Source organism: Sporosarcina sp. P29 (genome assembly GCF_002743265.1).
Classification (GTDB): domain Bacteria; phylum Bacillota; class Bacilli; order Bacillales_A; family Planococcaceae; genus Sporosarcina.
Map to the genome: position 1 here is coordinate 1 of NZ_PDYX01000023.1, position 42,639 is coordinate 42,639.

General features: G+C 45.3%; 37 protein-coding genes and 1 riboswitch. Of the genes, 4 read left to right on the forward strand and 33 right to left on the reverse strand.

The features are described 5' to 3' along the window. Positions 1-279 precede the first annotated feature (279 nt). The 7 genes from rpmE to CSV68_RS14360 form a co-directional block, all read right to left on the reverse strand. A complete protein-coding gene (rpmE, locus tag CSV68_RS14330; RefSeq protein ID WP_099634587.1) occupies positions 280-495 on the reverse strand; it encodes a 50S ribosomal protein L31 in 216 nt (71 codons plus the stop codon). A 436-nt stretch (positions 496-931) separates the two neighbouring features. Next, entirely contained in the window at positions 932-2,212 is a 1,281-nt protein-coding gene (gene rho, locus CSV68_RS14335; protein ID WP_099634588.1) for a transcription termination factor Rho, read from the reverse strand. Positions 2,213-2,374: 162 nt separating this feature from the next. Next, positions 2,375-3,340 carry a class II fructose-bisphosphatase gene (glpX, locus tag CSV68_RS14340; protein ID WP_099634589.1) on the reverse strand — a complete coding sequence of 322 codons (966 nt, stop codon included), beginning with the start codon at positions 3,338-3,340 and terminating at the stop codon, positions 2,375-2,377. A gap of 137 nt (positions 3,341-3,477) precedes the next feature. Then, positions 3,478-4,755, reverse strand: coding sequence for a UDP-N-acetylglucosamine 1-carboxyvinyltransferase (locus CSV68_RS14345; RefSeq protein WP_099634590.1), 1,278 nt, complete (start codon positions 4,753-4,755; stop codon positions 3,478-3,480). 20 nt (positions 4,756-4,775) lie between these two features. Then, the gene (fsa, locus tag CSV68_RS14350; RefSeq protein ID WP_099634591.1) at positions 4,776-5,423 is read right to left on the reverse strand and encodes a fructose-6-phosphate aldolase; all 648 of its coding nucleotides are present in this window, start codon (positions 5,421-5,423) and stop codon (positions 4,776-4,778) included. 95 nt (positions 5,424-5,518) lie between these two features. Further along, positions 5,519-6,376, reverse strand: coding sequence for a class II fructose-bisphosphate aldolase (locus tag CSV68_RS14355; RefSeq protein ID WP_099662488.1), 858 nt, complete (start codon positions 6,374-6,376; stop codon positions 5,519-5,521). 97 nt (positions 6,377-6,473) lie between these two features. Beyond that, complete coding sequence (locus CSV68_RS14360) at positions 6,474-6,842, reverse strand: response regulator (RefSeq protein ID WP_099634593.1); 369 nt, start codon at positions 6,840-6,842, stop codon at positions 6,474-6,476. 247 nt (positions 6,843-7,089) lie between these two features. Between CSV68_RS14360 and CSV68_RS14365 the strand changes: the two genes are divergently transcribed. Next, positions 7,090-7,611 (forward strand): DUF2529 family protein, encoded by a 522-nt coding sequence (locus tag CSV68_RS14365; protein WP_099662508.1) that lies wholly within the window; start codon positions 7,090-7,092, stop codon positions 7,609-7,611. A 594-nt stretch (positions 7,612-8,205) separates the two neighbouring features. Here CSV68_RS14365 and CSV68_RS14370 read toward each other — a convergent pair. The 9 genes from CSV68_RS14370 to CSV68_RS14415 all read right to left on the reverse strand — a co-directional run bounded on the left by CSV68_RS14370 (position 8,206) and on the right by CSV68_RS14415 (position 22,724). Further along, positions 8,206-9,807 (reverse strand): CTP synthase, encoded by a 1,602-nt coding sequence (locus tag CSV68_RS14370; RefSeq protein WP_099634594.1) that lies wholly within the window; start codon positions 9,805-9,807, stop codon positions 8,206-8,208. 171 nt (positions 9,808-9,978) lie between these two features. Further along, on the reverse strand, positions 9,979-10,542 hold the full coding sequence (rpoE, locus tag CSV68_RS14375) for a DNA-directed RNA polymerase subunit delta (protein ID WP_099634595.1): 564 nt from the start codon (positions 10,540-10,542) through the stop codon (positions 9,979-9,981). Positions 10,543-11,682: 1,140 nt separating this feature from the next. After that, the gene (gene icmF / locus CSV68_RS14385) at positions 11,683-14,940 is read right to left on the reverse strand and encodes a fused isobutyryl-CoA mutase/GTPase IcmF (protein WP_099662490.1); all 3,258 of its coding nucleotides are present in this window, start codon (positions 14,938-14,940) and stop codon (positions 11,683-11,685) included. Between the two features lie 68 nt (positions 14,941-15,008). Next, positions 15,009-15,626 (reverse strand): TetR/AcrR family transcriptional regulator, encoded by a 618-nt coding sequence (locus CSV68_RS14390; protein ID WP_099662491.1) that lies wholly within the window; start codon positions 15,624-15,626, stop codon positions 15,009-15,011. A 15-nt stretch (positions 15,627-15,641) separates the two neighbouring features. Then, positions 15,642-16,781: an acyl-CoA dehydrogenase gene (locus CSV68_RS14395; RefSeq protein WP_083034930.1), complete on the reverse strand. Its 1,140-nt coding sequence runs from the start codon at positions 16,779-16,781 to the stop codon at positions 15,642-15,644. Between the two features lie 295 nt (positions 16,782-17,076). Beyond that, entirely contained in the window at positions 17,077-18,213 is a 1,137-nt protein-coding gene (locus CSV68_RS14400; protein ID WP_099662492.1) for an acyl-CoA dehydrogenase, read from the reverse strand. A 32-nt stretch (positions 18,214-18,245) separates the two neighbouring features. Further along, positions 18,246-19,097: a 3-hydroxybutyryl-CoA dehydrogenase gene (locus CSV68_RS14405; protein WP_099662493.1), complete on the reverse strand. Its 852-nt coding sequence runs from the start codon at positions 19,095-19,097 to the stop codon at positions 18,246-18,248. A 15-nt stretch (positions 19,098-19,112) separates the two neighbouring features. Continuing rightward, the gene (locus CSV68_RS14410) at positions 19,113-20,303 is read right to left on the reverse strand and encodes an acetyl-CoA C-acetyltransferase (protein ID WP_099662494.1); all 1,191 of its coding nucleotides are present in this window, start codon (positions 20,301-20,303) and stop codon (positions 19,113-19,115) included. 156 nt (positions 20,304-20,459) lie between these two features. Beyond that, entirely contained in the window at positions 20,460-22,724 is a 2,265-nt protein-coding gene (locus CSV68_RS14415; protein WP_099662495.1) for a (Fe-S)-binding protein, read from the reverse strand. A gap of 408 nt (positions 22,725-23,132) precedes the next feature. Here CSV68_RS14415 and CSV68_RS14420 point away from each other — a divergent pair, with 408 nt between their 5' ends. Next, positions 23,133-24,332, forward strand: coding sequence for an iron-containing alcohol dehydrogenase (locus tag CSV68_RS14420; RefSeq protein ID WP_099662496.1), 1,200 nt, complete (start codon positions 23,133-23,135; stop codon positions 24,330-24,332). A gap of 277 nt (positions 24,333-24,609) precedes the next feature. Here CSV68_RS14420 and CSV68_RS14425 read toward each other — a convergent pair whose 3' ends face one another. The 13 genes from CSV68_RS14425 to CSV68_RS14485 form a co-directional block, all read right to left on the reverse strand. Continuing rightward, positions 24,610-25,191: a cob(I)yrinic acid a,c-diamide adenosyltransferase gene (locus tag CSV68_RS14425; RefSeq protein ID WP_099634605.1), complete on the reverse strand. Its 582-nt coding sequence runs from the start codon at positions 25,189-25,191 to the stop codon at positions 24,610-24,612. A gap of 1 nt (position 25,192) precedes the next feature. After that, complete coding sequence (locus CSV68_RS14430; protein ID WP_099662497.1) at positions 25,193-25,576, reverse strand: bifunctional adenosylcobinamide kinase/adenosylcobinamide-phosphate guanylyltransferase; 384 nt, start codon at positions 25,574-25,576, stop codon at positions 25,193-25,195. Continuing rightward, on the reverse strand, positions 25,528-26,121 hold the full coding sequence (locus tag CSV68_RS14435) for a histidine phosphatase family protein (protein WP_099634607.1): 594 nt from the start codon (positions 26,119-26,121) through the stop codon (positions 25,528-25,530). Before CSV68_RS14435 ends, CSV68_RS14430 begins: the two co-directional genes overlap by 49 nt. Then, on the reverse strand, positions 26,082-26,846 hold the full coding sequence (gene cobS, locus CSV68_RS14440) for an adenosylcobinamide-GDP ribazoletransferase (RefSeq protein ID WP_099662498.1): 765 nt from the start codon (positions 26,844-26,846) through the stop codon (positions 26,082-26,084). The genes CSV68_RS14435 and cobS overlap by 40 nt, the downstream gene beginning before the upstream one ends. Before the next feature lie 12 nt (positions 26,847-26,858). Next, entirely contained in the window at positions 26,859-27,677 is an 819-nt protein-coding gene (locus CSV68_RS14445; protein WP_099662499.1) for a cobyric acid synthase, read from the reverse strand. After that, positions 27,674-28,246, reverse strand: a complete 573-nt coding sequence (locus CSV68_RS14450) for a bifunctional adenosylcobinamide kinase/adenosylcobinamide-phosphate guanylyltransferase (protein ID WP_099662500.1) — start codon at positions 28,244-28,246, stop codon at positions 27,674-27,676. The genes CSV68_RS14445 and CSV68_RS14450 overlap by 4 nt, the downstream gene beginning before the upstream one ends. Next, positions 28,228-29,301, reverse strand: a complete 1,074-nt coding sequence (gene cobD, locus CSV68_RS14455; protein WP_099662501.1) for a threonine-phosphate decarboxylase CobD — start codon at positions 29,299-29,301, stop codon at positions 28,228-28,230. The genes CSV68_RS14450 and cobD overlap by 19 nt, the downstream gene beginning before the upstream one ends. Continuing rightward, entirely contained in the window at positions 29,288-30,241 is a 954-nt protein-coding gene (gene cbiB / locus CSV68_RS14460; protein WP_099662509.1) for an adenosylcobinamide-phosphate synthase CbiB, read from the reverse strand. Before cbiB ends, cobD begins: the two co-directional genes overlap by 14 nt. Then, positions 30,241-31,713, reverse strand: coding sequence for an adenosylcobinamide amidohydrolase (locus tag CSV68_RS14465; protein WP_099662502.1), 1,473 nt, complete (start codon positions 31,711-31,713; stop codon positions 30,241-30,243). The genes cbiB and CSV68_RS14465 overlap by 1 nt, the downstream gene beginning before the upstream one ends. A 2-nt stretch (positions 31,714-31,715) precedes the next feature. Next, complete coding sequence (locus tag CSV68_RS14470) at positions 31,716-32,708, reverse strand: FecCD family ABC transporter permease (RefSeq protein WP_099662503.1); 993 nt, start codon at positions 32,706-32,708, stop codon at positions 31,716-31,718. Beyond that, on the reverse strand, positions 32,701-33,687 hold the full coding sequence (locus CSV68_RS14475; RefSeq protein ID WP_099662504.1) for an ABC transporter substrate-binding protein: 987 nt from the start codon (positions 33,685-33,687) through the stop codon (positions 32,701-32,703). The genes CSV68_RS14470 and CSV68_RS14475 overlap by 8 nt, the downstream gene beginning before the upstream one ends. A 140-nt stretch (positions 33,688-33,827) precedes the next feature. Then, positions 33,828-33,954: riboswitch (cobalamin riboswitch) on the reverse strand. 669 nt (positions 33,955-34,623) lie between these two features. Next, positions 34,624-36,291: an arginine--tRNA ligase gene (argS, locus tag CSV68_RS14480; RefSeq protein WP_099662505.1), complete on the reverse strand. Its 1,668-nt coding sequence runs from the start codon at positions 36,289-36,291 to the stop codon at positions 34,624-34,626. Next, the gene (locus tag CSV68_RS14485; RefSeq protein ID WP_099634616.1) at positions 36,288-36,704 is read right to left on the reverse strand and encodes a YwiB family protein; all 417 of its coding nucleotides are present in this window, start codon (positions 36,702-36,704) and stop codon (positions 36,288-36,290) included. Before CSV68_RS14485 ends, argS begins: the two co-directional genes overlap by 4 nt. A gap of 158 nt (positions 36,705-36,862) precedes the next feature. On the opposite strand from CSV68_RS14485, the gene CSV68_RS14490 reads away from it, so the two are divergent. Then, positions 36,863-38,917 carry a transglycosylase domain-containing protein gene (locus tag CSV68_RS14490; RefSeq protein ID WP_099662506.1) on the forward strand — a complete coding sequence of 685 codons (2,055 nt, stop codon included), beginning with the start codon at positions 36,863-36,865 and terminating at the stop codon, positions 38,915-38,917. Between the two features lie 175 nt (positions 38,918-39,092). Here CSV68_RS14490 and CSV68_RS17085 read toward each other — a convergent pair whose 3' ends face one another. Next, positions 39,093-39,314, reverse strand: coding sequence for a hypothetical protein (locus CSV68_RS17085; protein ID WP_143561012.1), 222 nt, complete (start codon positions 39,312-39,314; stop codon positions 39,093-39,095). Between the two features lie 264 nt (positions 39,315-39,578). After that, the gene (locus CSV68_RS14495; protein WP_099634618.1) at positions 39,579-40,097 is read right to left on the reverse strand and encodes a YwhD family protein; all 519 of its coding nucleotides are present in this window, start codon (positions 40,095-40,097) and stop codon (positions 39,579-39,581) included. A 67-nt stretch (positions 40,098-40,164) separates the two neighbouring features. Here CSV68_RS14495 and CSV68_RS14500 point away from each other — a divergent pair, with 67 nt between their 5' ends. After that, entirely contained in the window at positions 40,165-40,350 is a 186-nt protein-coding gene (locus CSV68_RS14500; RefSeq protein ID WP_099634619.1) for a 2-hydroxymuconate tautomerase, read from the forward strand. Positions 40,351-40,398: 48 nt separating this feature from the next. On the opposite strand, the gene CSV68_RS14505 is transcribed toward CSV68_RS14500, so the two are convergent. After that, positions 40,399-40,905: a YwgA family protein gene (locus CSV68_RS14505; RefSeq protein WP_099634620.1), complete on the reverse strand. Its 507-nt coding sequence runs from the start codon at positions 40,903-40,905 to the stop codon at positions 40,399-40,401. A 17-nt stretch (positions 40,906-40,922) separates the two neighbouring features. Further along, entirely contained in the window at positions 40,923-42,212 is a 1,290-nt protein-coding gene (locus CSV68_RS14510; RefSeq protein WP_099662507.1) for an HD domain-containing protein, read from the reverse strand. Positions 42,213-42,639: the final 427 nt, after the last annotated feature.

The following is a 42,639-nucleotide window of genomic DNA, read 5'->3' on the forward strand; positions in this document are numbered from 1 at the left end:
CGAATACACGCACACATTGAGCACTTTACACGCAACTATGAGCGAATACACGCACACATTGAGCACTTTACACGCAACTATGAGCGAATACACGCACACATTGAGCACTTTACACGCAACTATGAGCGAATACGCGCACACATTGAGCACTTTACGACAACAATAGAGCAAACTCCACTAAAAAGTTAACATTAATCCCTCTATATTTGCTAAACTACGCGCTAAATTAATAAAAATACCCGTCTGGCACGACTGCACCTGACGGGTATCTGGCTTTTATTACTCTTGTTCTTCTGACTTGATGCCGTATTTTTTGTTGAAACGGTCAACTCGTCCATCTGCAGTAGCAAACTTCTGACGGCCAGTATAGAATGGGTGACATTCTGAGCATACTTCCACTCGAATATCTTCTTTTACAGAACCTGTTTCAAATGTATTGCCACATGAGCAAGTTACTTTTGCAAGTTTGTAATTGGGATGAATTCCTGCTTTCATCGATATCTCTCCTTTCGCCCTGAACCATCTGGAACAGAGTGTGAAATTATGGATGTTTTATTGACCAGTTGTCAATAAAACGATCGATGCCGTACACGACCCGTGTTTGTCAGCCGTATATGCGGTGTACAGAAAAACTGTACTTGATTAGTATAGCAAAATTCGATACGTTGTGCAACTGTTTGATTTGGGTATTTAATGGGCATAGGCGGACTTAGTTAGGGCTTGGATTTCCGCTGCAGCCGAGGGGACGCTTTCCGGAGGGCCACTTGTTGAGCCAACCAGGTCGCGAGGCTCCCTTTTGGTTGTCTCAACGTTCGGGCTGATCCTCCCGGAGTCGCCCCTCGGCTTCCGCTGCAATCTTACTTTTTAAGTACGTACATCACTTTTTTATGTTGGGTTAAGTGCAAAAAGCTAAACCCAAAAACATAATTAATCAAATAAGGCCTTTACCTTTTTTAGCCTTCATTTCCTCGTTCAGTTTGTCGAAGAATTCTGCATTGTTTTCGGATTGGCTTAGTTTTTTCATGAAGCGTTCGGTGAAGTCGTGGGAGTCTGAAAATGTCTTTCTGATAGCCCATAGTTTTTCCAAGTTGTCTTTGGGAATGAGTAGTTCTTCTTTTCGTGTGCCGGAGCGACGGATATCGAGTGCAGGGAAGATTCTGCGTTCGGCTAGGTTGCGGTCTAGGTGGAGTTCCATGTTGCCGGTTCCTTTGAATTCTTCGTAGATAACTTCGTCCATGCGTGAGCCGGTTTCGATTAGGGCTGTGGCAAGGATAGTTAAGCTTCCGCCTTCTTCAATGTTACGTGCAGCACCGAAAAATCTTTTTGGTCGGTGGAAAGCCGCTGGGTCAATTCCTCCGGATAGTGTTCGTCCACTCGGTGGAATGACTAGGTTGAATGCGCGCGCTAGTCGTGTGATGGAGTCCATCAGGATGATGACGTCGCGTTTACTTTCGACGAGACGCATTGCGCGTTCGAGTACGAGCTCTGCCACCTTCACATGGTTTTGCGGTACTTCATCAAATGTCGAACTGACTACGTCTGCTTTGACAGAACGTTCGATGTCCGTTACTTCTTCTGGACGTTCATCGATCAATAGGACAATAAGTTCCGCGTCGGGATGGTTTGTTGTGATCGAGTTGGCAATTTCTTTCAACAATGTCGTTTTTCCGGCTTTCGGAGGAGCGACAATTAATCCACGTTGACCAAATCCGACAGGTGAAACGAGGTCCATAATCCGTGTAGACACATTACTTTTTGATGTTTCTAAATTAATTTGACGATCCGGGTACAAAGGTGTCAATGCCGGGAAATGAACACGTTCGCGTGCGACTTCCGGATTTTGCCCGTTGACTGCTTCTACTTGTAATAAACCATAGAAACGTTCGTTTTCTTTTGGTGGACGAACTTTCCCTGTTACTTTGTCGCCGTTACGCAAATCGAAGCGACGAATTTGAGATGCCGAGATGTAAATATCCTCTGAACTGGATGAGTAATTAATCGGACGTAGGAATCCGTATCCTTCAGATTGAATAATTTCGAGGACGCCTTCCATGAAGAAGAAGCCTTCTTGTTCTGCGCGGGATTTCAATATAGCGAAGACCAATTCTTTCTTTGTTAGTTTGCTATAGTTGGTAATTTTGAACTGCTTTGCTAGAGAGTATAGCTCTTTCAGCGTCATATTCTCAAGGTCCGCGAGGGTAATCATTGTCATCTATGCGTACACCACTCTTCATTTATTGTATGGAAAATTCGGCACAGTAAATAGAAAGGAGAGTACGTGATGTACTTCCTTTCTTTTAGTAGCCGGACATTATGGATCTAGATAGTTTTTTAGGAAATAGAGACCCGGCTGTGACACCGGGTGTTGAGGGAGTTAGTCTTGCATTACGAGAAGAGGTTTTTTCTTCATGCTGTGGCGACCTTCTACGAAACGAATAGTTCCTGATTTCGAGCGCATAACGATCGACTGAGTTCGGCAGTATGAACCTTTAAACTGCACGCCATCCATTAATTCGCCGTCTGTTACGCCTGTTGCTGCGAAAATACAGTCGTCTCCTTTTACCAAATCGTCCATCATTAGAACTTTGTTTACGTCAATACCCATCTTGATGCAACGTTCTCTCTCTTCATCATTTGAAGGAACGAGACGTCCTTGGATTTCTCCGCCTAGACATTTCAATCCGACTGCTGCGATTACGCCTTCAGGAGCACCGCCTCTGCCGAATAAAATATCTACACCTGTGTCATCGAAAGCAGTGTTAATAGCTGCTGCTACATCGCCATCTTCGATCAATTTGATACGTGCGCCCGCTTCACGAATTTCTTCGATGATGTCTGCGTGACGTTCACGGTTCAAAACAGATGCAACCAAGTCAGATACTGATTTATTCTTCGCTTTTGCTACAGCCTTCAAGTTATCTGTAACGCTTGCGTCGATATCAATTTTACCAACTGCTTCAGGTCCGACTGCAATTTTGTCCATGTACATATCCGGTGCGTTTAGCAAGTTGCCTTTATCTGCAACCGCAAGAACAGCTAGTGCGTTCCATCCACCTGCTGCTACGATATTCGTACCTTCAACTGGATCAACAGCGATATCTACAGCGGGTCCGTGACCTGTTCCAAGCTCTTCGCCAATATATAGCATAGGTGCTTCGTCCATTTCACCTTCACCAATTACGACTACACCTTCCATAGGAATTGTGTCGAATACTGTACGCATTGCTTCTGTTGCCGCGTCGTCTGCTTCGTTCTTCAAACCGCGTCCCATCCAGCGAGCTGCCGCTACGGCTGCTGCCTCTGTTACACGCACTAATTCCATTGATAAACTACGTTCCATAATGTTTTGTTCCTCCTGTTTGCGGTAAGGCGCGTATTGCGTATTACCTTTCATTTGCCTACGTCCGCATCCATCGGCTACTTTCTACGAAATGGATGTGTCGTTTGAGTCTATTATACACGTTTTGGCAATTAGCGTCACTCAGAAATTGAAGACGGAGTGAGTACTTTTACTTTACTAATATCGGCACCGAGGTTTTGCAGCTTGTTAATGATATCGCCATAGCCGCGTTCAATATGTTCAATTTCATGAATTTCAGTTTCTCCGGTTGCTAATAATCCTGCAATTAATAACGCGGCACCTGCACGTAAATCTGTTGCTTCAACCGTTGCAGCTTGCAATTCTGTTGGTCCTGTTATGATAGCTGAACGACCTTCAACTCTACCGTCCGCATTCATTCGACGAAGCTCATCGATTTGTTTAAAGCGTGCTGGATAGATCGTGTCTGTCAGAATAGATGAGCCCTCCGCCTGTGTCGATAAAACACCAAACGGCTGCTGCAAGTCTGTTGGGAATCCTGGATATACGAGAGTTTTCACATCAACTGCATGAAGTTTTTCCGTTTTCGGAATAAAAATCTGTTCTTCACCGACTTCTACTTTCACGCCCATTTCGCGAAGCTTCGCTGTGACAGCTTCAACGTGCAACGGAATGACATTATCGATTGTGACACCATCGCCAATTGCAGCTGCCATAATCATATGTGTACCTGTTTCAATACGGTCTGGAATAATTGTGTGTTTCGTACCGTGCAATGTTTCTACACCTTCAATACGAATAACGTTCGTTCCTGCACCTTTAATATTCGCGCCCATATTGGAAAGCAAAGTCGCGACATCAATAATTTCAGGTTCTTTCGCAGCGTTCTCAATAATCGTTTTACCTTTTGCTTTAACAGCAGCAAGCATGATATTGATTGTAGCTCCAACGCTGACGACGTCTAAATAAATTTTCGCGCCATACAGTTCATCTGCACGCAAATAAATAGCGCCGTGTTCGTTTTCAACTTTGGCACCCAGTGCTTCAAAGCCTTTTATATGTTGATCAATCGGGCGTGGACCCAAGTGACAACCTCCAGGTAATCCGATGACTGCGTGCTTGAACTTGCCAAGCATCGCCCCCATCATATAGTAGGATGCACGAAGTTTTTTGACGTTCCCGTTAGGCAATGGCATAGAAATGATTTCAGTTGGATCGATGATCATCGTGCCATCTTTCATTTCCACTTTGCCGCCGATTTCTTCGACGAGCGCCTGCAATGTATAGACATCTGAAATTTCGGGAAGACCTGCAATTGTAACAGGTGAGTCAGCTAGGATAGCGGCAGGAATAAGAGCCACTGCACTGTTCTTCGCTCCACTCACTCTGATCGTTCCTTGCAGTCGCTTTCCGCCTTTGATTTTATAAACGTCCATTTCAAGCTCCTTTTGTTCTATCACTTATTCGTTCTAGTTTCCCAGTCTTTCAAAAACTGATCGATTCCTTTAGTTGTCAATGGGTGTGCAAACAGACTCTGAAGTACGTTGAATGGAGTTGTCGCAATATGTGCTCCTGCAAGTGCTGCAGCTGTAATATGCTGTGGGTGTCTGATGGAAGCTGCGATGATTTGTGTATCCAAGTCGTGAATTGTGAAGATATCTGAAATCGTTTCGATTAATTCAACACCATTTTGGCCAATGTCATCCAAACGTCCGATGAATGGTGAAACGTATGTCGCGCCTGCACGTGCTGCAAGCAATGCTTGATTAGCACTGAAAACGAGAGTGACGTTTGTTTTGATTCCTTCTGCTGAAAATACTGAACAAGCTTTCAAGCCTTCAGGTGTCATTGGTAGTTTCACCGTAATGTTTTCTGCAAGTGCTGCAAGTTTACGTCCTTCTTCAATCATACCTTCTGCATCCAGAGCGATAACTTCCGCACTGACAGAACCAGGTACGAGTGCCGTAATTTCTTTCAAGCGGTCATGGAATGAAATGTTTTCTTTCGCGACAAGCGATGGGTTGGTTGTAACACCAGAAATAATCCCCCAGCTATGCGCTTCTTTAATTTCCTCAAAATTGGCTGTATCTATAAAAAACTTCACGTATGTTGTCCCCCTAGTTGTATTTATTCATTTAGCTAAAAAGCAAAAGAAGGAGACATATTGCGCTCCCCCTTTGTTCTATCGAAATTCTGTAATTACGCTTGCTTTGAACTGCCGAACTCACGCATTTTATCGATCACTGTTGCTTTGATCGCTTCGCGCATTGGTCCAAGGAATTTACGTGGATCATACACTTCGGAATCTTCGTTCAAGATTTCGCGTACAGCTTTTGTACCTTGAATTTGATTTTCTGTGTTGACGTTAATTTTAGACGTACCAAGTGAAATAGCACGCTTTATATCCTTCGTCGGAATGCCTGTACCGCCGTGCAACACGAGTGGAATATCTCCTTGTTTTGAAATTTCTTCCATTTCTTCAAACCCAAGATTCGGTTCGCCTTTATACGGGCCGTGTACAGAACCAAGTGCAGGTGCTAGACAATCGATACCTGTCTTTTCTACAAGCTCTCTACATTCAGCCGGATCTGCATAAATAACACCGTCTGCGATGATGTCGTCTTCCTGACCGCCTACTACGCCAAGTTCAGCTTCTACTGATACATTATGTAGCTTTGCGTAATCTACCACTTTTTTCGTGATTTCAATGTTTTCTTCAAGTGGCTTAGAAGATGCATCGATCATAACAGAAGTGAAGCCTGCTTCGATCGCTTCTTTACACTTCTCAAAGCTTGAGCCGTGATCTAAATGAATCGCTACTGGCACCGTCGTACCGAAGTCTTCCATTAATCCTTTGACCATCATAACGACTGTTTTAAATCCGCCCATATAACGTGCAGCGCCTTCTGAAACACCTAAAATAACAGGTGATTTCTCTTCTTCAGCAGCTTGTAAGATCGCTTGCGTATATTCCAAGTTATTCAGGTTGAATTGACCAATTGCATATCCTTGCTCTTTACCTTGAATCATCATTTCCTTCATCGAGACCAGTGGCATATAAAATTCCTCCTTGAGTTTCCCACGAATTTTTATGTGTTTTTATTATATTAATTTCTACCACTAGCATATCAAATTCATGCGCTGATTACTACTATCAGACGTCCAGTAGCTCTAACCTTCTTAATACACTATCACGCACTTCGAATATATCAAACGGCTTGGTGAAGTGCTGATCGATACCTAGTTTATCGGCATCATTGAGCAATTCTATTTCACTGTACGCCGTCATCATCATAACAATTGCTTCAGGTGAGATGGTTCGGATTTCTCTTAGCACTTCGACGCCATTCATGCCCGGCATCTTCATATCAAGTAAAACACAGTCCGGATTCTGTTTTCGAACTATTTCTAACGCTTCTTTTCCATTTGATGCAAGCGCTATCATTATTCCGGTTGGTTTGAAGATTTCCTCCAGTAATAACCGTATCCCTGGCTGGTCATCTACAATTAATAAATGCTTCATCCTCATATCCCCCATCACCTATTTTTTCCATGTTTGAATTTATTCCTTCATTATAACCCGACTATTATTATACGTATATAGTAAAATTGAATTTTCAGAAAAATTATGTGTACTTCTATTTCTCTATTCTATCTGTATATATACTGTTATTCTAGAAAATTCAAACAACTCCTCTTTTTTTCGCCAACTATTTTGCACTTCTTTCTTTTCTGACCTATACTGAGCTTTTGGAGGGATTTTCGTGAAAATGTTGACTACACAAATTAGAGGTCTTCTGGAGAGAATTGCAGAAGGTCAAGAAGAATCGATGGAAGAAACTGCTCGTTTATTGGCGCAAGCTTTAGTAGGCGAAGGACGAATTATCTTGGCAGCTTTTGATGAATTGGAAGCTGTTACTGCGACTGCACTGGATGGTGTCGAACCGTTAGATGGTGCGATTCGCTACACAAAAGAGTTGGAATTGACGACTGCGGATCGCGTCTGGTTGCTTGTGCGAAAGGCAGATCATCCCGTTGCACTTGAGCTAGCACGCGAGCTCGCTGATCAGTTCATCCCGTTTGCTGTGACGGCTGCGGATAAGGAAGATGACCACAATGAACTCGCAGCTCTTGCGTATACGTATATTTCGACAGGTTTGAAAAAGGGGCTAATTCCGGGTCCTACTGGCGAAAGAATCGTCCAGCCCCATGCGCTTGCTGCGTTGTTTATATACGAGGCAGTGAAGCTGTCGATTGATGATATGTTGGCGGATGAGGATGACGAACTGTAAGCTGGCAATGGTGTTGGGGTGAGGGATTTGCGCTCTAGGCGGACGCGTTCGGGAGGGTGGGCGGTGAACCACACCCCTTCGCTTCGCTCGCTGGGTGTTTCACCTGTCCCACTGATCCTCCCCGAGTCGCCGCCTGCCGCTCCAATCCCTTGCAATGCGAGTGTATGATACTTTTTGTTAGACATTAAAGTCAGTGTTGCAATCCATTTTGAACTTCAGTACTTGAATCTAAATAAGTGAAGACAGAACAATACATCACACATTACCTACAGTGAGTGATCTAGGTACCCCCACTATCAACGTAGGATGGAAGACGAAGCTGGGGGCGAAGTGCAAAGATGTGCTCCTAACGCTTCGCTTTTACTCGCAAAAGCCGTCCTTCGTTACGGCTCTTCCCGCAGGATTAGCTCGAAAGGAGAGACAACCAAAAGGGAGCTTGCGACCTGGTTGGCTCACCGAGAGCCCATGGGAAAGCGTCCGCAGCTGGAGCTTCCATCCCCTCGCACTCTCAAACTATCCCTTACTTCTACAAAGATTCTAAATATCCAAAGTCAAAAATGCCCACAGAAGAAAGATCTTCTGTGGGCATACTTTTTAGTTTTTGTGCTCAAGCGCCGCGCGGATGAAGTCGCGGATTAGTGGTGATGGACGATTTGGACGGGATGCGAATTCTGGGTGGAACTGGCAAGCCACGAAATATGGATGGTCCGGCATCTCCATAATTTCGATCAAGCGACCGTCTGGGCTAATTCCAGAAACGATGAATCCTGCCTCTTCCAACTGCGCACGATATGCCAAGTTCATTTCATAACGGTGGCGATGACGCTCGTACACTAACTCCTCGCCATATGCAGCAGAAGCCTTCGTGTTTTCTGCTACTTTACACGGATAAGCGCCTAGACGCAATGTGCTGTCTGCTTCGCGTGCTGTGCGGCAATCTGGGTGGAATGTCGTAATTTGGTGCTCAGTCTCTGTGTCGAACTCCAGTGAATGAGCTGTTTTCAAGCCGATGACGTTACGTGCGATTTCAGTAGCCGCTAACTGCAAACCTAAACTGATACCAAAGAATGGAATCTTCTGTTCACGTGCATACGTGATTGCTTCAATTTTACCGTCGATTGCACGATCTCCGAAACCACCTGGTACAAGAATACCATCTACGTCTCCGAGAAGTTCTGCAACGTTTTCTTTTGTCACATCTGCCGAATTGATCCACTTAATGTCGATGTCTGCATCGAAAGCGTATCCAGCGTGACGCATAGCTTCTACTGCGGAAATGTATGCATCTTGTAATTCTACATACTTACCAACTAGACCGATTTTCACTGTTTCTTTCAGTGATTTAACCAACTTCACTAGTTCTTCCACTTCAGAAAGTTCAGGCTGTGGTGTTTCAAGACCTAGGTAATCCACAACTAATTGGTCCATGTTTTGTTCATGCAAACGAAGAGGTACTTCGTATAATGTTTCCGCATCAAGTGCTTCGATTACTTCTTCTGATTTGATGTTACAGAATAACGCAATCTTGTCTTTCATTTCTTGTGGCACTGGATATTCGCTTCGCACAACGATCATGTTCGGCTGAATTCCAAGACTACGCAATTCCTTTACACTGTGTTGCGTCGGCTTCGTTTTCATTTCACCAGCCGCATGCAAATATGGAATGAGCGTGTTGTGGATGTACATCACGTCATCTTTCGCAAGATCTGTCTTCAACTGACGAATGGCTTCAAGATAAGGCAATGATTCGATATCCCCTACGCTTCCACCGATTTCTGTAATGACGACATCTGCGTTTAATGTTTGCCCTGCACGTTTAATCAATTCTTTAATTTCATTGGTAATATGAGGGATTACTTGAACTGTTGCACCGTTGTATTCACCAGCGCGTTCTTTGCGCAATACTAGATCATAGACTTTCCCCATTGTTACGTTGGAGTAACGGTTACATTCGATGTCGATAAAACGCTCGTAGTGACCGATATCAAGATCCGTTTCCGCTCCGTCTTCCGTTACGAAAACTTCCCCGTGCTGGTACGGGCTCATCATGCGTGGATCGATATTGATGTATGGATCGAATTTTTGGTTCGTCACTTTCAAACCACGGTTTTTAAGTAAACGTCCGAGTGATGCCGCGTTGATACCTTTACCTAAAGAAGAGACGACGCCGCCTGTAATGAAAATATATTTTGTCATGTGTAGTGCCTCCATTTATTCTTTTTCCGAGCTATTAGGGTCGATACAAAATCAAAAAAGCGCCCCGTTTGTAGCGTAACTACAATAAGGAGCGCGTATACACGAATTTATGTGTCCTTTTCAGGAGCCCATCCAAATCTTATATTTTTGGGCACTAAAAGTCAAGTCCAATTATTTCTCTTCCTCGTACTCATCGTCTTCCTCTTCGTCCTCTTCATCTTCTTCATCGATATCGAGTTCTACTTCAGGAATTACTTCTAGGTCGTCGTCAGGATCGATTAAATCTTCCTCGAGTCCGACTACTTCCTCTTCTTCCTCTTCTTCATCGTCTGCGTCATCTTCTTCGCCAAGTTCAACGTATTCTTCATCGAAGATTTCTTCGTCATCATCTTCTTCTTCAATATCATCTTCGTCATAATCTTTTTTCTTCTTTTTCTTCTTGCGTACTTTTACGACTGGCGCCGTTTCTTCTTCGATCTGATCGACTGGATACCATTCGCGTAAGCCCCAACGGTTGTCCTGGATTGCAAGGAATCTGCCATCGATGTTCAAGTCTGTATAAAACTGAAGCATTTTCGCTTTCAATTCTTTCTCGCTTACACCTGTAAGTTTACGGAACTCTTCCATCAATTCCGCCAACGTGAGAGATTCACGTCGCTCTGTCAGTACTTGGTGCGTAATGTTGATTAACGATTCTTCCAAAAGTTCTTCTTTTGTCATGTCATGGATATTCAATGTATGGCACGTCCTTTCTTCTATCAATCACACGCGGAACCGACCAAGTCAGTTAATGATTTGGCCGATCGACGTTTTTTATCTTGTAGCATATAAGCATAGTGTACATTATATACGTTATTTCTACCAATATGCTACATTCTTTTACTTCTCTTTATATTTCTATACTCAGTAATGGTCAAATACCCCAGATAGACCGCCGCAAAGGTGAAGGGGATTACGCCGAGTCCGCTGTTGTAGAAGATGAGTGTGAGTGTAATTAAGAGAGCTATTATGATTGCATGATAGTACCATCTCACATTCAGCACGTCCCTTTTCCTTGTTCTTCTTATTATACTGACTAACTTACTAAATTATCCACTTTGACGGGGTATGAATTTTACGAAATGAATTAGGTTTCATAGGATACTTGAGATAGAGTAGTTGGAATGGCTGTTGGGGTGGGGATTGGCGCTTCGGAGGGGACGCTTTCCTGAGGGGCCGCGGTGAGCCAACCAGTTCGCTTTGCTCTCTTTGGTTGTCTCACCTGTCGAACTGATCCTCTAGGAGTCGCCCCTCCTACACGCCAATCCCTTGCAAAGAGAGTGGGTGCCACTTCTTGTTGCTCATTGAAGCGGTGCGTGTGACTGGTTTAGTACCTATCATTTGCACTCACTCTGGCCTTAAACTTAACTATTGCTAGAGACATTACTATTTCACGCACTAGCGACAATGTGTGGCACATATTGTGACTTATGAAGACAGTTTCCTAATCTATTCAGCACCTGAACTTAATTAAGTTCAAAGACAACAATAATTCACACCACATAGCCAGTGAATACTCTACATCATCCAACTCTCTACGTAAGGATTGCAACGGAAGCTGGGGCGACTCCGGGAGGATAAGCGTGAGTTCGAGACCCTGGACAGATGCCTTAATTTCTGTAAAGTACACAGAAATTAAGGCAAAGCGAACCCTTCGCTGTTCGCTTGGCTCAAGCCACGCCCTTCGGAAAGCGTCCCCAGCTGGAGTTGCAATCCCATGCACTTAGCCCATGCACCTACACTCTGACTTTGCATTTGACTTTGAATTTATCCCCATGAAAAAGAGAGGATGCCGTCAGAAGTGATGGCTTCTGTGACATCCCCTTTGAGATGCAACTACATATTACGGCGGTACTGCCCGCCTACTTCGTAAAGCGCATTGGTAATTTGACCAAGACTAGCGACTCGCACAGTCTTCATCAGTTCAGCGAAGACGTTGCCGCCTGTAATCGCCACTTCCTGAAGATCCGCAAGCGCTTGCTCTGCTTCGTCAGCATGTTTAGCTTGGAATGCGCGCAAGTTGATAATTTGTGACTCTTTTTCTTCCTGTGTCGCACGCGCCAATTCCATATTGTCGATATCCTCTTCAGACGGAGGATTCGGATTCAAGTACGTGTTGACGCCGATGATCGGTAGCTCACCTGAGTGCTTTTTCATTTCATAATACATCGATTCTTCCTGGATCTTGCCACGCTGGTACTGCGTTTCCATAGAACCCAGTACGCCGCCACGGTCGTTTAGGCGATCGAATTCTTGTAATACCGCTTCTTCTACGAGACTTGTCATTTCTTCGATGATGTAAGCCCCTTGAAGTGGGTTTTCGTTTTTCGACAAACCGTGTTCTTTCATGATGATCATCTGGATCGCCATCGCACGACGAACAGATTCTTCTGTCGGTGTCGTAATGGCTTCGTCGTAGGCATTCGTGTGCAACGAGTTACAGTTATCTTGCAGTGCCATCAATGCTTGCAAAGTTGTGCGAATGTCGTTGAAATCAATTTCTTGCGCATGTAAACTACGGCCAGATGTTTGGATATGGTATTTCAACTTTTGACTGCGTTCATTCGCTCCGTATTTATCACGCATCGTAATCGCCCAAATGCGACGTGCGACGCGACCGATTACCGTATATTCCGGATCAAGGCCATTCGAGAAGAAGAATGACAGGTTCGGTGCAAAGTCGTCGATATGCATGCCGCGGCTCAAGTAATACTCCACATACGTGAAGCCGTTTGCGAGCGTGAACGCTAGCTGGGAAATCGGATTCGATCCTGCTTCTGCGATATGATAGCCGGAAATGGATACAGAATAGTAATTACGCACTTTTTTATCAATGAAATACTGTTGGATATCGCCCATTAGACGCAATGCGAATTCCGTAGAGAAGATACATGTATTTTGCCCTTGGTCTTCTTTCAGGATATCTGCTTGAACCGTTCCACGAACTGTTTGGAATGTCATTTCACGTACTTCAGTAAACTCTTCGACAGTAAGTGTGCGTCCAAGCTCTTCTTCTTTTTTACGTACTTGCTGATCGACCGCTGCGTTCATGAACATCGCTAGGATAATCGGTGCGGGTCCATTAATTGTCATAGATACGGACGTCATAGGTGAACACAAGTCGAAACCGTCATAAAGCTTTTTCATATCTTCGAGTGTACAAATACTTACACCAGACTCACCGACTTTTCCGTAGATATCAGGACGCTCATCAGGATCTTCTCCGTATAATGTGACAGAGTCAAAAGCTGTTGATAAACGCTTCGCATCGTCATCTTTTGATACGTAGTGGAAACGACGATTCGTACGTTCAGGCGTCCCTTCTCCAGCGAACTGACGGCGTGGATCTTCCCCTTCACGTTTGAATGGGAAAACGCCTCCAGTATACGGGAATGAACCAGGAACGTTCTCGCTGTAGACAAAGCGTAGAATTTCCCCATAGTCTTTGTATTGCGGCAAGACTACTTTCGGAACTTTCAAGCCAGATAGACTAACCGTATTAAGTGTCGTACGAATTTCTTTGTCGCGGATTTTCACAACAAATTCATCTTGCTGATACGACTCTCTCAAAGGTTCCCAGTTTTTCAATGTACGTTTGGATTCGCTCGTTAATTGCTCTTCTACGCCTTCTTTCAAGCTATTCAATGATTCTAGTAACGCTTCATTGGAGTCTGCTTCTTTTACCGCTTCAATCGCACCTTCAAGTTGGAACACGCGACGTGCCAATTCTGCTTGCTCTTTAGATTTCGCATGGTAGGTACGGATAGTCGATGCGATTTCACGCAAATAATGGCTACGGTCAGGTGGAATAATTACGGTTTGTTTTTGATTCGTCACGAATTCAGTATAGCTTGTCGTCCAATCCGAATCGGTTACGTTGTTGATTTTTTCAACTAGCGCTGCGAAAAGAGTGTTGGTGCCTTTATCGTTAAACTGGCTCGCAATCGTACCGTAAACAGGCATCGTTTCTAAATCGTTGTCAAATAGTAAATGGCTACGCTGATACTGTTTGCGCACTTGAATCAAAGCATCTTCTGAACCTTTGCGTTCAAACTTATTGATAACAATTAAGTCAGCAAAGTCGATCATGTCAATTTTCTCAAGTTGTGTCGGCGCACCGAATTCACTCGTCATGACGTACATCGAAACATCAGATACATCTGTAATGCGCGCATCCCCTTGCCCAATTCCGCTCGTCTCTACAATGATCAAGTCATAACCCGCTGCTTTCGTGACATCGAGTACATCGTGGATAGCCGTTGTCAGCTCTGAACGTGATCCGCGCGTTGCCAAACTACGCATGTAGACACGGTTATTGAAGATCGCATTCATGCGAATCCGGTCACCAAGTAACGCACCGCCTGTTTTTTGCTTCGTTGGATCTACGGAAAGTATCGCTACTCTTTTATCAGGGAACTCACGCAAGAAGCGACGAATTAATTCATCCGTCAATGAACTTTTACCTGCTCCACCTGTCCCTGTGATGCCGAGTACTGGCGTATGTTTGGACATAGAGCGTGCATGATCGAGTAATTGCTCCGTTGCGTCATCCTTATTCAAATGTTTTTCTTCTACATACGTGATTAAATTGGCTAAGATCCCTGGCGTTTCGGCTGTCAGTTGTTCCAGATTGGCTTCTTCGCTTTCGGGAGTCGTGGAGAAATCCGATAGTTCCATGATTTTATTGATCATACCTTGTAGACCTAGTTTCCGACCGTCTTCTGGTGAAAAGATCCATTCGATGCCGTAATCATGCAACTCTTTAATTTCTTTCGGGATGATGACTCCTCCACCACCGCCGAATATTTTAATATGGGAAGCGCCTCTTTCCTTCAGCAAGTCATGCATGTATTTGAAATACTCCACATGCCCACCTTGATAGGATGACATAGCGATTCCTTGCACATCTTCTTGAATGGCAGCGTTTACAACTTCCTCAACAGATCGATTATGTCCGAGATGAATAACTTCCGCTCCGGTTGCCTGTAATATTCTTCGCATGATATTGATTGATGCATCATGCCCGTCGAATAAACTCGATGCCGTCACGAAACGAATATGGTGTTTCGGTTTATAAATTTCTTCAGTCCCCATTAGCCTTCCACCTTCCGTACATGCCGACCACCGCCACGAAGATTTTCATGGCGGAGTCCGCAAGTTATTTACTTCTCTACACCTTTGATAATTTGATCAGTTTGTACTTTCGTATAGCGCTCTAACGTATATTGTTTGCGCAATGCCCATCTTCTAAATGACCACATTTGGCCAGATACGAGGATGTGGTGTGCGGTCAATGATACTTCATCCGGTCCGATGCGTAGATTTCCTGCTTCCATGCATTTACGAATGATGATTTCAAATTGCTCGACCATTTCCAGTTCTTTAGTGAGTACGTAACGAAGCGCTTCGCTCGGTAACGACTTCGACTCCTGGTACATGACGAGGAATTCATCTGACATTTGATCGATGACTTCGTAATACCGTGCAATCGCCACACGTAGCCCTTCTACCGTGTTGTCATTGTTATCGAGCTCAGATAAACGAACTTTGACTTCATTGTAAATATTGTCACAGACGAGATACAGGACGTCTTCTTTTGTCCGGATATACTCGTATAGTGTGCCAATACTGAAGCCTGCTTCTTTGGCGATTTCACGTGTAGTCGTCCTGTGGAATCCTTTATCGATAAACAATTTCACAGCACCCCGGCTAATTTGTGCACGTCGCTTCTGAATAAGTTCTTCATCTTTGACGGTAGATTTCACTACATGTTTGGGCATTGCATAGACCTCCTGTTATTTCGTCAACATACGAGAAATGACGAGACGTTGAATTTCTTGTGTACCTTCATAGATTTGCGTGATTTTCGCGTCACGCATATAGCGCTCTACCGGATAATCTTTTGTATACCCGTAGCCGCCAAATACTTGAACTGCTTCTGTTGTTACTTTCATTGCTGTGTCACCAGCCATTAATTTCGCCATAGCAGATGCTTTACCGTACGGCAGGTCGTTCGATTCGAGCCATGCAGCTTGGTATGTCAATAGACGAGAAGCTTCTGTCGCTGTCGCCATATCCGCTAGTTTAAAGCTAATGCCTTGATTGGCTACGATTGGCTTACCGAATTGTACACGTTCTTTTGAGTAGTCGACTGCAGCGTCTAGTGCGCCTTGTGCAATTCCTACTGCTTGAGCAGCAATTCCATTACGTCCGCCATCGAGTGTTTTCATTGCGATAATGAATCCGTCGCCTTCTTCTCCAAGAAGATTTTCTTTCGGTACGCGACAGTTATCTAGTACGACTTCCGTTGTTGGAGATGAACGAATGCCCATCTTCTTCTCTTTCTTACCTACAGAGAATCCTTCGAATGTGCTTTCTACAATGAATGCGCTTGTTCCTTTATGTTTGGATTCCGGATCCGTTACAGCGAAGACAATATATGTGTCAGCAATTCCGCCATTTGTGATGAAGATTTTCGAGCCGTTTAGCACGTAGTCGTCACCGTCAAGCTTTGCTGTAGTTTTCATGCCGCCTGCGTCTGATCCTGAGCCTGCCTCTGTTAGACAGTATGCCCCCATCTTTGAACCTTCTGCAAGTGGACGTAAGTATTTTTGTTTTTGTTCTTCGTTGCCGTATTTAAATAGTGGCCATCCTGCCAGAGATGTGTGTGCAGACAAGACGACGCCTGTAGATGCGCAGACACGGGATAGTTCTTCTACTGCGATGACGTAGGCTAGGAAGTCGCTGCCGATGCCGCCGTATTCTTCTGGCCATGGAATGCCTGTGAGTCCGAGTTCGGCCATCTTGTGGAAGATGTCCATGTCGAATGTTTCGTCTTCGTCTCGTTGTGCTGCTGTTGGTGCTACCTCTTTTTGTGCAAAGTCGCGTACCATTTTTCTGATCATTTCATGTTCTTCTGATAATTTAAAGTCCATTGTTCTCCCACCCTTTTGTTTGGTTATTGAAAATTTCAATGAAATAGTGAAGCTTGATGCTGGCTTGTGCTTGGGGATTGGAGCTCCAGACAGGGACGCTTTCCGGAGGGCCCGCGGTGAGCCAACTAGTCGCTATGCTCCTCTAGTTGTCTCACCTGATCGGGCTGATCCTCCCGGAGTCGCCCTGTCTTCCGCCCCAATCCCTACTTATAACTTGTTGAAGCAAACTGACATCATTAAATTTGTAAGTTGTTGTTGGTCACCGTGCCATGCGCTCCCCTAAGCGCGTCTACCTTTAGTTTGTGAGGTGTTTGGCGATGACTACTTTTTGAATTTCGCTTGTGCCTTCGTAGATTTGGCATACTTTGGCGTCGCGGAAGTAGCGTTCTACTGGGTAGTCTTTGGTATAGCCGTAACCGCCGAATACTTGGACGGCTTCTATGGAGTTGTCTACGGCTGCTTGGGATGCAAATAGTTTGGCCATGGAGGCTTCTTTGCCGCATGGTTTGCCTTCTGAACGTAGCCACGCTGCTTGGTAGACTAGTAGTCGGGCCGCTTCTGTTGCGGTGGCCATGTCGGCTAGTTTGAAGCCTATTCCTTGGTTGGCTGCGATTGGTTTGCCGAATTGTTCGCGTTCTTTTGCATAGGCAACCGAGGCTTCGAGTGAGGCTTCTGCTATGCCTAGCGATTGAGCCGCGATACCGATTCGGCCAACGTCGAGGTTGGCCATGGCGATTTTGAAGCCGCCTTCTTCTTCACCCAATCTATTTTCCACTGGAACTTTCATATTGTCGAAGCTGAGCGCGACGGTTCGTGAGCCGTGAAGGCCCATTTTCTTTTCGTCTTTGCCTATGGATAATCCCGGCGTATCTCGGTCGACGATGAATGCAGTGATACCGTACGTTCCTTTTTCAGGAGCCGTGTTAGCAAAGACGATGTAGACGTCCGCTTCCCCGCCATTTGTAATGAACATTTTGGAGCCGTTGATCACGTAATGGTCGTCGACTCGCTTCGCTTTCGTTTTCAATGAACCTGCGTCTGAACCGGACGATGCTTCTGTCAGACAGAATGCACCGAGGTATTCACCGGATGCCATTTTCGGCAAGTACCGATTTTTTTGTTCATCCGTACCGAAGTAAAGGATTGGATTCATTCCAACAGAAGTATGGACAGACAACACGACGCCCATGACGGCGCTGACTTTCGATAGTTCGTGAATCGCGATGATATATGACAGGAAGTCCATCTCTGAACCTCCATATTGTTCAGGCGCTGTAATTCCCATCAATCCAAGTTCGCCCATTTTCTCTAGTAGTTCACGTGGAAATTCTCCATCTTCCATCCGGGGTATCCAAGGCTCGATCTCGTTCTTTGCAAAGTCACGAACCATTTGGCGCATCATTTGTTGTTCTTCTGTTAATGTAAAATCCATCCTTTTCACCTCTTGCTTTCAACTTAATTCATTTATTCGTATGAATAAAAACCGCGGCCTGTTTTCTTGCCGTACCAACCTGCTTTGACGTATTTACGCAACAACGGGCATGGACGATATTTCGAGTCGCCGAATCCTTCATACAATGTTTCCATAATGTACAGACATGTATCGAGTCCAATGAAATCTGCTAGTTGCAGAGGACCCATTGGATGATTCATTCCCATTTTCATGACGTCGTCAATCGCTTCTTTCGTTGCGACCCCTTCGTATAATGTGAAGATGGCTTCGTTGATCATCGGCATCAAGACGCGGTTCGCAACAAATCCTGGTGCGTCATTCACTTCAACTGGTGTTTTATTGAGTTTCTTCGTCATCTCTTCAACTGCTTCGTAGACATCATCATCTGTCGCGAGTCCGCGGATGACTTCGACAAGCTTCATGACCGGAACTGGATTCATGAAGTGCATGCCGATCACTTTTCCTGGACGTTTAGTCGCTGCACCGATTTCCGTGATCGGTAACGAAGATGTGTTCGTTGCCAAAATCGTATGTTCTGGTGTGATTTCATCTAGCTCTGCGAAGATTTTCGTTTTGATTGCCATATTTTCAACTGCCGCTTCGATGACGATGTCGGCATCTTTGGCATTTTGCATATCTAGTGATTTCGTGAAACGACCTAGGACTGCTTGTTTCTCTTCCTCAGTCATACGCCCTTTTTCCACGTTGCGTTCTAAGTTTTTTGTGATGACTGCAAAACCTCGGTCGTATGCTTCTTTATTGAGATCATGAAGGGTTACTTGATAGCCTGCCTGCGCGCAGACTTGAGCAATTCCTCCGCCCATTTGCCCTGCACCGATCACGAATACTTTTTCAATTGTCATCTGGAATGCCCCCGGTCAGTTAGTTTTTGGTACTTCGATCATGATCGCATCGCCTTGGCCGCCACCTGAACAGATTGCTGCGATCCCGATTCCACCACCGCGACGATTTAATTCATTCGCCAGTGTCAGAACGACACGCGCTCCACTTGCACCGATCGGGTGTCCTAGTGCAACTGCGCCACCATTGACGTTGACTTTTTCTTCGTCTAGTCCAGCGATTTGTGAGCTTGCAAGCGCAACGACTGCAAATGCTTCATTGATTTCATATAGATCGATGTCGTCTGCCGTTTTTCCTGTTTTCTCAAGTAACGCCTTGATGACATGACCTGGTGTTTCAGGGAATCGTTCCGGTTCGATAGCTACTTCCGCGTGACCTAGAATAATAGCAAGCGGTTCTTTGCCTTGCTTCTTCGCTTCCTCTTCATTCATTAACACCACAGCACATGCACCGTCGTTGATGCCGGGTGCGTTTCCTGCTGTGACACTTCCGTCTTTACCGAAAGCCGGACGGAGTTTCGCCAACGCTTCAAGTGAGCTGCCTCTACGTGGGCCTTCATCTTCTGTCACAACGATTGGATCACCTTTACGTTGTGGAATGCTGACGCCAACGATTTCTTCTGCGAACAATCCGTTATCGATCGCTGCAAGCGCGCGCTCATGACTACGTAGTGACCATTCATCCTGCGTTTCACGGCTTACAGAAAAGTCATTTGCTGTACTGTTTCCGTATGTGCCCATGTGGACATTGCCTTCAGAGAATGAACACGTTAGTCCATCATAAATCATGCCATCAACCAATGTGCTATCGCCCATTTTCAAGCCTGAACGGACATTTGCGTAATACGGTGCGTTAGTCATTGATTCCATCCCACCAGCGACGATCGTTGTCTCATCCCCAAGACGGATCAGCTGATCAGCTAGTGTGATACTGCGCATTCCGGAAGCGCATACTTTGTTAATCGTTTCAGTTTTGACGCCGTATGGAATGCCGCCTTTGACAGCTGCTTGACGTGAAGGAATCTGGCCTTGCCCTGCTTGTAAAACAGTCCCCATGATGACTTCGTCCACTTGATCACCTTGTACGCCAGCACGTGCCAACGCTTCTTTGATAGCAATACCGCCTAGATCACTTGCTGTTTTCGATTGCAATGCCCCGCTTAATTTCCCAAATGGTGTTCTAGCACCTTGTAAAATCACTGTTCTCATTTTCCCATTCCCCCTAGTAGTTTACTGACTGAACGCTCGCTCGATATCTTACTACTAAATAAGAGGGTGCATAGCCCCTCTTATTTATAGTTCATTCAATTGTTAGCGCTTTAGATATCTTAATTGTACGGTATTGACACGATATTCGCAATAATTTTAATTCTGTTTTCCGTCGTCGTTTTTCGGTGTTTCATCCTCTGTTTCAACCGTTACAGCTAACTCAGGCTCTGACATCACTTCTTCCGACTCTACTACTTGTTCCACAACTACTGTTTCTTCTATCACTTCTTCTACTTCAGGTTCAGCGATCGTTTGGTGTTCGCCAAAAATCGAGCGTTCTAATAGTTCAGCAATATCGTATGTGCCGACTTGTTCTTCGACTTCAACTGCTTTCGTTCCATCTGACAACATAGTCAAGCAATACGGACAGCCAGATGAAATGATTCCCGGGCTGACTTCAAGCGCTTGTTCAGTTCGTGCGACGTTGACGCGCTGGCCTGCATCTTCTTCCATCCACATCATACCGCCACCCGCTCCACAGCACATGCCGTCTTCGCGGTTACGTTCCATTTCTACCAACTGAACGCCTGGAATCGCTTTAAGGATTTCTCTTGGCTGATCGTAGACATCGTTGTAGCGGCCTAAGTAACATGAATCGTGGAACGTGATTACTTCATCGATTGCATGTTTCGGTACTAGTTTGCCTGACATAACCAGTTCGTGAAGCAACTCGGTATGGTGTTTTACGATGACTTGCAGACCGAAATCTGGGTATTCATTTTTGAAGATATTGTATGCGTGCGGATCAATCGTAACAATTTTTGAAACATCCGCTTTTTCAAATTCGGCGATATTCGCTGTTGCGAGCTCTTGGAATAAGAATTCATTTCCTAGACGACGTGGTGTATCTCCGGAGTTCTTCTCTTTGTTACCAAGAATCGCGAAGCTTACCCCTGCTTCATTCAATAAATGTGCGAACGATAAAGCGATTTTCTGTGAGCGGTTATCAAACGCGCCCATAGAACCAACCCATAGTAAGTATTCGAAGTCTTCTCCAGCTTTCTTCGCTTCTTTCACTGTTGGGATGTGCAAGTCTGGACGTGCATCTCTCCAGTTTTCTTTCTCTTTACGGTTAAGGCCCCATGGATTACCTTGACGTTCGATGTTTGTCATCGCGCGCTGTGCATCCGGATCCATCTTCCCTTCCGTCATCACAAGATAACGACGAAGGTCGATAATTTTATCTACGTGTTCATTCATTACCGGACACTGGTCTTCACAGTTACGGCACGTCGTACATGCCCAGATCTCTTCTTCTGTGATGACATCGCCGATCAATGAAGGATTGTATAGTTCATCCATTGTCATTCCTTCTGCCGTAGCAGCGAGCGCCAATTGATTTCCTTGTGAGTTTTTAAACATGAGTTGAGGTACCCACGGCTGTTGCTTCGTCATGATCGCTCCTGTGTTTGTCAGGTGGTCACGAAGTTTCGTGATCAAGTCCATCGGTGACAGCATTTTACCTGTACCTGTTGCCGGACACATATTCGTACAGCGTCCACATTCTACACATGCATAGAAGTCGATCATTTGCGCTTGTGTGAAGTCGGTGATCTTGCCTACACCAAGTGGCGGCATATCTTCTTCGTCTTCAATTTCTTCCAGCGCCTCAAAATCGATAGGCTTCAAACGACCAGCGTGATCTAAGCGATGGAAATACACGTTTGCTGGACCTGCGATCAAGTGCGCGTGCTTAGATTGTGGTACATACACTAGGAATGTCAGCAATGTCAGTAAGTGTACCCACCAGCCGATAAAGAATATCGTGACGGATACGCCTGTCGGAACACCGCTAAATACCGTTGCGATGATCGATGCCATTGGCTCTGTCCATGTTGTGCCTTCATTATGCCAAATCATGTTCGCGCCGTTTGCGACTAGTGTGGAGAGCATGAGTAGTCCAATGAATATAAGAACTAAACCTGATTTCCAGCCGCGCTTTAGACGAACTAGCTTTTCCATGTAGCGACGGTAGAATGCCCATACAACCGCTACTAGGATGACGAATACGACAATCTCTTGGAAGAATGTAAATGCCGGATACAACGGGCCAAGTGGCAGATGTGACCCCGGTTTTAAGCCTTTCCAGATGAGGTCGATTGCCCCAAATTGAACGAGTAGGAAACCATAGAAGAACATGACGTGGATGGCCCCACTCTTTTTATCTTTCAATAGTTTTTTTTGTCCAAATACGTACACCCAAATTTTCTTCAGACGCGCTTTGACGTCGTTATCGAATTCTTCTTTTCTCCCCAGTCGGATGAATTCGTAGCGAGTTTTTAATAAGTATAGGAATAGACCAAAGCCGTATACGACGACTGCTACAAATAAAATCCAGTTTGCGATGAGTAGTATATTCATCTCTTATTCCCCTTCCATTTCTTCTACTTGAGATTCCCTTTGAGAAACCGCTTTCAATTATATTCTATGTATAGTGTAATAATGAATGATCATTCAGTCAACTGTTTTTGAAAGTTTATTTTTTATTTTCTAACTATGGTTGAAAGGTCTTTTTGTCAAGCAATCATTTATTTATTGTAATAATTCACTCATCTAAAGCTGCTAGTATAGGCTTTATCGAACTGCTGATTTAATTTCTAACTCTAGATTAGATGTAAAATTGTTCTACATTCATGAAAATTTACCCGAGATACATTTAGTATATCATTATTGAATCAATTAGAATATTCTTATTTTATTATAGTAAATATAGTCATTTCATGATAACGTTTTCATAATGTGTTGCTAGCATTGGAAAGGGGTTTTACTATGTATCGATTATATGCGCGCTCAGTTCAAAAAGGGTTCAAAGTCGGAATGAATTTTTTACCTTGGAGAGAGCCTGAGCTGTTAGTCGGGCCTGGTAGTTTGGAAGGCCTTGCAGGGAAAGTGAAAAGTCTTGGAATACGTAGTGTGCTCATTATTACAGATCGCGAAATTGCCAAACTCGGCTTACTCGACGTCATGCTAGTCGGGCTCAATTCACTCGGCATTAACTACTTAGTGTATGACCAAACTGTCGCGAATCCTACGATCATCAACATTGAAGAAGCACGTGGTTTGTACGTAGCGAATGATTGCGAAGCACTCATTGCGTTCGGTGGCGGTTCCCCGATTGATTGCGCAAAAGCGGTGGGTGCCAGAATTGCGAGACCCGAGAAACAAATTCCTGAAATGAAAGGTTTATTCCATGTGCGCAAGCGAATCCCCACGTTGTTCACCGTACCGACGACGGCAGGAACCGGAAGTGAAGCGACGCTAGCTGCAGTCGTGACGAACAGTGAGACGCATGAGAAGTATGCAATCAGTGATACGTCGTTGATCCCCCACTACGCTGTGCTCGATCCATTGTTAACGATGAAATTGCCGCCAGCGATTACGGCGGCTACTGGAATCGATGCGTTAACCCATGCAGTCGAAGCATATATTGGCAACAGTAATACGAAAGAAACGTGGAACGATAGCCGTGAAGTCGTACGACTCGTGTTCTCCAATTTATATGAAGCCTATCGCAATGGAGATAATTTGACTGCGCGAACGAATATGCAACGCGCTTCTTATTTAGCCGGCAAAGCATTTACTCGAGCATATGTCGGCAATGTCCATGCCATTGCACACACGCTGGGCGGATTTTATAATGTGCCGCACGGATTAGCGAATGCGATTATTTTGCCGCACGTACTCGAGTATTACGGCGAATGTGTGTATGAACCACTTTCTGAGTTGGCTGATTTAATTGGTATTACCAGTCATTCGGATACGAAGCGCATGAAAGCAGAGAAGTTCATCGAGGAAATTCGGGCGTTGAATCATGCGATGAATATTCCCGAGCAGGTGGATGGGATTATGGGTGAAGATATTCCACTGATGGTGAAACGCGCGTCAGCGGAAGCGAATCCATTGTATCCTGTGCCGAAGATTTTGAGTAAGAGAGAGTTTACGAAGTTGTATGAGGTGATTCGGGGTTGATGGGGTTGTGTGGATGTGCGGGGCGATTGAGCGGATACGCGGGTGTATTGAGCGCTTAGACCTTGACATTGAGCGGACATGCAGACACTTTGAGCGCTTGGGCCTCGACATTGAGCGGACACGCAGACACTTTGAGCGCTTTGGCCTCGACATTGAGCGGACACGCAGACACTTTGAGCACTTAAGCCTCAACATTGAGCGGACACGCAGACACTTTGAGCACCACACCACAAAAAACAGGGCCCCTAGTCCAACCGGGGGCCCTGTTTACTTATGATCACTTCTCTTTTTTCTCATTCGTGCGGAAGACTTTTGCACTGCGGACATATTCATTGTCTGAAATACCTAGTCGAGCGTTGACGATGCGTGCCGCTACGAATAAGTAGTCCGATAGACGGTTCAAGTAGCGTCCAACAACCGGTGATACGTCGTCTGCTGCGTTCATCAGTGTGACGGTTACGCGTTCAGCGCGGCGTGTGACAGTGCGCGCGATGTGCAATGTCGCAGCTGCTGGTGAGCCACCTGGTAGGATGAAGCGTTCTAGTTCAGGCGCTTCTTCCATTAGCTTATCGATTCGGTTTTCAAGAACTGTGACAGGTTCTTCGTCGAGCTTGTAGTGACGCTCTTTCATGACGTTCGCTAAGTCACCGCCACCATCGAACAATTCATTTTGAATCGTTTCAAGATCAGTTAGGATATCTGCAAACTTTTCACCGTCAAGTTCCGTCATAGCTTTACCGATGAATGAATTCAGTTCATCGATTGTGCCGTATGCTTCGACGCGCAAGTCATCTTTTGCGACGCGTCCACCAATTAAACTTGTCGTTCCTTTATCGCCAGTCTTCGTATAGATTTTCATTTCACTTCACTCCTTTGATTGTGTGAGGTATACCATACCAAATTCTTGTGACAGTTGTTGCTTCTGTGAATAATTGCTGGTATAAACGGCCACAGCGATCGCGAAGTTCTCTTTGCTGTGCATCAAACGGGACAATACCCCGCCCAATTTCCGTCAAAATAAAGACGGTGTTCGGTCCGCTGATTTCGTGTACTGCGTTGCTAGCTTCTGATTCTGTTATGTCTGTAGTCATCAGCCACTCATCTAAATCGGTAATGATGAGTGATTCACCGGGTTTAGCGGTTGTTGCTGTATCCATTGTACAGAAACTTGCCGCCGAATCGCCAATCCAACGTCTCACATAGTCCGTTTTGCCGTTATAGGCACCGCCGATAAAGACGTGCATGGCTTCCCCTCCTTGAATTCTTCTTCGCTAGCCCATTCGAGTTGCCAGATGGAGCCGTTCGTTACGTCCCAGTCCCAAAATGAATATTGGTCTTGTGTGAATGTATCGAGCACTACTCGAATCACGCCGCCATGCGTCACGACGACCGCTTCATTCGGTAGTTCAGCTAATGCATCCAGCACCCGAGACTTAACTTGTTGCAATGTTTCTCCATTACGCGGTGGTGTGTTCCACGAATCATCTAGCCAGTTGCGATAGTCAGGATCATTTTTCAATTGATCATATGTCCGCTCTTCAAAGTCGCCGAAATTACATTCCCGCCAGCGCGGATCAGCCGTAAAGTCTATTTGCGGAAAATAAATGGCCGCTGTTTGACGCGTTCTGATCAAATCACTTCCCACTACATGTTGGACAGCTACTGGAAATTCAATGGCCTCGCCTTCTAGAGAAACCAATTCGCTATCCGTCCACCCACAATAGATCTTCTGTGCATTCGCCGTCGTCTTTAAATGCCGAACGAGAAATATACGATAAGGACGAGCCATAAAAGCACCTCCATTCCTTCAATGAATGCTCCACATAGATCCCCAGTGACACCGCCAAAATGTTTGATCGTCCAGCGATGATAAAGCCAGATCGACAAGCAGATGACGAGTAGCATGATGGGGATTAATACTATGGAGCGTAATTGAATACTTAACAAAACAATCGTCACTAGGCTGATCGCACTCGATGCAACAAGCATCCGCCCCGGCAAGAAATGTTGTTTGAAAAAGTACGCAATGCCACTCGGTTTGGCCGTTTTCGTTACTGTATAATATCCTACTAAAGCCGCGCGAGAGAGAATCGGCACTGCCATAAGCAACGCCCAGCCGTTTACAAGTTGTAAAATTTCAATGAATAAACCAATTTTCAAACAGAGTAAAACGAGTAACGACAACGTGCCAAATGCCCCGAGTCGTGGGTCATCCATGATGGTCAGACGTTTTTCACGATCTTGATAGGAAAAGAATGCATCGCCAAGATCGGCAAAACCGTCTACATGCAAGCCGCCCGTGGCAATGAGGCCCGCTAGCAAAATGAATACCGCCGCAAGGAAACTATTGAAATCACTCGTAATATAGGCAACGCCCGCTAGTAGTAGACCGATTCCCCCGCCGACGAACGGCAGGGCGATGTACATGCCAGATACTTCTTTTTTTCCTAGCGGTAGCTCCTTATGAACAGGTAGCGCTGTGAAAAATTGGAGCGCTAATAAAATGCTATTCATCTTCTCGCTCCTTTACGCCAAAATAGATTGAATGAATGGCCAGTCGATATGTTTCTTAACGTGAGCCGCCCATTGTTCGTAGACATCGATCCCTTCCGTTGCAGGAAGCGTGGCACGATCGACGTCTTCTTCTGGAATTCCATGGTTTTCTAAGACAGGAATGACACCCACAACTGGAATCCCCGTGTAGTTTTCAATAAATTTCACGCCATCTTCAAAATAAGAAGCGTCGCCGTAAAATTTATTGATGAGTATCCCTTTGACACGCTGACGTCTTTCTTCTGAGAGTAATTGAAGCGTGCCAATAATCGATGCAAAAGCACCACCTTTAGAAATGTCCGCGACTAGAATGACAGGCACATCTGCCAATTCCGCAACGCGCATATTCGTCAGTTCACGATCCATCAAATTTACTTCCGCAGTACTCCCCGCTCCTTCGATAATTAGCGTGTCGTAGTGATTGGACAAGTAATTTAACGCTTGTTGGATTGTTTCAAGACCTTTGTCGAACCACTCTTCACGAAAAGTTTCCCCATCAATCGTTTCAAGCGGTACGCCCATCAATAGAACTTCAGCCTGCAAGTGTTCTTTCGGCTTCATCAAAATAGGATTCATTTCAACAATCGGTTGCGTGCGAGCTGCTTGTGCTTGCTGGAATTGGGATCGACTGATTTCACGTCCGTCTGCTAGTGTTTCGGAGAATCCGGACATGTTTTGTGATTTGAAAGGCGCTACATGCACGCCTTCATTCGCAAGCAGTCGGCATAACGCAGTGCAAATCATCGTTTTACCAACATCTGATGCAGTACCAACGATCATTAATCCGTTCATATACGTTCCCCTTTCCAGACGATCGGAATGCCGTGATCCATTTCAATCGCACGATCTGCAAACTCCACGATTCGTTGATGAAGTGTACCGATTGTTCGGCGGTATATTTCCGTCTCTTCTTCATATTTCGGCCACTCATCGAGGACTTCATTGGAAACGATGACTAGATGGGAGACGATTTCTTTCATTTGCGTAATCGTACGAAGTAATTTTTCCTGCTTTTGTTCTAAACAGCCCGAACGCGAAACGCAAGGTGTCCCTTCTTCGTATCCTTCATACATTTCATTGGCGAGCCATGTAGTGAGGCAATCCCATAAAACGAGATCGCCTGGCTTTAGAAACGGTAACACTTCATGGAGATTTTTCGGTTGCTCGATTGTGTGCCAATTCGCCTGTCGTCGATCTTCTTTATGTTGCTCTATCCGTTGTTTCATCTCTTCATCGGACGCTACACCGGATGCGATATAGACGAGACGACCTGCTGGCTGATTCGTCAGCAGACGTTCCGCATAAGCACTCTTTCCACTGCGCGCACCGCCACTGATAAACGTTACTGTCGCTTGAACCATTGATCCATCACCTCCCGCAGTGTTGCCATCATGGGTTCGGACTTCATGCCAATCCGTAACCAGCGCCCGTCCATCCCGCGGAAGTTTTCCGAATGGCGCAGGACGATGCCTTGTTTCAATAAATCTTTATACAGCTTCTTCGCATCTTGCAGGGGCTTCATGACGACATAGTTTGCTGAAGAATCGAGGACTTCACAGCCATGTACGCGTAAAAACTGGGTCATTTTCAAGCGTTCTGTTTGCGCATGCAAAATCGCCTGTTGACGATACGCCTCTTCCTGCAGACATAGTACACCGATTTCAGCGGCAAGCCCGTTGACATGCCAATGGGAAGCTTGTTGTTTAAGTGTTTCGATTCGTTCAGGATGTGCGATGAGATACCCTAGACGGATACCAGGAATCGCGTACATCTTTGTCATCGAGCGGACAATTAACAAATTCGGATAGTTCGCGACTTGCGGAATACAGGACTTTGATTCATCGACGAAATCAATGAACGCTTCGTCTAACACAACATCTGTCGAACTACTATTAGCTGCTTTTATAATCGTTAGTAGCGCATCTTTTGTAGGCAAATAGCCTGTCGGGTTATTAGGTGTGCAAATATAGATTGCATCCGCTTCAGGTAATGCCTCCAGAATCTGACACATAGGCAATTGAAAACCTTCTGATTCAACAGCTTGAAGCGATACGACTTCTGCGCCGTTTACTTCAAGCGTGGCGCGATATTCAGAAAAAGTCGGGTCAATTAAGAGGACTCGTTTCCCTCGGTAGGTCCCTGCCAATAAAGATAATATTTCTGCCGCACCATTGCCGACAAGCATTTGTTGTTCGTCTACTTGATGATAGTCGGAAACTGCCGAACGAAACGGCTGACCGTCCGGGTCTGGATAACTGTTGAGCGTCGAAATTAGAGTAGGCCATGCTTCCACTACAGACGGTGGAGGTCCTGCTGGATTACAATTTTCACTGAAATCGAGCACTTCATCAGGCATCGTGATATTCATTGATGCATACAATCGTTTGCTGTTTGCGCCGTGTTCAGGCAAGCGCATAGAAAATCCCTCCTAATACTGTGCCGAGTGACCAGAAAGTCCAAGACACGACTTGCATTTGATACGTAGCGGAACGGATATGTTCTTTATTCGCAATGACTGCCGGACCAAGTACCGCTCGTTCCGACACTATTCCGCGATATGTACTGCTGCCGCCTAACTGGATATTGAGTTGCCAAGCCGTTGCTGCTTCCAGATAACCGCTGTTCGGGCTCATATGCTTTTTGGCATCGCCTAACCAACCACTAATTCGCTGTTTAAATGCATGTCCACCTTCATTCGGAGTGAACAGTAAAATAAGTAACCCTGTAATCCTTGAAGGTATCCAGTTAAAGAGATCATCCATATGAGCCGAAACTTTTCCAAATTCACGGTAACGCTCATCTTTATAGCCAATCATAGAATCGAGAGTATTGACTGCTTTATATAGCCAGAGACCCGGTGCTCCGAGCAAGAATGCCCAAAATAATGGAGCTGTGATCCCGTCCGACGTATTTTCCGAAACCGTTTCAATCGTAGCACGGGATATTTCACTTTCATTGAGCTTCTTCGTATCCCTGCCGACAATCCAACTGAGTTTCTCACGTGCTTCGCTCAGGTCTCCTGATTTTAATGGCTCATAGACTACTAGTGCCGCATCACGCAAACTCTTTTGCGCAAGTCCTGCCGCAATGAGTAGCGCTTCGATTGCGATGCCTGCGAACAGATGCAGACGATACGCGATACTGACGAGCCAGATGACGAGAAGAAACGTCGTCAGGCAAATAAGCAACCATACAACTGCACCTTTTACAGTACGCATACGGCCTTTGTTCAATAGTTTTGTCAAATTACTAATTGTCGTACCTAGCCACTTGACTGGATGTGGCCAGTTCGGAGGATCGCCAATGAGTCGGTCGAGTACCATGCCGATCGTGATCGCAATAAAATGTGCAGGGATCATCGATGCTCACCTACTGCTAATCGATATGAATGAATAGCTCGCACCGTACAATCATAAACCCCTTTACCGATCAACTTCCCGAGTTGTGTTATCGGACCAGCGTAGGGCAAATGTTCTCCTTGCTGTGTAGACGCAATCAGCAAGCTGTCTGTCGAAGTACCTGTAGCGACCGTGCCGGATTCCGGATCCTTCACTTGCTCATCTTGCAATGCTTTCACTTTCGCTTCTGTTGCGGTAATCAATGCTTGGACGAAAGCTTCTTCACTTAATTCTCCATTAATGAAGACCCATGTATTGATCGTTCCTATGTAAGGAATATCTTCACGCTGCCAGGACTTCGAAACGTCCACTGCGTTTCCAACACCTGCTGTCACCGCCACGACAATCGAGCCGAATTCTCCTTCGTATTCCTCCACTTCAACATGCTCCGGACTAACGGCAGTCATCATGGCGACGGTATCTGTCAGATGATAACCTAGCGCACGCAAGTAATCCATGTTCTCTTTTTGTACATCATCGATCATATAATCCGCACGCACACCACGATTGACGAACGTCCGGTACCAGCCAAGTCCTGCATTATGAACTGCGGAAGAAATCGTCTTCAGTGGTTGGCTTGATTGCAACAATACGTGATCTTGCTGAATCGATACGTCTGCTTTTTTTACACAAAACCGTTCTACCTTTTCTTGTAAGTTCGGCAATAGCGTCATTTGAGGCTTCGGCATTTCAGGATGGGGCTGTGTTTTGACGCGCGCGTTGTACACATGATGGATTTCTTGCTCGAGTACGACATCTTGCGGCGTGCCAATGGATGCTACTTCCCCGTTCTTCAACAGCAACAAACGATCACAATAGAGAGCGGCCAGATTGATGTCGTGAAATACTGAGATGACCGTGATCCCCTTCTGTCGCGCTTGATTGCGTATCGTATCGAGCAATTGCTGCTGATGCGCGATATCGAGATGGTTCGTTGGTTCATCCAATAATAAAATAGGTGCTTGCTGGGCGAGTGCCTGCGCAACGAATACGCGTTGTTGCTCGCCTCCTGATAATAATTCAATCGCGGTATTTTCATATCGCGTGACACCTGTATGGTTCATCGCTTCCTGCACTGCTTGCTCGTCCAACTCCGACCAACTCGAGAAAATCCCCGATTGATACGGGTAACGACCAAGTGCGACGGTGTCTTTAACGCTATGGGAAAAGGCATGCGCATGAAGCTGTGGCAAGACGGCCACTTGTTGTGCGAACTGCTTCTGGGTATAGGCGCCAGAAGGTTTACCTGCAATCATCACTTTACCGCTTTGTTTCGGCAAAATCCCCGAGATGATTTTCAGTAACGTAGATTTCCCGCTACCATTCGGCCCTAAAATCCCGAGAACTTCTCCTTTTTCCACGTGGAACGACACATTTCGCACAATCGGTTCCTTGCCGTAGCCTCCCGATAAATTGTCCACTTGCAACATCTTCACATCGCTCCTTTTCTACGTTGTTTGTAAAAGATATAGGCAAACACCGGAGCGCCAATGAATGCTGTAATGACACCGACCGGTAATTCAGCCGGCGTAATAATAGTTCGTGCTACGAGATCGCAAATGATCAATAACGATGCACCGTTAAATAACGATAAAGGCAATACGTGACGGTGATCGGAGCCCCATAACATGCGTGTCATATGAGGGACAACTAGGCCGACGAAGCCGATTGTTCCAGATACAGCAACAGCAGAACCTGTTAATACCGAACCACCTAGCAAAATCATTAATTTACGCTGTTTGACATTAACTCCGAGATGATGCGCACGTTCTTCACCGAATAATAAAGCGTTCAATTCGCGGCGATTGAGCCACAGCATGAATGAGCCGATAATGAAAAACGGTAGGACCATTACAATATAATTCCAGCCACGCATCGATACGCTACCGAGCAACCAACCGACAATCTGACGGAGTTCTTCTTGCGTTAGCGCGATCATTAGCGACAGCACGGAGCCGAGAAATGAACCAAAAATAATTCCTGTTAAAATAATCGTTTCCATTTTCATGGACCGGTCGACCAGTCGAGCAAAACCGATTACTAGAAACATCGTCAATGCGGCACCAATCATACTAAATACAGGTAAGGTGAATGCGCCAAGAACCGGTAACGAAATACCAAAAAAGAGTGTGATCACGGCGCCGACAGAGGCACCGGATGACACTCCGAGGGTGTAAGGATCAGCTAATGGGTTTTTCAATAGCCCCTGGAAAGCGGCTCCTGAAATAGCCAGTGATGCACCGACGATTCCTGCCAGCAACACACGTGGCATACGGATCTTCCACAAAATATTACTTGCAGTCGCATCCGATTGATTCCATAGCGTCTCTATTGGTATTTTTACTGTACCGATCGATACGCCGAGCCAGATCGCCACAAGCAATGTGGCAATCGACACGACATAGGCGAGAGCGGTTTTATTCACCGAATACCTCAGGATAGACTGCTTTCGCAAACAGCTCTAATCCATCAGCCAAACGTGGACCTGTACGGCTTGTGATATCTTCATCCAGTTGAATGACTTGATCTTCTTTGATCGCAGTCACCGCATCAAACCCGTCACGCGTTTTAATATTTTCTACGACGTTCGGAATATAGCTATACATAGCCAAAATCACATCCGGATTTTCATCGACAATCGTTTCAGGGCTGATCATAATCCAGCCTTCTTCTGTGACGATGTTTTCAGCGTGGATCATATCCAAGAATTGCTGAGGGAATGTTCCTGTTCCTGGTGTATAGATTTCAGGTGCATCAGAGTTTTCAACAAACACGCGCTTCTTGTCTGTGATGTCTGCTGCTTTCTTTTCGATATCCGCAATTTTTGTCTTCATATCTTCAACGATTTGATTCGCTTCCACATTTTTGTCCATGACTTGACCAATCAGTTCAATCGTTTCATATGTCTCTTCAAAAGTTCCTGCATTCGGTACGACGATTACCGGGATGCCTGCGTCACGAATTTGTTTCAAACCTTCTTCATTCGAACCCATCATCATTTCATGTGCGAATACCGCTTCTGGCTGCAATGAAATGACTTTTTCTACGTTGACCGTAAAGTCCCCTACTGTATCAAGCTCCGTGACTTCTTCAGGAAAATCATCGTTTTCTGTTACTGCGATAACTTGATCCCCTGCATCAATACCGAATAAAATTTCCGTGTTGCTTGGAATTAATGAAATGACAGTTTCCGGCGCTTGCTCAAATGTAATTTCTTCGTCCGTTGCATCTGTCAACGTGTATGGATAACTCGTTGTATCCGCTGATTGTTGTTCTGTTTTCGATTCTTCGCCAGACTGATTTTCATCTGCCGGTGTTTCTTCTTTTTTACTGTCGCTTCCGCATGCTGCGAGTAGTAGTACCGCGAGCATTGCTGTCAGCATCAGTTGCCAAAACTTCTTCATGTGTGTTCCTCCTCTAATATATGTGGTGCATTACGCAAGCCGCAGACATGAAAAAAGCCTCCGATAGTTCGAAGGATTAAGTGGGATGAAATCAGCGCATGATTTCTTCCACTGTACCTATCCTCGTAGGTTGCTGCGGAACTTCATTTTCTAAAAAGGCAGGTGACCTGGCTTGTGCATGGCACTTACAGTGGCGGGACCGCATCGGATTTGAACCGATTTCGCATTTCATCTCAAGTTTCGAGAACCTTTTCAGAAGATATGTAATTATGACTTATTATAGCGATAATAGCGGTGGTTGTACAGGGGATAGGGAGAGATTGAAACGTGTTTGGGAGTGAGGCTCCAGCAGGGGGACGCTTTCCTGAGGGGCCGCGATGAACCAACCAGTTCGTTGCACTCTCTTTGGTTGTCTCATCTGTCGACCTGATCCTCTGGGAGTCGCCCCCTGCTTCCGCCTCACTCCCTACTTTTTGTTGTGTTGACAGGTTTAACCGCTTTTAAATTGTTGATGCGTCTAGGGTCATTGGAACTTTTTGGACATATTCATTTTTTCAACAAGATAAGTACGCAACGCATCAATTACATCCCCTTCTCGATATGACAAGAAAACACGAGGTGTGCCCTTGAACTTCACTTTCACACTCAAGAAAGGACACCAGTGAAGTGAAGCGAAGTGAGAGCCGTTACGGAGGACGGCTTTTGCGAGTAAAAGCGAAGCGTTAGGAGCACATCTTTGTACTTGAGGCGGCGACTCGGGGAGGATCAGCTCGACAGGCTAGACAACCGAAGGAAGCACAGCGACCTGGTTGGCTTGCCGCGAGCCCTCCCGAACGCGTCCGCCTGGAACGCAGCGAAACGTTGCTCTTCCACTTCCCCTCAAAAAGCGAAAACAAAAAAGCCAAGCAGTAATCCCGCTTGGCCACTTTCAATATATTACATTCTTTCAGGTGCTTCGACGCCTACCAATTTCAACGCATTCGCAATCGTCGTTTTCGTTGCTGTAATTAAAGCCAAGCGTGCTTCGGAAAGATCCTTGTTCTCAGGATCCAACACTTTGTTCGCATTATAGAAACTATGGAAGCTAGCTGCTAGCTCTTGAATATACGTCGTCACACGGTGTGGTGCGCGCATGCGAGCTGAGTCGCTAATTAGTTTCGGGAAGTCTCCGAGTTTCTTTAGTAGCTCTAGCTCTTTCTCGTCTTGCAATAGCGTGACGTTTTCTGTTGATGCTTCTACGTTCTGCTCTTTCGCCTGACGCAAGATCGAGCAAATACGCGCGTGCGCATATTGTGCGTAGTAGACAGGGTTTTCATTGGATTTGGATACTGCCAAATCTAAATCGAAGTCCATTTGTGCGTCGCCTGAGCGCATCGCGAAGAAATAACGTACAGCGTCTAGGCCGACTTCTTCTACGAGTTCACGTAGTGTGACGGCTTTTCCTGTGCGCTTGCTCATCTTGAACTTTTCTCCGTCTTTATAAAGCTGAACCATTTGCGCCACTTCTACTTCAAGCGTATCGCGGTCATAACCAAGTGCCTGGATTGCCGCTTTCATACGTGGAATATATCCGTGGTGGTCTGCTCCCCAAATATTGATGAGTTTATCGAATCCGCGACTCAGTTTATCTTGGTGATAGGCGATGTCTGGTGTTAAATACGTAAATGAACCGTCTTGTTTGATCAGTACACGGTCTTTGTCGTCGCCAAATGTAGTGGAACGGAACCAAGTGGCACCGTCTTCTTCATAGACGTGACCATTTTCACGAAGTTTATTGAGCGCGACTTCGATCTTGCCATTGTTATATAAAGACGTTTCCGAGAACCAGTGATCGAAATGAACGCGGAAGTCCGTTAAGTCTTTCTTTAGTTTATCCAATTCGATATTCAAGCCGTGTTCGCGGAAAAATGCAAGTCGCTCTTCTTCTGGAACATCGACATACTTGTCGCCGTATTGTTCGACGAGGCCTTTTGCAATCGTGATAATGTCTGCACCACGATAGCCATCTTCAGGCATTTCTTTTTCTAATCCAAGCGCTTCGAAATACCGAACGTCAATAGATAACGCTAAGTTATTTATTTGATTACCCGCATCATTGATGTAGTATTCGCGCGCTACGTCATAGCCAGCTTTGTCGAGAATATTACATAATGAATCTCCAAGGGAAGCGCCGCGTGCGTGCCCTAAGTGCAAGTCTCCTGTTGGATTCGCTGAGACGAATTCAACTTGGATTCTCTGTTGCTGTCCGCTGTCTGAACGTCCGTAGTCTGCTCCTTGGTCCAGGACAGATTTTACGATATCTCCAAGACTGTCTGTTTTCAAACGGATATTGAGGAAACCAGGTCCAGCAATTTCAATGGAGTCGATTGCGGTGTTCGTCGTATCCAAGTTCTCTAGAATACTTTCCGCAATTGCACGTGGTGGTTTTTTCGCTAGTTTCGTCAACTGCATCGCAATGTTCGCTGCATAGTCTCCATTTTCTTTACTTCTTGGTGATTCCAGTTTGATTTCTGGAATATCTGCACCTTCGACTAGTTGTGCTTTTTCAATCGCTTGGTGCAATGCTTCTTTAATCTCATGTTGAATCTGCTCTACTGCATTCATTGTGTTACCTCCGAGTAGGTTATTGTCAAATGGTATTTCCCTAATAAACTGTCGTCTGAATGTAAGTCGTACGCTACCGTAAAGCGTCCAGGTACCCACTCCAGTTGATTCGTACGAACGGCTAAATCCATAACCGCAGGGCCATTTCCGTATGTGCCAAAACGAACATCGTCTTGTCTGAACGGCAATCGCATCTGCACGCCGCCCTTACGCATGATGAAAGCATCTTCGGCATGTAATTTCACGGTCGTTCGAACTGCTGGCATTCCTTCTAATCGTTCTTCAAACAATAAGTAGGCCTGCCCTTTTTTCTCAATGATTTCTCCAGTCGCTTGCATCGTATGCGTTTCTGCTTGCTGTTCTGGATGTTGAATAACGGAACGGAGCTGAACTTGCATTTTTGGCGCTTCCATTCGTTCACCGCCTTAAGTAAATAGATTCACTCATTATACACTTCTTCCGGCACTAGTTTCAATGTTACACGTCTAAACTTTTCCTGTGAGCCGTTTAATCCGGCCATAACCGTCCCATACTGTCAAAAGATACTGAATGGAACGGGATGTGATGAGCAATGAAACGTACCGATTATATAAAGTCCACCAATCGAAAAAAGTGGAAAAAGATTGCATTATCCCTGTCGATCACGTCCATAGCCGCGATCGTAACGGTCTTAATCGCCCTTCGAATATATGCTCAAGTACTTGGCGCTCCTTCATTGAGCGTACCAAAGGCTTCATTGTTCCTCGATCATAGCGGGCATCAGATCGGGGATCATTTTTCACAACATAGACGTTATTGGATGAAGCTATCCGATATGTCCCCTTTTCTTTCGGACGCTTTCGTAGCAACCGAAGATAAGCAATTTTATTCGCATAATGGATTTGATTATAAACGAATTGCGGGTGCAGTTCTGAAAGACGTAAAAACGATGAGTAAGGCGCAAGGTGCGAGTACGATTACTATGCAATATGCGCGGAATTTGTATTTGACGCACGAAAAGTCTTGGACACGGAAAATCCATGAGGCGCTGTTTGCCTATCGACTGGAAATTTTCTATGACAAGGATACGATTTTGGAAGGTTATTTAAATACTGTCTACTTTGGCCATGGAATGTACGGCGTGGAAGCGGCTAGTCGATTTTATTTCTCCAAAGCCGCGAAAGAGCTGACATTGGAAGAAGCCGCTACGATTGCAGCTATCGCAAAAGGACCTTCCATTTATTCACCTCTAGATAACCCAGAGAATTCACGCAACCGCCAACTTCTCGTACTCGATCAAATGGAGGAATATGATTATATTTCAACTGCGCAAAAGGAACGCGCGGTGGAAGAACGTATCGTATTGCAGACAGAGAGTTGGAAAGACATGAAGCAAGTGGCACCTTACTTTTTGGATGCTGCGTGGCAACAGGCGGAAGACATCCTTGCTTCGAAAGGCCGAGTACCTGCGGAAGGTGGCTGGCAAATCCGAACGACGTTGAATCAGCAGCACCAACAAGCAGCTGAACAAGCCATCCAACAAGCAATGCCTGCAAATGATCTGCAAGTTGGATTCATTTCCATGGCTGCAGACACCGGATTTGTCACGTCGATGGTCGGTGGAGTGGATTTTGGCGATAGTTCCTTTAACCGTGTGACTCAAGCGAAACGTCAGCCAGGATCTGCAATGAAGCCGATTCTCTATGCAGCAGCGCTGGAAAAAGGGATGAACCCCTTAACGTTCATGACAGCCGAAAAGACGCTGTTTACGTATGATGATGGTCGTTCGACCTATGAGCCGAGCAATATTAACGGAGAGTTTGCGGCGAAACCGATTTCATTAGCACAAGCAATTGCGATTTCGGATAATATTTACGCAGTCAAAACGCTTGAGCAAGTCGGTTACAAGCCGTATACGAAAATGGCGCAGCGACTTGGCATTGATGTCGCATTTCCTGAATCCCCTGCGGTCGCGCTTGGAACTTCCGATGTGACACTGTTCGAGATGACGACAGCATATAACCGCATTGCGTCAAAAGGAAAACAAGTCGAGCCTCAAATGATTCTATCGATTACAGATGCGAACGGAAAACTGATCTATGAGCATCCTTCGAAGAAACCGAAGCAAGCAATGTCGGAACAAGACGCGTTTGTGCTGACGCATTTAATGACTGGAATGTTTGACCCTGTCTTCAATGATTATTTAACTTCTACAGGTTTGTCGATGCGCCCAAAACAAACGCGGCCCTACGCGGCAAAGTCTGGAACGACGATATCGGATCAGTATTTGATTGGATTCTCGCCCACATTAACAGCGGGCATCTGGACAGGCTTCGATCGCGGCAAACAACTGGAGGATTTAGAAGATAAAACAGTCTCGAAAAAAGTCTGGATTGATTTCATGGAGGCTGCGCATGAAGGAACGGCGCCACAACCATTCCTTCCCCCTTCTGGTGTCCAAAGCGTCGTTGTCGATATCGAAACTGGCGGAATTGCGGTCAATGAATGCACGAAGCAGCGATTGGTCTATGTGAAGGATAAAGATGTCCCGAAAAAGTTATGTACGGATCGCTCGTTGCGAGAACAAAATTCAGGAGAAGAGCAAAATTCTAAAATGGATTTATTCCCGTTTTCGTTTTTTGAGTAATGTGGAGTGATTTGGTTTTTTCGAGTTATGAGCGGGTGAGCGGCGGGATTGATCGCATACCCCGTAATTATGAGCGGATACAGACCAAGATAGAGCGGACATTTCTCCTCATAGAGCGGTCGTGCATCAACAATGAGCGAGTACACGAAATATTGAGCGCATAGGCAATTGAGCACTAGAGGCAGACGACAATGAGCGGAAGGCTGCTTGCATAGAGCGGATAGCCGTCCCGATTGAGCGGATAACGACGAACTATGAGCACGTTGCCAGGGTGATTGAGCGGATTCGTCTCGAGATAGAGCGCTTGACCACTCGCATTGAGCAACCAGCCGTCGCGATTGAGCGAATAGACACGAACTATAAGCGCCACAAATAAAGTGAATCCAAAAATCCCCATTAAAAAAGCCTCGTTCTCCGTATCCGCGGAGAGCGAGGCTTTTTGACCGTTATGCAGGGATCGAATGAATCCGCACTGCTTGGGTTTGTGGTTTCATCAAACGACTGTCTACATAGCGGGTGTCCTAGATTACAGCGCAAAGCTGTATGTTTAGTTTACTTCCTTTGTTGCAGACATTCAACCTCAAAGAGGACGTAATCCAATTTGTCACATTTTTGACGTATTTGACGAGATTTATACTTTTCAATGATGTTCTTTTACGTCTTACTCCGTACGCAAACCTTCGTGTAATTCAGGTGTACTACGTTCCCACAGTTCTGCGTTATGCGACTTCAGAAAGTCTTTAAGAATTTTTTTCGAACGATCGTCCATATCGTCTACGATAATTTGACGTTTCAATGATTTGTCCATGCGGTTGACGTGGTCAGCGAGTAGCTTATAGCCACGTCTCTTTTCACGGTTAACTACCATTTCACAAGCTGTAATTCCTGCATAATACGGTCCTTCCTCACGGTAATCAATGGTCACCCAAACTAACCAGTACGGCTTTCCACCTTCAGAATCTTTGCGGTCCTTGGTGAACTTAATACCTCGCTCCGTATCACTTCGAGCATGCATAGCACCCATTTCCACTTGTGCTGTACCTGCTTCTACATCAATGATCACAGGTGAAATGTTTTCTAGCGACAACGAACCTATGCCAAACCCTTTATGTCCATCTGTGGGATCATTTTTTATTATTGTAAAGCCTAACTTTGGTTTTGAGTTTTGCTCACTTGCCATGTAAATCGCCCTCCATCTCTGTTATTATATGTACTATACCTGAATTTTCTGCTAAGGAGGAAATGAAATGCCATACGTCACAGTAAAAATGCTTGAAGGCCGCACTGACGACCAAAAACGTGCACTATGTGAAAAAGTTACGCAAGCCGTTGTGGAAACGACTGGTGCTACTACTGATAGCGTAACAGTTTTCATTGAAGAAATGCCAAAAAACCACCTTTTTAAGGATGGGAAACTTATGAGTGAACAGTAAAATCAGCAAAAGGATTCTCATCGCGAGAATCCTTTTTACTTGATCCATTTAGCTGACTGAACTCACTTGCATCTCCTCGATGAAGGCAAAAGCTTGTTCCATTTCCTGATCAGTAAAGTTCAGTTTGTTTTTCACGATACGTACTTTAGCAATTTGATCCTCTTTGTCGAGCTGATCGAAAAACAGTAATGTAGAGACCAATTCCAAAAAGCGTGACGACTTCTCATTCAATCGCTCGATACATTTTGGCAACTGTTCTTTCGGTGCTTCTGCTGTCGCAAGGAATTTCGACCCTTCATCCGTCACTTGATAGCAATATTGCTTATACGAACCCTTATCCTCGAAACGTTCAGCCAAAAAGCCCATTTCACACAATTCTTCCACTCGCAATGTCAGTTCTTCCGAATAAGGACCATACATATGAAGTTCGTATTTCTCAGCAAACGGGAAATTCATTTTTTTCAATATATAAACCATCTTCTGCATTTTCTTACGGCCATTTACTTCATTCGCCAACGATATAAACTGAACGATTTTTGCATGCTCTTGCAGCAAGTCCCGCAACCCCTCTCTTAACCTCTTAACAATTCCAAAATCTTCTCATGCAACGGGTTTCCATCTATCAATAAGTCTTCCGGATAATAAATTTTATGGTCTGTTCTGCGTTTGCCTGATATCGCTTCGACTACATCAGACATGCGCGACAGTTCACGTAAATCGCCATTTTCTAGTTGTAAATAAATCGGCACACGCTCATTCTCTTCACCTGGACGATAAAAGTCGTACGGTAAGTCAGATGAAGAATCCGTCACTAAATAATAGTCAGGATCGAGCCCTGCTTCTTTGAATAATGTAATAAGTTCGCCAAATTTCATGTACTGCACTGCAGGATCGAATTCGGCATATTGAAATAGCCGTCTGTTCACGAAGCGATCACATAAATCCGCTAAAATCGTATCGTCCTCTTCCATCCATAGCTGGAAATACGTCAATAACACGCCCTCATCAAGAGCTATGTACTCTTTCAATTTGAACTCTTGTGCGAAGAACGAAATGAAATGCATAGGTTCTTGCTTAAATGCATACCCAGTTTCAAATAAATGTTTCGCTCTGTGTAAAATTTTGATCAAAATCACTTCTGCACTTCGCGACACGGGGTGGAAATACACTTGCCAGTACATTTGATAGCGACTCATAATATAGTCTTCCACCGCGTGCATACCGCTCTGCTTGATGACGACTTGATCTTCGGTCGGACGCATGACACGCAAAATCCGTTCCATGTCGAAATGGCCATAGGAAACACCAGTGTAATACGCATCGCGCTGAAGATAATCCATACGGTCTGCGTCGATCTGACTGGAAATCAAGCTGACGACCAATTTATCAGGATACGTTTTGTCGATGACATCTGCCACTTTTTGAGGAAAATCTGGCGACACACGACGCAGCACTTCATGGACTTCTGTCCGTTCCAATAAAATTTGCTGGGTGAATTGTTCGTGATCCAGATTGAACACTTTTTCAAATGCATGGGAAAACGGACCGTGTCCCAGATCATGCAATAGCGCTGCACAAAGAGCGACGAGTCGCTGTTCTTCGTCCCATTCTTCACGCCCACTGAAGCCGTCGTCGAGAATTCGTCTAACGATTTCATAGACACCGAGCGAATGCTGGAAGCGGCTATGTTCTGCACCGTGGAACACTAGGTACGTGGTGCCGAGCTGGCGAATCCTACGCAATCGCTGGAACTCACGCGTGTTGACCAGGTCCCATATTACGCGATCCCGAACGTGTATGTAGCGGTGCACGGGGTCTTTAAACACTTTCTCTTCGGACAGTTTTTCATTTTGGTACGCCATGTCGTCACCTCATCCTTCATTCGTTCCAGTATAACAAAAAACGACGGAACGTGACATAGTACTCTATGACGGATTTTAAACAGGATTGTGTATGGAATTTCAAATTTAGGATAGTTACTTAGTATCTACAAGGGGATTGCTGCTGGCTTAAGTTCAAATGCGAGTAGCTTAAGAATATAAGGTGAATTTGTGAGTGCGAGGGGATGGAAGCTCCAGCCGACGGACGCTTTCCCATGGGCCTGCGGTGAGCCAACCAGTTCGCTACGCTCTCTTTTGGTTGTCTCACCTGATCAGGCTGATCCATCGGGAGCATTCCTGTTTGGTTAGTGGAACCCTATTGAAATAGAAAAGTCCCCTTGGTATGATTCGGGGTGTCAAGGCGTCGACGGCTTGACCCCTAATTATAACCAAGGAGGACTCACATGAA

Coding starts and splice junctions, on each gene's coding strand:
- argS (WP_099662505.1), bottom strand. CDS start 36,291: ATGAATGCAGTAGAGCAGATTCAACATGAGATTAAAGAAGCATTGCAC.
- CSV68_RS14425 (WP_099634605.1), bottom strand. CDS start 25,191: ATGAAAATCTATACGAAGACTGGCGATAAAGGAACGACAAGTTTAATT.
- CSV68_RS14405 (WP_099662493.1), bottom strand. CDS start 19,097: ATGACAATTGAAAAAGTATTCGTGATCGGTGCAGGGCAAATGGGCGGA.
- CSV68_RS17085 (WP_143561012.1), bottom strand. CDS start 39,314: ATGGGGATTTTTGGATTCACTTTATTTGTGGCGCTTATAGTTCGTGTC.
- CSV68_RS14435 (WP_099634607.1), bottom strand. CDS start 26,121: ATGGCTCGTCCTTATCGTATATTTCTCGTTCGGCATTTAAAGACGACG.
- CSV68_RS14485 (WP_099634616.1), bottom strand. CDS start 36,704: ATGGAAGCGCCAAAAATGCAAGTTCAGCTCCGTTCCGTTATTCAACAT.
- cobD (WP_099662501.1), bottom strand. CDS start 29,301: ATGCGCTTGCCTGAACACGGCGCAAACAGCAAACGATTGTATGCATCA.
- CSV68_RS14465 (WP_099662502.1), bottom strand. CDS start 31,713: ATGTTGCAAGTGGACAATTTATCGGGAGGCTACGGCAAGGAACCGATT.
- rpmE (WP_099634587.1), bottom strand. CDS start 495: ATGAAAGCAGGAATTCATCCCAATTACAAACTTGCAAAAGTAACTTGC.
- CSV68_RS14370 (WP_099634594.1), bottom strand. CDS start 9,807: ATGACAAAATATATTTTCATTACAGGCGGCGTCGTCTCTTCTTTAGGT.
- CSV68_RS14490 (WP_099662506.1), top strand. CDS start 36,863: ATGAAACGTACCGATTATATAAAGTCCACCAATCGAAAAAAGTGGAAA.
- CSV68_RS14420 (WP_099662496.1), top strand. CDS start 23,133: ATGTATCGATTATATGCGCGCTCAGTTCAAAAAGGGTTCAAAGTCGGA.
- CSV68_RS14495 (WP_099634618.1), bottom strand. CDS start 40,097: ATGGCAAGTGAGCAAAACTCAAAACCAAAGTTAGGCTTTACAATAATA.
- CSV68_RS14510 (WP_099662507.1), bottom strand. CDS start 42,212: ATGGCGTACCAAAATGAAAAACTGTCCGAAGAGAAAGTGTTTAAAGAC.
- CSV68_RS14400 (WP_099662492.1), bottom strand. CDS start 18,213: ATGGATTTTACATTAACAGAAGAACAACAAATGATGCGCCAAATGGTT.
- rho (WP_099634588.1), bottom strand. CDS start 2,212: ATGACAATGATTACCCTCGCGGACCTTGAGAATATGACGCTGAAAGAG.
- CSV68_RS14365 (WP_099662508.1), top strand. CDS start 7,090: ATGTTGACTACACAAATTAGAGGTCTTCTGGAGAGAATTGCAGAAGGT.
- CSV68_RS14445 (WP_099662499.1), bottom strand. CDS start 27,677: ATGAACGGATTAATGATCGTTGGTACTGCATCAGATGTTGGTAAAACG.
- CSV68_RS14355 (WP_099662488.1), bottom strand. CDS start 6,376: ATGCCACTGGTCTCGATGAAGGAAATGATGATTCAAGGTAAAGAGCAA.
- CSV68_RS14415 (WP_099662495.1), bottom strand. CDS start 22,724: ATGAATATACTACTCATCGCAAACTGGATTTTATTTGTAGCAGTCGTC.
- CSV68_RS14360 (WP_099634593.1), bottom strand. CDS start 6,842: ATGAAGCATTTATTAATTGTAGATGACCAGCCAGGGATACGGTTATTA.
- glpX (WP_099634589.1), bottom strand. CDS start 3,340: ATGGAACGTAGTTTATCAATGGAATTAGTGCGTGTAACAGAGGCAGCA.
- CSV68_RS14475 (WP_099662504.1), bottom strand. CDS start 33,687: ATGAAGAAGTTTTGGCAACTGATGCTGACAGCAATGCTCGCGGTACTA.
- CSV68_RS14500 (WP_099634619.1), top strand. CDS start 40,165: ATGCCATACGTCACAGTAAAAATGCTTGAAGGCCGCACTGACGACCAA.
- CSV68_RS14410 (WP_099662494.1), bottom strand. CDS start 20,303: ATGAGAACAGTGATTTTACAAGGTGCTAGAACACCATTTGGGAAATTA.
- cobS (WP_099662498.1), bottom strand. CDS start 26,846: ATGAATAGCATTTTATTAGCGCTCCAATTTTTCACAGCGCTACCTGTT.
- CSV68_RS14390 (WP_099662491.1), bottom strand. CDS start 15,626: ATGCCCAAACATGTAGTGAAATCTACCGTCAAAGATGAAGAACTTATT.
- CSV68_RS14450 (WP_099662500.1), bottom strand. CDS start 28,246: ATGGTTCAAGCGACAGTAACGTTTATCAGTGGCGGTGCGCGCAGTGGA.
- CSV68_RS14430 (WP_099662497.1), bottom strand. CDS start 25,576: ATGCACGTCTTTATCGGCGGTGCCTATAACGGCAAAACGGACTATGTG.
- CSV68_RS14345 (WP_099634590.1), bottom strand. CDS start 4,755: ATGGACGTTTATAAAATCAAAGGCGGAAAGCGACTGCAAGGAACGATC.
- CSV68_RS14395 (WP_083034930.1), bottom strand. CDS start 16,781: ATGGACTTTAAATTATCAGAAGAACATGAAATGATCAGAAAAATGGTA.
- icmF (WP_099662490.1), bottom strand. CDS start 14,940: ATGGGGACTGAAGAAATTTATAAACCGAAACACCATATTCGTTTCGTG.